Genomic DNA, 56679 nt, shown 5'->3' with positions numbered 1-56679 from the left:
GGGTTCGGACCAGCCGACAGCCGAGGCGGGGCTCGGATCACGGTGGCCTAGGGTCGCTCCGGTGTGCACCTTCCCTGCCCCCGCCGGTCGCCGGGCCCGGTTCGCCACCTGCGGTCGCGCCTGATGCTCGACCACGTCTTCACCGACGCCATCGGTGCGCTGCGAGACGCCATGGAGTCCGCCTTCCTCGAGCGCCAGGCCTTCGAGGAACGCTTCCAGGCCGACGTCCTGCTCGGTGACCTGACCTGGGAGACGTCCTACAGCCTCCCGGGCGAGGGGAACCCACCCCGCACCCGGGCCGACATCACCCTCGACTGGCCGACGTGGGCGCAGACCGCGTACCGCTCCTGGTACATCGGCGAGGAGCTCGACGAGCCGCCGCGCATCGAGATCGAGATCGTGATGCGGGTGCAGCGCCTGGCGACGCTGCCCAAGGTGACCGCCATCCTCGACGTGCTCCCCGAGGAGTCCACCACCATCGGCGAGGAGACCCTGCAGCGCTCGAGCCCGACGGTCGAAACCGTCTTCGACGCAGAGCTCGAACCCGACGAGTACGCCGTCGAGGTGTCCTACGAGGGCTCCTATGACCTCGAGGAGGAGGTGCTGGCCGACGGCTCGGTGCTCGACTCGCACTTCTCGTCGATGGGCGGCTGGATCGCCTCGACCCTCGTCCGTCTCGGCGACATCAAGCTCGACTACCTCCCGCCCGGCGACGAGGACAGCTGACCCTCCGCCTCGGCGCCCGGTCGACGACGGCCCCGTCGCCGCCCGCCCGACCACCCCCTCTTGGCACTCCGGTCGAGGCCCGGCACCACGGGCAGGACCTAGGGTCGGGCCCATGTCCGATGTCGTGATCGTCGAGGTGGCCGACGGCGTCGCCACCATCACCCTCAACCGTCCCGAGGCCCGCAACGCGCTCTCGATGGAGCTGTTGCGAGCCCTGCCCAGGGCGGTGGCCGAGGCCGATGCCGACCCGTCGGTCGCCGTCCTGGTCCTCACCGGGGCCGATCCCGCCTTCTGCGCCGGGCTCGACCTGCGCGAGGTCGGTCAGGGCGACGGGGGGCCGCTGCGGGCGAGCGGGGCCACCGGTGGCACCGACGACGCGGCGCGCGCCCGTCGGGGCCCGATGCCGGGGCGCACCAAGCCCCTCATCGGCGCCGTCAACGGGGCCGCGGTCACCGGCGGGCTCGAGGTGGCGCTGGCCTGCGACTGGCTCGTCGCGTCGGATCGGGCCCGCTTCGCCGACACCCACGCCCGGGTCGGCATCCAGCCCGGCTGGGGCCTCACCGTGCTGCTCCCCCAGGCCGTCGGCCTGCGCCGGGCCCGGCAGATGAGCGCCACCGGCAACTTCGTCGACGCCGAGACGGCGCTGCGGTGGGGGCTGGTCAACCAGGTCGTCGACCACGACGAGCTGGTGCCCGTCGCCCAGCAGCTCGCTCGCGACGTTGCGTCGAACGACGCGGCCGCGGTGGGACAGATCTTCGCCACCTACGCCGAGGGCTCCGAGCTCACCGCAGCCGAGGCGTGGGCCGTTGAGGCCCGGGTGGCCGCCGAGTGGCAGGGCTCGGCGTTCGATCCCTCCGAGGTCGCCCGCCGGCGCCAGGCCATCACCGAGCGCGGCCGCTCCCAGCAGGTCTGAACCAGCGGGGCGTCGCCCAGCTCCAACGGTCGGTACCGGCCCGCCCTCATGCATCGCGCTGCGTCGAACCTTGCACGCTTGGACGCTTCCTGGGCGGTCAAGCGTCCAAAGCTCGCATCAGGGCCGGGTCAGGCTGTCTCCTCAGCCGGCGGCGTCGCGGTCCTTGCTGACCTCGTCGAGGAGCCCCTCGGACCGGCGCAGCCGGTCCGAGCAACAGGCACGTCTCCGACGGAGGACGAGCTCGAGACCCCGACGAGTCCGGTCAGCTGCCGGTCGCGGCGTCGCGGTCCTTGCTGACCTCGTCGAGGAGCTCGTACTCCTCACCGGTGTCGACCCAGTCCTCGAACTGGCTGACACCGAGGGTGTCGAAGCGCTTGCGGAGCCAGCCGTCGTTGGCGTCGAGCAGGCCCAGCTTCTTGCAGTTGGGGACGATCTTGGAGAACAGCAGCTGCTGGAACGGGTCCTTGTTCTTCTCCTCGGCCGAGACGTCGAACATCTTCACGGCCTCCTTCACGTCGATGCCCATGCGGGCCCAGACCTCCTGCTGCAAGAAGCGGTCGCGCATGCGCACCGCGGCCTCGAACGCGAACTCCTGGCGCTCGAGCATCTCGGCGTCAGTGAGCCCGTCGTAGAACTCCTTGAGCGACAGCACGCCGAAGGCCACGTGGCGGGCTTCGTCGCCCATCACGTAGCGGAGGAGCTGCTTGAGCAGCGGGTCGGGGGTGGTCTGGTGGGCCATGCCGAAGGCGGCGAGGGCCAGGCCCTCGACCATGATCTGCATGCCGAGGTAGGTCATGTCCCACCGGCTGTCGTTGATGATGTCGTCGAGCAGCATCTTCAGGTGGGCGTTGATCGGGTAGTGCCCGTTCAGCTTGGTGTCGAGGTACTTGGCGAAGACCTCGACGTGGCGGGCCTCGTCCATCACCTGAGTGGCGGCGTAGTACTTGGCGTCGATCCACGGCACCGTCTCGACGATCTTGGCGGTGCAGAGCAGGGCGCCCTGCTCGCCGTGCATGAACTGTGACAACGACCAGTTCTGGCTCTCCATCGACAGCGCGGTCCACTCCTTGTCGCCCCAGCTGGCGAACGGGGTGCCGGCAAGCGAGATGCCCTTCTCGGCCAGCCCGGCCCGGCGCATCTCCGAGACGGCCTGGGCGAACTTCTCCTGGTCGACCTCGATCGACCAGTCGAGGTCGGTCTCGCCGTTCCACTGCGAGTGCTTGGCCTTCTCGTAGAGCTTGTTGAGCGCGGGGCGGGCGCCCTTCTCGTAGTCCCACGTGAAGATGGCATCGGCGTTGTCGCTGACCGTGTGGATGGCCTCGGTGACATCGGTGTTGGCGACCGAGATGATGGCTTCGAGGTCGTTGACCTCGCCGCGGCCGAGGATCTCGGCGTCGCGGTCGCGGGCCGCGCTGGAGGGGGTCGGGGTGGTGGCCATGGCTTCAGGGCTCCTGGGTGGTGGTGAGGGGACTGGATGTCGTCGGATCCGCGACGGACGGATCCGCGGTGGGCGGATCCGCGAGGGCCGAGATGAGGTGGGCGATGAGCTGCTCCCACGGCGCTGCTGCGGGCATGGGCAGCTCGACAGCGTCGAGCAACAAGAAGCCGAAGCCGAGGGCGTGGCAGAAGATCACGAGGGCGTCGGTGTCGAGCTCGGTGCCGATGCCGCGTCCCTCCTTGGCCGCCTCGATGACGGCGCGCAGCCGCTCCTGGCGCTCGAGCACGCGGCCGCGGATCAACGCCCCGACGGCCGGGTCGCGCCGCGCCGCGACGAAGGCCTCGATCAACAGCGCGCTGCCCGGCCCGGCGTCGGCCGAGCGCTGTACGAGGTGGCTCCCGGCGATGGCCAGCACATCCTCGGCCCGACCCTGGAAGCGGTGATCGGCGAAGAGCGAGTCGAGCTCGTCGGTGGTGTGGGCGTCGAGGGCGGCGACGAGCAGCTCGGCCTTGCCGGCGTGGCGGCTGTAGATGGCCCCCGTCGTGACCCCGGCGCGCCGGGCGATCTCGGCCACCCCGGCCCGGTCGTATCCCCGTTCGGCGAACACCTCGGCGGCGGCGCCGAGCAGCCGGACGCCCAGCGGGTCGGCCGGCGCGCCGGGATCGATGACGGTCGGAACAGGGTTCGGGAGGCTGGGAGCACTGGTGGCGATGGACCGATAATAACGGTTGTTATCGACCAGGACAAGCCCGGCGGTGCGTCGCTCCGGTGGCGGGCCAGTTGGTGGCCCGGACTCGGTCAGCCAGCGCGAGGGGCGAGCGGTAGTGTTCCGCATCGCTCCCACCCGGGAGGCCACTCCATCCCGTGCGCGGGACCAGGGGACACACCACAAGGAGACAAGCAGTGCGCCTATGCAGCAGATGGTTCCGGTTCGCAGCCCTGCTCGCCGTGCTCGGGCTGTTCATCGCCGCCTGCAGCACCGAGGACGACGAGGACGCGTCGACGGACTCCGGGAACGGGGAGGACACCGAGCAGGGGTCAAACGGAGAGCCAGCCACCTGCCAGGGCGAGACCGGCGACGAGCCCTCCGCGGAGGCCGTCGGCGGTGCGGAGGCTGACGGATCGGGACTCCGGATCGGCATGGTCCTCGACGTGGGTGGCGTCGACGACGACTCGTTCAACGAGGCCGCCAACCTCGGCCTCGAGACGGCCGCCGAGGACTTCGGCGTCGACGTCCAGCTCCTCGAGCCCAACGAGGACGGGTCCAACCGTGGCGACCTGCTGCGCTCGCTGGCCGAGGACGACTACGACCTCGTCATCGGCGTCGGGTTCCTCTTCACCGACTCGATGGCTCCGCTGGCCGAGCAGTTCCCCGACGTGAGCTTCGCCATCATCGACTCGGTCATCGAGGCCGAGAACGTCTCCTCACTGGTGTTCGCCGCCGAGCAGGGCTCGTTCCTGGTCGGCGCGGCGGCAGCACTGAAGAGCGGCACGGGTCAGATCGGCTTCATCGGTGGGCAGAACGGTGAGCTGATCCAGACCTTCCAGGCCGGCTTCGAGGCCGGCGTGGCCGAGATCGACCCCGACGCCGAGGTCGAGGTCACCTACCTGTCCGAGCCGCCCGATGCCAGCGGCTTCGCCGACCCGGCCTCGGCCAAGACCGTCGCCGACGGCATGTACTCCGACGGCATCGACGTGATCTACCACGCCGCCGGCGGGTCCGGCACCGGCCTCTTCGAGTCGGCGACGGCCGAGGATCGCCTCGCCATCGGCGTCGACTCCGACCAGTACCAGCAGGTCGACGAGGGCACCCAGCCCTGCATCCTCACATCCATGCTCAAGCGCGTCGACCAGGCCGTCTACAGCACCATCGAGAGCGCGGTGAACGACGAGCTCGCCGGCGGCGTGCAGAGCTTCGACCTCGAGAGCGGTGGCATCGACTACGCCCTCGACGGCGGTCAGCTCGACGACATCGAGGACCAGCTCGAAGAGCTCAAGCAGCAGATCATCGACGGTGAGATCGAGGTGCCGACCGCCCCGGAGTGATCGTCCGCTGATCACCTCGCGGCCTCTCCGGGCCGCACGACGCCGGACGGGGGACGGGACCTCGGTCCCGGGCCCCGTCCGCCCCAGGAGGACCCGTTGGCCGCAACGCCAGTCGCCGGCGCCACCTCGCCGGTCAGGAGCGGGGACCGCCCCGCCCCCGCCGTTCAGCTGCACGGCATCACCAAGCGGTTCCCCGGCGTCGTGGCCAACCGCGACGTCACCCTCCGCGTCGATGCCGGCACCATCCACGCCGTGGTCGGCGAGAACGGGGCCGGCAAGTCGACGCTCATGAAGATCCTCTACGGGATGCAGCGCCCCGACGAGGGCACCATCAGCGTCGACGGCGCCGTGGTCGGCTTCCGCCGGCCCACCGACGCCATCAAGGCCGGCATCGGCATGGTCCACCAGCACTTCATGCTGGCCGACAACCTCACCGTCCTCGAGAACATCGTGCTCGGGGCCGAGCCCAGCATCCCCGTGCTGCTCGGCACCCGCGCCGCCCGGCGCCGCATCGTCGCGCTGGGCCGCACCTACGGCCTGGCCGTCGACCCCGACGCCCTCGTCGAGGACCTCGGCGTCGGCGACCGCCAGCGCATCGAGATCCTGAAGGTCCTCTACCGGGGCGCCCGGGTGCTGATCCTCGACGAGCCGACAGCCGTGCTGGTGCCCCAAGAGGTCGACGAGCTCTTCCGCAACCTGCGCGAGCTCAAGCGCGAGGGGCTCACCGTCTTGTTCATCTCTCACAAGCTCGACGAGGTGCTCTCGGTGGCCGATGCCATCACCGTCATCCGGGGCGGCACCACCGTGACGACCGTCGCGCCCGACGAGGTGAGCGCCCGCGACCTGGCCAACCTCATGGTCGGACACGAGCTGCCCACCCCCGAGACCCGTGAGTCCACCGTCACCGACATCGTCGAGCTCTCGCTCCGCGGGGTTCGCGTGGCCGGCGCCGGGGCCCGACCGGCGCTCGGTGACATCGACCTCGACATCCGCCGCGGGGAGATCGTCGGCGTGGCCGGAGTGGATGGCAACGGCCAGAGCGAGCTCATCGCCGCGGTGATGGGGCTCGTCGACCTCGAGCGCGGATCGGTCCACGTCGGCGACGACGACATCAGCGGGTGGACCACCCGCCACCGGCGCGAGCAGGGCGTGGCCTGCGTGCCCGAAGACCGCCAGCGCGACGGGCTGCTGCTCGACGCCCCGCTCTGGGAGAACGTCGCCCTCGGCCAGCAGACCCGCAGCCCGTTCGTGAAGGGCCACTTCATCGACCGCCCGGGGGCGCGCCGTCGCACCGAGGAGGTCATTCAGGCCTACGGCGTGCGCACCCCGAACGCAGACGTGCGGGCCGGCGCCCTCTCCGGCGGGAACCAGCAGAAGCTGATCATGGGCCGCGAGCTCACCTCGGACCCTCGGGTGCTGGTGGCCGCCCACCCGACCCGTGGGGTCGACGTCGGGGCGCAGGCCGCCATCTGGGAGGAGCTTCGCCACGCCCGCTCCGCCGGACTCGCCGTGCTGCTGATCTCGGCGGACCTCGACGAGCTCATCGGCCTGTCCGACACGCTGGTCGTCCTCTACGGGGGCCGCATGGTCGTCCGACTCGACCCGGGGACCACCACCATCGACGACCTCGGCTGCCACATGACCGGCACCGATCCCGATGACCGGCCCGAGGTCGCAGGTCCTGAGCCACTCGCGGGCCCCGCGCCGACGGAGGGCTCCCACACCGACGGGATCCCTCCGAGGAGTCCCGATGAGATCTGATCGCCTGGTGCTCGGCCTGGCGGCGCCGCTCCTGGCCATCGTGTTGGCGTTGGGCGTCTCGACCTTGGTGCTGGCCCTGACCGGCAACTCGCCGGTCGACGTGTTCCGGCTGCTCGGCGGACAGCTCACCCGGAGCGGGGAGCTGATCAAGACGCTGAACCGGGCCGCTCCCTACTACATCTCGGGCGTGGCCGTGGCCGTCGGCTTCAAGATGAACCTGTTCAACATCGGCGTCGAGGGCCAGTACCGCCTCGCCGGGGTGGTCGCCGCGGCCGCGGGCGCCGGCCTGCCTCTGCCCGGTCCGCTGCGCCTCGTCGCCATCCTGGCCGCAGCCATCCTCGTCGGCGCCACCTGGGCTGGCATCGCCGGGGTGCTGCGGGCCTACCGGGGTGTGAGCGAGGTGATCTCGACGATCATGCTCAACGCCATCGCCCTCGGGCTCACCCCGTTCATGCTCACCCGCTGGTTCCAGGAGCAGAAGGCCGAGGGCACCGTCGACTTCTCGATCCGCACCAGGGACATCCCCTCCGGCGGGCGGTTGCCCGACCTCGACGTCCTCGTGCCCGGCGGTGTGAGCGGCGGCGTGCACCTCAACGCCTTCATCCTGATCGCCGCCGTCGTGGGGGTCGGTTACTGGCTCCTGATCTGGCGCAGCCGCTTCGGGTTCGACCTGCGGGCGTCGGGTTCCAACCCGCACGCGGCGCGCGCCTCGGGCGTGGACGCCAAGCGCATGACCGTCATGGCCATGGCCATCTCGGGCGGGGCTGCGGGTCTCGTCGGCCTGTCGACCATCGTCGGCAGCGCCCCTCACCGCTACACCGACGAGAGCTTCCTCGCCGGCCTGGGCTTCACCGGCATCGCCATCGCCCTGCTCGGCCGCAACAACCCTGTGGGCATCGCCTTGGGAGCGCTCCTGTGGGCGTTCATGGACATCGCCCGCACACCGATGTCGCGCGCCAACCTGCCCCGGGAGATCACCACCATCATGCAGGGCATCTTGATCCTCTCGGTGGTCGTGGCCTACCAGGTGGTGCAGCGGATCGGACAGCGTCGAGAAGCGGCCTCCATCGCCCGGGAGATCGACCCCGAACCTCCGCCGGCCCCGGACCGGGCCCCGGCGGGAGCACCGGCATGAGCCTCGCGATCCGCTCCGAGCGTCGTGCCCGATGGGTGAGCTCGTGACGATCATCGATCCCGACACCACCGCGGCCACCGTCACCGGGGCCCCCGCGACGCGCGCCACGCGGCGTGACCCGCTCAGCCGGCTGCCCTCGTCGGTGCGCTTCGCGGTCTACGGCTCACTCCTCGTCCTGGTCCTCACCACCGCCGAGCAGCTGACCGACCAGAGCCGACTCACCTCGACCAACACCTGGTCCTCCGCGCTCCAGCTCACGATGCCCATCGCCCTCGCCGGCCTCGGAGGGCTGTGGGCCGAGCGGGCCGGCGTGGTCAACATCGGCCTCGAGGGCATGATGATCCTCGGCACCTGGGTCGGCGCCTGGGGGTGCATCGAGTTCGGGCCGTGGGCCGGGGTGGCCCTCGGCGTCCTCGGCGGGGCGCTCGGCGGCCTGCTCCACGCCATCGCCACCGTCGGCTTCGGCGTCGACCACATCGTGTCGGGTGTGGCCATCAACATCCTGGGCGCCGGCGCTACCCAGTTCCTCAACCTCGAGGCGTTCGACTCCACCAACCAGTCACCGACGATCCCCAGCAACGTGGGGCGGATCCGCATCCCGGGTCTCAACGACCTCGTCGGCGGCGTCACCGGCAACCTCACCGACAGCTCGGTGCTGGTGTGGCTCGCAGTCACCGTGGGGCTGCTCGTCGTGGTCGTGCTGCGCTTCCACCCAGCCGTCCAGGCCGAGGGCGACACCGCGCCCACCGCAGAGGCCACCGAGGCCGACCCCTCCGACGCCGACACCGACACCGCCACCGGCCGGCCGGGGCGCCCGAGCCGCCCGAGCCGCGGGGGGCTCCCACCGGTGGTCGCCTCGGCGGCCCGACCGCTGCTGCTCTGGGCTCTCGGCATCGTGGTCGGTCTCTGCCTGATCGAGCTGGCCCCGTACCTCGACGAGCAGGAGCGCTTCCTCATCTCCGAGCTGGGACGCATCATCGAAGGCCTCACCGACGACCTGTCCTTGGTCGTGGTCCTCGGCGTGCTGGCGTTCCCGGTGAGCGCGTTCGTGCTGTGGCGCACCAAGTTCGGGCTCCGCCTGCGCTCGGTCGGGGAGGACCCTGTGGCGGCCGAGACGCTCGGCGTCAACGTGTACCTCATGAAGTGCGTCGCGGTGATCACCTCCGGGGCCATGGCCGGCCTGGGCGGGGTCACCCTCGTCTACGTCTTCGCCCAGAAGTTCCAGACCGGACAGACCAACGGGCGGGGCTACATCGGCCTGGCCGCCATGATCTTCGGCAACTGGCGGCCGGGGGGCCTCGCCCTCGGCGCCGGGCTCTTCGGCTTCACCGACGCCCTCAGCCTGCAGAGCGGCGAGACCACCCGCGCCCTGCTCGTAGTCGTGGCCCTGGGCTCGATCCTGATGGTCGCACGGGCGCTGGTCACCGGCCGGTGGAAGCCGGCAGCGGTCGCTGTCGTCGCCGGCGTGGCGTCCTACGGCTGGTTCCGCGCGGTCGACGAGCTGCCCGGCGAGATCGTCGTCTTCCTCCCCCACCTGACCACGCTGCTGGTGCTGACCTTCGCCTCCCAACGGCTGCGACCGCCGGCGGCCGACGGCCAGCGCTACCGGCGCGGCGAGTCGGGCTGAGATGGCCGACACCGAGGTGCCGTGGGAACGGCTCCGGGCCGAGGCACGCGCCATGGCGGAGCGCGCCTACGCGCCGTACTCCGGGGTCCGCGTTGGCGCCGCCGCCCTGGTCGACGACGGGCGGATCGTCGCCGGCTGCAACGTCGAGAACGCCAGCATCGGGCTCACCACCTGCGCCGAGAACGGGGTGGCCTCGGCGCTGGCGGCCACCGGTGGCGGGCGCCTCGTCGCCCTTGCGGTCGTGGCCGGCGACGGCGACCACCTGGCGCCCTGCGGCCGGTGCCGCCAGGTGCTCTCCGAGTTCGCCCGTCCCGACCTGGTGATCGACGCCGGCGACGCCACCGTCACCCTCGGCGAGCTGCTGCCGGGGGCCTTCGGGCCCGACGACCTGGTGACCCGCCGCGACCCCTCCCCCCCGGTGGGCTGAGCGGTGGCCACCGACATCCTCGACGTGCTGCGCACCAAGCGCGACGGCGGCACCCTCACCGACGAACAGATCCACTTCGCCCTGAGCGGCTTCACCGCCGGCACCGTCGCCGATGAGCAGATGGCCGCGCTGTGCATGGCCATTCTGTTCCGGGGCCTCTCCCCCACCGAGCTCTCGACGTGGACCCAGGTCATGCTCGACTCGGGCAGCACCCTCGACCTGGCGGCGGTGGGCCGACCCACCGTCGACAAGCACTCCACCGGCGGGGTGGGCGACAAGGTGTCGATGATCCTCGTCCCGCTCGTCGCCGCCTGCGGCGCGGCGGTGCCCCAGCTCGCGGGCCGGGGGCTCGGACACACCGGCGGCACCCTCGACAAGCTCGGGGCCATCGCCGGCTGGTCGCCGCAGCTCTCACCGGCCGACATGGTGTCCGCCCTGCGCGACGTCGGGGGCGTGATCTGCGGAGCGGGCGACGACCTCGCCCCCGCCGACCGGCGCCTCTACGCCCTCCGCGACGTCACCGCGACGGTCGAGGCGATCCCCCTCATCGCCTCGTCGATCATGAGCAAGAAGATCGCGTCAGGCACCCGAGCCCTGGTGCTCGACGTCAAGGTCGGATCGGGGGCGTTCCTGCCCGAGGTCGACCGGGCCCGGGCGTTGGCGGCGACGATGGTCGGCCTCGGGCGCGACCACGGGGTCGACACCGTCGCCCTGCTCACCGACATGGAGACGCCGCTCGGGCGGGCCTGCGGCAACGCGCTGGAGGTCACCGAGTCGATCGAGGTGCTCCAGGGCGGCGGCCCGGCCGACGTGCGGGAGGTCACCCTCGCCCTCGCCCGCGAGATGGTGGCCCTGGCCGGCCTCGACGCGGACCCCGCCGAGGTCCTCGACTCGGGTCGGGCCATGGATGTGTTCGACGCCATGGTCCGGGTGCAGGGCGGCGACCCCGAGGCGCCACTGCCGGCCGCGTCCGACGTGGTCGAGCTGGCGGCAACTGCCACCGGCCACCTGCGCCGCCTCGACGCTCGGGCCGTGGGCATCGCCGCCTGGCGCCTCGGCGCGGGGCGGGCCCGCAAGGAGGATCCGGTCAGCGCCTCGGCCGGCATCGTCTGTCGGGCCAAGCCGGGCGACCGGGTGATTGCGGGCCAGGTCGTGCTCGAGCTGCACGTCGATGACCCCGACCGGGTCGAGGGGGCCATCGCTGCCCTGGAGGGCGCCATCGAGGTGGGCGACACGCCCGCCGAGCCCCGGCCCCTGGTCCTCGACCGCATCACCTGACCTGCCGGTGAGCCGCCCGCACCCGGACGGCCGCTCCACCGAGTCGCCTCCGTTCTGGGCGCGCCAGTCACGCTGGAGGCCGAATCCAGTACCCAGAAGGGGTGAGCCGGTCAGCCGGTCGACCCGCCGGGCCGGTCTTGCGGTCAGCTGAGCAGACCGGCTGGGAGGTCGGCCACCACGAAGTAGGGCTCGAGCGCCTCGCACTCAACCCGCCCGTTCACCTCGTCGGCCTGACGCAGGACGGCGGTGACCTCGCCGCCGGCGGTGACCACCAGCTCGGCGGTCGCCGCCTCGCAGCCCCCGACCACGAAGGCCAGGCGCTGCGATCTCTCGGGGACAGGAGGGAGTCCGAGGTCCTCGACCGACAGGGCGACGTCGAGGCCGGCCAGGAGCCGCTCGAGGTCCCGGTCGCTGTCGACCTCCAGGACCGACGGCTCGACGTCGCCGCCGAGGCGCTCGACCGCGTGCACCGTGCCCGGCCCGACGGGCGCCGACGCCGGCTCCCCGTCGACGGTCACGTCCTCGGGGACCTCCGTGCGGGCCACGGCCACGACGGCCACGGTGGTGATGGCCCGGGCGCAGACCACGTCGGGGTCTTCCTCCAACCCCGTCGGGACGAGGCGCAGGTCCCTTCCGTCGCGGCGCAGCTCGACCCCGTCGGGTGCGAAGCACCCACTGCTCACCACGCCGCCGACGAACAGCCGACCATCGCCGTCGCCCCCGTCGAGCTCGGTGACCAGCTCATCGACGGTCTCGGAGGCTCCGTCCTGGCCACCCAGGAAGCGTCCGGCGAAGGCCCGCAGGTCGACCGCGTCGACGATGAGCCCCGGCCCGGCACCCTCGGGGTCGCCATCGGAGCCCTCGGCGAGCAGCTCCACCTCGCCCGGCACGACCTCACCCTCGGAGCCAGGGGGCGGGGCGGTGTCGACCGCCGTCGGCGGGGCGTCGTCGCCGCAGGCGGCCACGACCACCACCAGCACGGCGAGCACGGCCAGGACGGGACGGGTGCGGTACATGGTGGATCCGACGGTACGCGCGATGACCCGGTTCCCGACCGGATCCGGGGTCGGCTCCCCCCTCGGCGCCGCGCTTGTGTCACGCCGGCGCCCGCCCTCGGCCGTCGAGGCGACGGGAGCAGGGCCCGACGTTCGCCCGTGGCCCGGGTGACGACCTGGCCGCGCCGCCATAGCCTCGCGCCGGTGAGCACCACCACGCCGCCTCCGCCCCTCACCGCCGACGACATCGCCGCCTGGGAGCGCGACGGATACCTGGTGGTGCCCGGGGCCGTGTCGCCCGCCGCCTGTCGCGAGCTCATGACCCGCGCCGCGGAGATCGTGGAGGAGGCCGCCGGCGACCCGGTGTCGGTGTTCTCCACCCACGAGCAGACCCGTGCCTCCGATGAGTGGTTCCTCTCCTCCGGCAGCCAGGTGCGCTGCTTCTTCGAGGAGGAGGCCTTCGCCCCCGACGGCGAGCTGGCCGTTCCCCTCGAGCGCTCGATCAACAAGATCGGCCACGCCCAACACGATCTCGACGACGCGTACGACCGCTTCGCCCGGGCCCCGGTGATGGCTGAGGTCACCGCCGGCCTGGGCGTGGCCGAGCCTCTCCTGGTGCAGTCGATGCACATCTTCAAGCAGCCCCACATCGGCGGTGAGGTCGGATGCCACCAGGACGCCACGTTCCTGTTCACCGACCCGCTGTCGGTCATCGGGCTGTGGGTCGCCCTCGAGGACGCCACGCTCGACAACGGCTGCCTGTGGACCGGGCCCGGCGGGCACCGGGGGCCGCTGCGGCGCCGCTTCGCACGAGCCGGGGCCACCGACGCCGACGGCACCCGCTTCGTCGACCTCGACGCCGCCGCCCTCCCCGCCCCCGGACCGGGCGGGCCGCTCGTCCCGCTGGAGGTCGAAGCCGGCACTCTCGTCGCCCTCCACGGCCGGCTACCCCACTGGTCGGGCCCCAACCGCTCGCCGCGTTCGCGCCAGGCCTACTCGCTCCACGTCATCGACGGCACCGCCACCTACCCAGACGACAACTGGCTCCAACGCGACCGAGCCCTACCGTTCCGAGGCTTCTGAGGCTCGAGGCTGAGCCCGGGCCGGCCCCGGCGCGGTCGATGCCAACCAGCGAGCGGGCGACGCCGGTCATAGGGTCACCGCCATGAGCGAACGCACCCTTTCCCCCCTGTCCGGCGGCGGCTGCTTCTTCGAGGGCCCCCGGTGGCACGACGGCCGCTGGTGGGTGTCGGACTTCTACCGCCACGGCATCTTCACCCTCAGCCCTGACGGCACCGAGACCCAGATCGCCGAAGTACCGGGCCAGCCGTCGGGCCTCGGCTGGCTGCCCGACGGCACCCTGCTGGCGGTGTCGATGAAGGACAACCAGGTGCTGCGCGTCGCCGTCGACGGCAGCACCGAGGTCCACGCCGAGCTCGGCGACCAGGTGCAGGGCCCGAGCAACGACATGGTGGTGAGCGCCTCGGGCGTCGCCTACGTGGGCAGCTTCGGCTTCGACCTCATGGCCGGCGCCGACCCCCGGCCGTCGCCGATCTACGGAGTCTCGCCGGAGGGAGAGGTCACGGTGGCGGCCGAGGACCTTTCCTTCCCGAACGGCTCGGTGATCACCCCCGACGGCTCGACCCTGATCGTGGGCGAGACGATGGGCTGTCGCTACACGGCGTTCACCATCGACGCCGACGGGTCCCTGTCGGACCGCCGGATCTGGGGCCAGATGGCTCCTACCCCGCCCATCGGCAGCTTCGCCGAGACCCTCGGCGCCGTCACCGTCGGCCCCGACGGCTGCACCCTCGACGCCGAGGGCCACATCTGGGCCGCGGACGCCATCGGCGCCCGGCTCATCCGCATCGCGCCAGGAGGCGAGATCGTCGAGGAGATCGCCGCGCCCGAGGGCCAGGGCGTCTTCGCCTGCATGCTCGGCGGCGACGACGGCCACACCCTCCTGGCCTGCGTGGCGCCCGACTTCTTCGAACACGCCCGCCGTGAGGTCCGCGAGGCCTCGCTGGCGACCGTCACCGTCGACGTGCCCCACGCCGGGCTCCCCTGACAACCGTCGGCGCGGTTTCGGGCTCCAGTGGTCGGATAGCAGGTGTCGCTTCGCCACGAACCGACCGGTGGGTCGATCAGCATCCGGGGCGCCCAGCTCGGCCTGACGCCCCCGACTTGAGCCACCCCGAGCGCCACGCCCCGAACTGGTAAGCGACCTGGGGGCGGGAGCGCCCGGTCCCGTGACCAGTCCGGGCTCAGCGGCCAACTGGTCTCGGATCTGGGGGCGGGAGCGCCCGATGTCGCTACCAGTTCGGAGGACCGGGCCAGCCCCGAGTCAGCCGGGCGGCAGGAGGGTGCGGTCGACCTGACCGGTGCGGACCATCACGGCGCGACGGGCCGGGTCATCCAGCCCGAACGTGCGCCAGCACCACCAGCAGGCCGCCGCCCCCAGCACCTCGAGGGCGACGATGACCACCATCGGCCGATCGAGCTCGGGCAGCCCGCCGGGGCCGAGGGCCCAGCCCAAGAACGGCCACCAGAACAGCTCGGCCCGGGTGAAGGATCCGTCGAGGGCCAAGTGGAGGAAGAGGCCGATCGGGAGCCCCAGCCAGCGCCGTCTGACCAGGCGCCGGTTGCGGGTCCCCAGCATCACCACGCCGAGCGCCAGAACGGCCCCGAGCAGGGTGTGGAGCACCCGGGGCCCGCCGGCCACCGCTTCGGCGAGGGGCAGGACGGCGCCGGCGGCCACCACGCGGTAGTCGAGGGCAGGGCTGCGGAAGACCAGCCAGACGATGGCGATGGCGGGTCCGACGAACCAGAGCAGCATCAGCGGCGACCGGGTGCCTGGTCGAAGGAGCGGGGCGACATCAACGGCCACCGGGTGCCTGGTCGAAGGAGCGGGGCGACATCAACGGCGTCCGAGCACGGGACCGGCGGACCAGGGGACACGGATGACGTCGCGCTCAGCGCACCAGGAGCCGGTCGCAGTCCTCGCAGTGGATGCGGGCATCAGGGGGCAGCGCCTTGATGCGGGCCAGCTCGACGGCCGAGAGCTTCATGTGGCAACCACCGCACGTGCCGTGCTCGAGTCGGGAGATGCCGACGCCCCCGTGGACCGAGCGCAACGCCTCGTACTCCTCGAGCAGGTCGGCGGGCACATCTGCGGCCGCCGTGGCCCGGTCCCCGACCACCGTCTCGAGCTCCGCGTCGATCTCGGCCTCGGCCACGGTGATGCGCATCGCGAGGGCCTCGGCCCGCTCGGCGAGGATGGCCCGCTCAGCGTGGAGCGCGGTGGCCTCCTCGTCGAAGGGTTCGCGCTCGACCATGATCTCGATCTCCTGCTCCTCGAGCTCGCCGACGCGCCGCCCCAGCGACGCCACCTCGTCCTGGAAGCCCTGGAGCTCGCGGGGGTTGGTGATGGTGCCGCTGTACATCATCTTGTCGGCGTGGGCCGCCTTGTCGCGGAGCGTCGCGACCTCGTCATCGAGGCGGGCCTGGTCACGTTCGAGGCGGTGACGTTCGGCGTCGAGGGCCTCTCCCCGGGCGGCGAGGGCCTGGTCCGCGGCGGCGACCTTTGCGGCCTCGGTCCGCTCGGGCAGGGCCTGGCGGCGGGTGCGGAGCTGGGTTGCGCGGGTGTCGTGGCCCTGGACGACGAGAAGCTGCTCCAACGAGTCGTTGGTCATGGGGTCCCTCTCGGGGGATGGGGGCGGATCGCGGCGACACTACGGGCCGCGCGGCCCGGACCGCTCCGCAAGCTCCGCCCACAGAGAGCCCGTAGGTCCTGGTTCGCTCGCTGCGCTCGCTCATTGGTGCGGCTTGAGTGTTTGGGGCATCGACGCCGGGGTCGGGGTAGGGAGGCACCACTGAGCGCTGCCGGCTCCGCAGGCTCCACCGTCAGAGAGCCCGTACCTCCTGGTTCCCTCGCTGCGCTCGCTCACCGCCCCCCGAGCGGTGACGGGTCGGTGCACCGGCGGAACCCCGACTCGAAGCACAGGCGCTGGCTCCGGGCCGGAGGTTCGGGCGGGGTGAACTCGACGATGGGCTGGTTCGCGGTCACCGAGCTCATGAACGCACCCCACATCTGGGCCGGGGCCCTTCCGCCCTGCAGGTCGCCGCCGCCGCCGAAGCTGAGGCGCACGTTGCCCCCCGTGGCGCCGATCCACACCGAGGTGGCCAGCTGCGGCGTGTAGCCCACGAACCACACGTCGTACGCGTTGTTGGTGGTGCCGGTCTTGCCCGCGGCCGGCTGACCCGAGGCGATGCCGGCCCGGGTGCCGGTGCCGCGCTCGACGTTCTTCTCGAGCACCGAGGTCACCTGCCGGGCGACCTCGGTGGGCAACACCCGCTCCGGCTCGGCCCGGTGGGCGAAGACGACGTCGCCGTCGGCCTCCTCGACCCGGTCGATGAAGTAGATCGGGTTGCGCATGCCGTCGTTGGCCAGCACCGAGTACGCGGCCGCCATCTCGAGTGGGGAGATGCCATCGGTGCCCAGGGCCATCGAGCCGTTCTCGGGGTTGAGATCGGCCGTGACGCCCATGGAGCGCGCCACCTCGGCCACCTTCTCGGGGCCGACGATCTGGTTGAGGCGCAGGAACGAGCAGTTCGACGAGCGAAGGGTCTGCTCGGTGAGGGTGTCGGTGCCACCACGGGCACCGCCGAAGTTGCCGGGCGGTTCGTCTTCCTTCTCGTAACCGGGAATGCCGCGGCACGGCCCTCGACCGTCGACGGTGTCGTTGGGCGTCGCCCCGTTGAGGATGGCGGCGGTCAGCACGAAGGTCTTGAACGTGGAACCGACCTGGCGGTTGCTCTGCTGGGAGAGGTCGAACTGGTAGCGGTCGAAGCCGGGGCCGCCCACGAGGAAGCGGACCGCTCCGGTGCCGGGCTCGACCCCTGCCATCGCGGCGGTGCCGAAGCGGGTGAGGCCGGTGAGAGGATCCGGCGGCAGCGCGAAGGTGCCGTCGCCGGTGCTCACGGGCAGGTTGTCGTTGCGGGCCTGGACCGCGAGCAGGTGCTGACGCTGGTCGAAGGTGGTGTACACCCGCAACCCTCCGCCGTAGAGGCGGTTGTAGCGGGCCGTCGGGGTGGACCCGAGACGCTCGTCGTCGAGGAGCTGCTGCTTGACCTCTTCGACGAAGTAGTCGTTGGGCTGGCGGGGCTCGAAGGCCTCGGTGGGCAGCGGGACCAACTTGTTGAGGTCGGCCTCCGTGCGCCCGAGGCGTCCGGTGATCACCAACGCGTCGAGCACCGTGTTGCGCCGGCTGGAGGCCCGGCTGCGGCTCTTGAACGGGTCGCAGGACCCCGGGCAACGGATGATGCTGGCGAGCATCGCCCCCTCGGCCCATGACAGCTCGCCCACGTCCTTGCGGAAGTACGTCTCCGCCGCGGCCTGCACCCCATAGGCCCCGGCGCCGAAGTACACCGTGTTGACGTAGTGCTCGAGGATCTCGTCCTTGGTGTAGTCCTCCTCGAGCTCCACTGCGAGGACCGCTTCGCGCACCTTGCGGGCGAAGTCCTGGTCGTCCTCGTCGATGGTGTTCTTCACCACCTGTTGGGTGATCGTGGAGCCGCCCTGGGCCACGCCACCGCTCTCGATGTTGGCGGTGAGGGCGCGTCCGATCGAGCGGGCGTTGACGCCCTGGTGGCTGTAGTAGGCGGAGTCCTCGGCGGCGAGCACCGAGTCGACGACGGTGCGGGGGACGTCCTCGAGGCCGACCTGGACGCGGTTCTCCTCGGCCACGAACGTGGCCAAGAGGGCGCCGTTGCGGTCATAGACGTAGGAGCGCTCCGAGAGGGTCTCCAGGCTGATCCCGGCCCGCTCGAAGCGGTGTGACCCGGCGATCTCGGCGATGCGGGGCGCGGCGACGGCGATGGCCGTCGTGAGCGTGACGAGCCCCACGCCCACGATGAGCGCGAGGCGGATCAACCGCCCGATGTTGGTGAGCACCACCTTGAGGACCTTCACGTCAGTGTGCAGGCTAGTGGCCGACCCTCTCTGAGCACCCGCGCCCCTGGTCACCGGTAGCGTGACGACCCATGGCCCACCCCCGCCCGTTCCGCTTCGGCGTCCAGCTCGCCACCGCCCCCGACGGCCCCTCGTGGTCGGGCCTGGCCCGCCAGGCCGAGGACCTCGGCTACTCCACCGTCTTCATCCCCGACCACTTCGGCGACCAGCTCTCCCCCACCATCGCCCTCCAGGCTGCCGCCGATGCCACCACCACCCTGCGCGTCGGCGCCCTCGTCTACGACAACGACTACCGCCACCCTGTCGTGCTGGCCAAGGACTGCGCCACCATCGACCTCCTCTCCGGCGGACGCCTCGAGCTGGGCATCGGCGCCGGCTGGATGAGCTCCGACTACGACCAGTCGGGCATTCCCATGGACCCGCCCAAGGTGCGCGTCGACCGCATGATCGACGCCGTTGCGGTGCTGAAGGGCGCCTTCGCCGACGGCGCCTTCAGCCACGACGGACCGCACTACACGATCTCGGGCTACGACGGCCTACCCAAGCCGGTGCAGAAGCCCCACCCGCCCCTGCTCATCGGCGGCGGCATGAAGCGGGTGCTGTCCTTCGCCGGGCGAGAGGCCCAGATCGTCGGCATCAACCCGTCGATCCCCAACGGGCGGGTCGATGCCGACGCCGCCTTGTCCGGCACTGCGGGTGCCACCGACGAGAAGATCGGCTGGGTCCGCGAAGCGGCTGGTGACCGCTACGGCGACATCGAGCTCAACGCCTTGCACTTCGCCACCATCGTCACCGACGATCGGGCCGGCACCATTGAGATGATGGCGCCCCTGTTCGGCATCCCACCCGACGAGGTCGCCGACTACCCCCACGCCCTCATCGGCACCGTGGAGGAGATCTGCGCAGATCTCGAGGCCCGCCGGGAGCGCTGGGACCTCTCCTACGTCGTGGTCCAGGGCGACTCCTTCGAGGCCTTCGCCCCCGTCGTCGCCCGCCTGGCCGGCACCTGAGCGCCGAGCCTCAACCCCAGCCGGGGAGGGCCGAGCCGGGGGCCCAGGTGGCGTGGGTGCCGCTCGAGATGCGCTGGGGGAGCTTCAGCCGGGCGATGGGGCCGGCGGCGATGTCGGCGGCGTCGAGCACCAGGCACTCGGAGCGGTCGTTGGCCACGTCGGTGGTGAGGGTGACGAGGTAGGCGTCGTCCTCCTCGGTGGCGCCCTCCTTCGGGGCCACGCCGACCTCCGAGCAGTAGACGCCGTCGGGCAGGCGCAGGTGCTCATCGACGCCCTTCTCGACGTCGTGGCGCACCAGGCCGTCAAAGAGGAACCAACCCGGCTTGCCCGTCGCCGCGTACACGTAGCGGTGGCGCTTGCCGGCGTAGCGACCGTTGACGATGCCGAACTCGGTGTGATCGTCGCGGAGGTGCTCCTCGGTCGTCTGACCCGTCACCAGGTTGAACCGCCACCGGTGCAGGCGGGTCTTCATCCAGTCGAGCGCCAGGTAGCGGAACATCCACATGTCGTCGGCCACCGCATCGGGCCGGGGCATGGGCTCGTCTTGGTAGAAGCCCTCGAGCACGACCTCGTCGCCGTCGGTGTACGCGTTGGTGAAGTGCAGGACGTAGGTGGGATCCGCCTCGAACCAGCGGATGTCGTCGACTCCCCCCCGGCGGGGGATCACCGCGAAGCGGCTCGGCTCGTCGTGCATGGCCAGCTGGAACCGGCCCTTCGCCAAGAGCCGCTCATCCCAGTACATCGGGAAGGCGTTGAGGATCACGTGGTCGGTCGTGAAGGCCATGTCGTGGGGGAGGCGGGGTCCCGGCAGCGGCACCGGCGTGTGGTGCACGAGGCGGTTGTCGGCGTCGACCACGCCGTAGTGCAGGTAGGGCGCCTCCAGCCCGTAGCTGAAGAACAGCATCTCGCCGGTGGCCTCGTCGACCTTGGTGTGGGCCGAGATGCCCTCGGGCGGGAACCAGCCGTCCCACGTCGTGGCCCCCACGGTGTCGAGGGTGAGGGGGTCGAGCCGGTAGAGGTCGCCGCACTGCCAGAACGAGGTCACGGCCTGGCCGGCGTGGACGACGATGTCAGTGCTCGACGCGTCCTTCATGCGGCCCCGGGCCCCCCAGCCATCGGGGCGCTCGGCCGAGGTCGGGCTCTCGGAGATGCCGGCCCACAGCGACCGCCCGGCGGACTGCTCGGCGGTGAACCCGGCGGTGCGGATGAAGCGGTTGCGGTACCAGGCCCGCCCGCCCTCGAAGCCCACGGCGTGGACCATGCCGTCACCGTCGAAGGGGTGGTAGCGAGCGATCGGCATGTGGACCGGGTTCTCGGTGTTGCGCAGGTAGAGCCCGTCGAGGTCGTCGGGGAGGGTGCCCTCGACCTCGAGCTCGTCGACCTTCCACTCCTCGTGCTGGGGGCGCCACGGACCGGACCGGTACGGGTGGTCGTCGTCGTCGGGCAGGGTGCGGAGGGCCCGGCCCACCAGGTCGATGTCCACGATCTCTCCTCTGGTCGTCAGGCGTTACCGGCCGGGTCGAGGGCATCGCTCTGGTACCCGCCCAGCACCGACAATGCCATTCGTCACACCGGCCACGCGCCCACGCTACCGGCCAAACCGCCGACCCGCCCGCCCCACCGGCGGCACCACCCACCCGCCACCGAGCCGTTCTTGCGCCCGATCGCTGCGCCCGACCCAGCGTCCCGGCGCACGAACCGACACGGGTACCGGCCGGACCACCGCCGAGCCGTTCTAGCGCCCGATCGGCGCGCCCGGCGCAGCACCGCGGCGCAAGAACTGACGGGCAGGTGACGCGATCCCACCCCCCACCCGAGAGCCGGGGTCGGTTCGCGCCAAGGGGACGGCGGTCAGATCAGAGGGTCTCGGCCAGGCTGACGTCGCCGGTGCCGCGGAGCAGGTTCTTCAGCAGCTTCCCCGATGCGTTGCGCGGCAGGCGCTCCGGACGCAGCTCGACGTGGGTCGGCACCTTGAAGTCGGCCAGCTCCGCCGCGACCCAGCGCCGGACCTCGTCCTCGGTGAGCCCCGCTCCGGGTTCGACCGAGACGACGGCCTTGACCTCCTCGCCCAGGGTCGGGTGGGGCACGCCGATGACCGCCGCGTCGGCCACCCCCGGGTGCTCGACCAGGCGGTTCTCGATCTCGACGCAGTACACGTTCTCGCCGCCCCGGATGATCATGTCCTTGGCCCGATCGGTGACGAACAGGAAACCCTCGTCGTCGAGGTGGCCCAGGTCGCCGGTGTGGAGCCATCCGTCGCGCAAGGCCTCGGCCGTCGCCTCGGGCTTGCCCCAGTAGCCGGGCATGATGATCGGGCCCCGGATGCAGACCTCGCCGGTGCGACCGGGCGGCAGCGATCCCCCGGATCCGTCGTCGATGCCGATGTCGACCACCGGCATCGGCCGGCCCACCGAATCCGGCTTGGCCAGGGCTTCGGAGCCGGTCAGCACGGTGGCCACCGACGACGACTCGGTCAGCCCGTAGGCGTTGCTGGTGGTGCGCACCGACGGGAACGTCTCGCGCACCTTGCGCTGGAGCTCGCCGGCCGACGGCGACCCTCCGAAGGCAACGGTGGCGATCGAGGTGGTGTCGAAGTCGCCCCGGCGCGGGTCCTCGCACACCCGCCACACCATGGTGGGCACCGTGGCCCAGATCTTCACCCGCTCCCGCTCGATGAGGCCCAGGACCTCGGCCGGGTCGAAGCGACCCTCGGGCATCACCAGCCGGACACCCCCGAGCAACCCGACCACCAGGTTCGAGTGGCACCCCGCCACGTGGAACAGCGGCGAGGTGAGCAGGCCGACGGTCTGGGTCGGCTCCGTCTCCCCGTCGGCTGTCGGTGCATCGGCCGCCGGTGCGTCGGCCGTCGGGGCGACGGAGGCCGCGGCGTCGGAGGCCATCTGCCCGGCGACGGTGTTGAGCACGGTGTTCTGGAGGTTGGCGATCATGCTGCGGTGGGTCGAGATGGCGCCCTTGGGCCGACCGGTGGTGCCCGACGTGTAGAAGATCACCGCGGCATCGCCCTCGTCGATGTGGGTCGTGGGAGCCGTGGCCGTCGGCGCGTCGGTGAGATCAGGAAAGGGGTGCACCCGGTCACCGCCGCCGACCTTGCCCGGATCCGCGTCGACGACGTACACGACCTCGAGCCCGGGCAGGGCGCCCGCGGCGAGGACATCCGCGATGCGCTCGAGGCGCTTGCGGTCGGCGACGAGGACCTTGGCCCCGGAGTCCTCCAACCCGTAGAGCACCTCGTCGGTCTTCCACCAGCCGTTCAGGCCGACGAGCACCGCACCCAGGCTCACCGTGGCCCAGAACGTCGCGCACCACTCGGGGTTGTTGGCCGAGAGCACAGCGACGCGGTCACGGTGGACCACACCTCGCGCCGCGAGGGTCTCGGCGATGCCGTTGGCCTCGGCCGCGAAGTCGGTGAAGGAGATCCGCCGGTCGCCGTGGACCAGGAAGGTGGCGTCGCCGTGGCCCGCGCCCATGGCCAGCACCTCCCGCAGGGACGAGAAGCGGGACTCATAGACCCGCATCTCCACGCCGTCGACCACGGCGGGGACGATGGCAAAGGGCCCGCCCGGGGCGGTGAGCTGGTCGACGGCATCGGCGTAGGTGACCATGGCCGCAGTCTGGCCAACGAGCACCGACGCCGCCGGACGACGCGCCCCGCAGCCCGCAGCCTCGGCTACCGGCGGGGCTGGGGGTCGAGCAGCACGCCCGGGTTCAAGATGCCGGCCGGGTCGAGCACGGCCTTGCCGGCGCGGAGCACCGCGGCGACGGGCTCGGGCCGCTGGCGGTCGTACCAGGGTCGGTGGTCGCGACCGACCGAGTGGTGGTGGGTGATGGTGCCGCCGGCGGCGGCCAGCGCCTCGGAGACGGTCACCTTCACCGCATCCCACTGGGCGACCTGGTCGCCCCACCGGCCCTGGGCGTAGATCGAGAAGTAGGGCGCCGGCCCGTCGGGGTAGACGTGGGTGAAGCGGCAGGTGACCACCCCGGTGCCGCACACCTCGGCCACGGCGCGGGTGGCGGCGTCGGTGACCGCCGCGTGCAAGGCGTCGAAGCGGTCCCAGGTGCACGCCGTCTCGAACGTCTCGACCACGAGGCTCATCCGGGCCAGGGCGTCGCGGGTGTAGGGCGCCCGCAGGAACGTCGAGCGCCACTCCCCTGCGGCGCCCTCCCGGCTGGCCGACGCTTCGGTGCCCGCCGACGCGGTGGGGTCGCCGGCGTCGGAGAGCTGCGGCCCGTCGGGCGCCTCGCCCCCGTGAGCCCGGGTGAGGTCCAGGGCCCGGTCGAGCCACGGGCCGACCGGGTGGTCGGCGGACTCGAACCCGAGCACGAGCAGGGCGCCGACGTCGACGGCACCGGCGGTGAGGGCCGCCTCGGTGCCGTCGAGCAGGCGACAGTTCGACGGGAACAGCGCGGCCTGCGAGATGGCGCGGACCGCCTCGACCCCTGCCGCCCATGTCGCGAAGCGCACCGACGCTCCGGCGCGCCACCGGGGTCGGTCCTGGAGCCGCACCCACGCCTCGGTGATCACGCCGAGGGCGCCCTCGGAGCCGAGGAACAGACGGTCGGGGGACGGTCCCGCGCCGGACCCCGGCAGGCGTCGCGACGCGCTGAACCCGGTCGGGGTGACGACCCGGATGGCCTCCACCAGGTCGTCGATGTGGGTGTAGACGGTGGCGAAGTGCCCGCCGGCGCGGGTGGCGAGCCAGCCACCGAGGGTCGAGAACTCGAAGGACTGCGGGAAGTGGCGCAGCGAGTAGCCGTGGGGCCGCAGCTGGTCCTCGAGCACGGGGCCGAGGGCGCCGGCCTGAATGCGCGCCGCCCGGCTGACCGGGTCGACCTCGAGCACGCGGTCCATGGCGGTGAGATCGATGGAGACGGCGCCGGCGTAGCCCTCGCCCACGCGCGCCTCGATGCCACCGACGACCGACGAGCCGCCGCCGTAGGCAATGGCGGCGATGCCGGCGTCGGAGCACCACTCGAGCAGGGCCAGCACGTCGCTCTCGCGAATGGGTCGGGCGACGAGGTCGGGCGGCTCGTCGAGGCGGCCGAGCAGGTTGCGGGCCACGTCGCGGTACGCCTTGCCGTGGGTGTGCGCGGCGCGCTCCCACGGGTCATCGGAGCAGAGGCCAGCCAGGCTCTCAGGAGGACGGATGCGGCTGGCGCGCAGGGCCAGGTCGGCCACCGCCGGCGGGTCGTGGTCCTCGGGGGTGAAGCCGAACCCGGCCATGGTGCGGGCCAAGGTCGCACGCTCGCTGGTGCCGGCGGCCTGGTCCTCCCATCCCCAGCCCCACCACGAGCGACGTCGGGGCGTGGCGGTCACCAGCTCGCCCCGGGTGGATCGGCGCGCCGGGCGAGCCCCTGGGCCGACGCAGTGGTGTCTCCCGTGGCCCCGGCGGCGACCCGACGACGCACGGCCGCTTCGTCGCGCCGTGCCGCTCCGGCGGCCAGGGCCCCGTGGCGCAGGCCGGTCATGGCGCTCGCCTCGCCGTCGACGAGGGCAGGGGTGCGTCCCCGTCCGGCCACGTCGACCAGCAGCGTGGCCAGACCCGACCGGCGCTGGAACGGCGATGACACCAGCCGGGTGCTCTGCACCTTGGCCACCGGCACGAGGGCCGTCTCGCGGCTCAACCCGCCCCGGCGGGCCACCACGTGATCGTCGACGGTGGCCCAACCCAGACCGCGGTAGGCCAGCTCGGCGTCGAGGGCGGCCACCACGACGAGGAGCAGGGCGGCGAGGCCGAGCGGCGCGAACAGCACGGCCACGGGAACGGCCACGGCCAGGGCGGGAACGAGGCGACGCACCCACGCCCGGCGGCGGGCGGCGGGCGGAGCGGGGTGGAGGGCGGGCAGGCCCGGCGCGTCGGGGAGGACCTCGGCGAGCAGGGCGTCGAGCGCGACCCGGTCGAGCAGGGGCACGGTGATGCGACTGTCCTGCTGCTCGACCTCGCCCGACCCACCCGCGCTCTGGAGGGTCACCGACACCACCCCCAGCATCCGCCGGAGCGGGTTCTGGGCGATGCGCACCACCTGCACCCGGTGGATCGCCAGGCTCGCCTCGCGCTGGTCGAGCAGGCCGCGGCGCACGTGGAGCAGGTCGCCGCGCCGGGTGAGGCGGAAGCCGCCGTCGGTGAGGATCGCGGCGCCGGCGGCCGCCGCGAGCCACACCGGGATCCCGAGCAGCACCACGACGAGCACGGTCGACAGGGCGGGTCGGGCCCCGTCGAGCGCGGAGTCGGCCGCGTTCTGCCCCACGTCGCCCAGGGTGTCGTCGAGCAGTCCGAACAGCGAGCCCAGGACCGCGAACACCACGAGGAGCTTCGACCCGCTGACCCCCGCCATCGCCAGGCGGGGGGCGCTCAGGGTCACCACCTCGCGCTCGTCGAGCTCGGGGGCGAGGCCCGGGCCGGGGCCGAGGTGCGAGCCTGCCTCGGTCGGATGCTCCGCCCCGCCGGCTCCGGCGGCCGCCGCAACGGCGGGCGTCCGGCGGGCGGCGAGCACCCGGCGCAGTCGCTCGGCCTCGACGTCGGTGACGGCGTCGAGCGCGACCTCGGGGCCCGATCCCCCTCCGGCGGTGTCGATGCGCACCACCACCAGCCCGAGCGCCCGGTGGCGCAGCTTGCGCTGGAGGTCGACCTGTTGGACCCGATCCAGGGGCACGACGCGGCGCGACCGGTTCAGCACACCGCTCTCGACCACCATCGAGCTGCCGTCGACGCCGTAGGTGAACCGCGACCAGACCAGGTAGCGAGCCACGAGGAGGACGACCACGCCGACGACGACGATCGGCACCGCGAGGCCGGGGCGACGACCGAACGTGATGAGCAGGGGGATGGCGGCCTGGGGGCCGAAGCGGGCCAGGTCGAGCAGCGGCGAGGCCGGGTGCAACCGGCGCGGCCCCTCGGTGCTGTCGATCGGCGCCCCGCCACCCGGCGCCGTCCATGCACCCGCCAACGGCTCATCGACAGGTGGGGGCGGTGCGGAGAACGGTGGCCCGTCGAACGACGGGGGCCCCTCGAACGACGGCGGTCCGCTGAGAACCGGGGGTCCGGTCGGGGGAGAGGACCCAGGTGGCGGCCCGGTCGGTGGCGAGGACGCAGGTGGCGGTCCGGGCGGCGGCCCCGTCGGCGGCGGCGGCCCCGTCGGCGGCGACGGCCAGGCCGACGGAGGGCCCGTGGGCGGCGACGGCCACGAGGACGGAGGACCGGCGCCTCCGAGCTCAGACACCGGGCTCAGACGCCGTCGTCGGCGGCGGCCCGGCCGAGGAGCTGGCGGCGCACGGCTTCGGCCCGGTCCTCGTCGATGCCCGGCAGCAGGCCGTCGCTGCCGGAGGAGGCGGTGGTGATCTGGAGGGTCACGAGGCCGAAGGCCCGCTCGAGGGGCCCCTGGCGCACGTCGATCTGCTGCACGCGGAACACCGGGATGGCGGATTCGACGCGCACCAGCACCCCGTGGGCCACCTCCAGGCCCTCGTCGGTGAGCTCCCACCTCCACCGCCGGTACCGGGCTCGGGGCACGGCCACGGCGGCGGCGACCGCCACCATGGCGATCGCGGCGCTGGCGGCCGCGACCGCAGCGGCGCCGGCGAAGGCCGCCGCCAGCCCGATGCCCAGGGCGACGAGGACTACGACGCCGGCCCCGATGCCCCAGAGCAGGTGCCAGAGAGACCGCACCCGAGGGCTCAGCGGCTGGGAGCCGGGTCCCGCCGTGGGCCCCTCGGTCGGCGCAGTCGTCATCGGCACCTCCATGGCAAGGGTCAGCCTAGGCAGGCGGCACGGCGTCGAGGTGGGCCGAGACGCCGGCGGCGAAGCGCTCCACGTCGGCCTCGGTGCTGGCGAAGCTCGTCATCCAGCGCACCTGAGATCGCTCGAGGTCCCACGGCCAGAAGAACGACCACTCCTGGAGCGGGGCGATGGCCGCCGCGGGGAGGTGAGCGAAGACGGCGTTGGCCTCGGGGGCCCGGGCGATGTCGACGCCCTCGACAGCTCCGGCCCGGTCCGCCAGCAGGCCGGCCAGACGGTTGGCGTGGCGGGCGTGGTCGAGCCACAGGTCGTCGGCCAGCAGGGCGGTGATCTGGGCGGCGACGAACCGGGCCTTCGATGGCAGCTGCCCGGCCTGCTTGCGCACGTACCGGGCCGAGGCGGCCAGCTCGGGCCGGAGGTAGACCACGGCCTCGCCGTACATGGCGCCGTTCTTGGTGAGGCCGAAGGTCATCACGTCGACGCCGGTGTCACGCACCATGGTCGCCAGGTCGGTCCCGCAGGCCACCAGGGCGTTGGCGATCCGGGCGCCGTCGAGGTGCACGACGAGGCCGTGGCCGTGGGCAGCGTCGCAGAGGGCTCCGATCTCCGGAACGGTGTAGACGGTGCCCATCTCGGTGACCTGGCTGATGGATACGACGCCGGGTTGCGGGTGGTGCTCGGTGCCGAGCCAGTGCAGGTAGGGGTCGAGCGCCTCGGGCCGCAGCTTGCCGTCGACGTTGGGTACGGCGGTGATCGAGGCCCCGGTGAAGCGGGCGGGGGCGCCGCACTCGTCGACGACGATGTGGGCCGAGTCGACGCAGATCACCGACTGCCACGGCTGCACCACGGTGGCCAGGCCGACCACGTTGGCGCCCGTGCCGCCCCAGCACAGCAGCACCTCGGCCGGGGCGTCGAGCTGGGCGCGGAGGGCGGCGGTCGCGGCGGCGGTCCAGGGGTCGTCGCCGTAGGCCAGGGCCGGTCCGTGGTTGGCCTCGGCCAGGGCCGCCATCACCTGCGGGGCCACCCCGGCGGCGTTGTCGCTGGCGAAGCTGCCCTCCGGGGGCGGCGGGAGCGCTCCGGTCACGTGCGCCCGGCGGGGGTGGAGGGGGATGATCCGGTCATGGGCCCTCACCCTAGGAAGGCCGCACGACGGGCCGAGCTCAACCTTGGGCTTCGCGCCGCCGGCCCCGCCCATGGGCGAGACTGCGCCGATGAGCGACTCTGCGTCCCCGGGTGCGGCCATGGGGGCAGAGCTGCCCATCTCGGTTGCGGCGGTGAACGACTACGAGATCATCGTCGACGGCCTCGCCGGGATGCTCGGGCGGTTCCCCGACAAGGCGAACGTCTGCGAACGCATCATCGTGGGAGAACCCATCGAGCACCCCCCGGTCGATGTTGCGCTCTACGACACCTACGGGCGAATCGGGATCGCGGCCCAGGCCATCGAGCAGCTCCGCCGCCACCGCCACGTCCGCTACGTCGCGATGTTCACGCTCGATGTCACCGCCGCCCTCGTCGACGAAGCCCGGCGAGCGGGGGCGACAGGGTTCATCTCCAAGCGCCTGCCGGCGCAGGCGATCATCGAGGCGCTCGTGCGGGTCGCGTCCGGCGAGGACGTCACCGCGCAGGGCGCGTCCACCAACCCGGCGCTCGACGACCTCGATTGGCCGGGCAAGGACAGGGGCCTCACCGAACGAGAGAGCCAGGTGCTGGTGCTGGTGTCCGAGGGCCTGACCAACCCGCAGATCGGTGAGGCTCTGTTCGTCGGGCACGAGACCATCAAGACGCACCTGAGCCGCGCGTACCGACGGCTCGGGGTCCGCAACCGGGCCGAAGCCGTCCGGCTCATCTTCGGAACGGGAGCGTTCGAACGGTTTCGCCCTGCGGCCGAGGCGCTCGATGACACGTGACGGCATCGAGGTGGTTGCCGTCGTGCCCCCGGCCGGGTGACGGGCCGACCCAAGGGCGACGACCGGACACCCATCCGGGGGAAACAGCAGTCGGGACCTTGGATGTGCGTCGATGAGCCAGTGCTGGGGAGTGACCAGATCCACCCCAAAGGCACTTACGGAGGCCCTCATGACCGACACCTCGCAAACGACATGGAACGACTGGGTCGGCGCCGATGTCGTCGACGAAGGCGGAGACAAGATCGGGAAGCTCGAGGACGTCTACATGGACCAGGCCACGGGTCAGCCCGAGTGGCTTGCGGTGAAGACAGGGATGTTCGGCTCGCGCCAGACCTTCCTGCCGATCGGCGGCGCAGGCGCAGACGGCGATGCCCTGCGCGTCCCCTACCAGAAGGGCTTCGTGAAGGACGCCCCCAACGTCGACCCCGAGGAGGGCTTCCTCAGCGGTGAGGAGGAGGGCGAGCTCTACCGCTACTACGGCCAGGATGACCCCTACGGCCAGGGCGACCAGCCGTCGGGCGGCGGTGACCCTGCGGCCGGCACCGACCGGGGTGACATGGGGCGAGACACCGGCACCGACACCTCCGGTCCCAGCACCGACGACGCCATGACTCGCTCCGAGGAGGAGCTCTCGGTGGGGACCCAGTCCCGCCAGGCGGGGACGGCCCGTCTCCGCAAGTACGTGGTCACCGAGAACGTGACGACAACCGTGCCGGTCCGCAAGGAGAAGGTCCGCGTCGAGCGCGAGCCCATCACCGACGCGAACCGCGACGCCGCCATGGCCGGCGGCGACCTCACCGAGGAGGAGCACGAGATGGTGCTCAGCGAGGAAGAGGTCGTCGTCGACAAGCAGGCGGTGCCGAAGGAGCGCGTCCGCCTCGACAAGGATGTCGACGTCGAGCAGCGCGAGGTCTCCGAAGACGTGCGCAAGGAGCGCGTCGAGGTCGACGGCGACGACGACCGCTGATCGTCTCCCGCCCGGGCATGGGTGAGCGCGACGCGGCGCGCTCACCCGCTCGAGGAGATCTCCCGTCGCCACGCATCCGGGCAAGCGAGCAACGACGGCTAGGGTTCGACCGCTCGGCGTCGTGCGCAGCATCCCCGCCGACGAGCCACCCCGGAGGGGCACGTGGAAGTTGCAGCCTTCATCGCACTGATCATCGTCGTGTTGGTGTTGGTCGCCCTGGTGGTCCTCCAACAGAAGCGGCGCGCCGGCGGCGTGATCGCCGGCACCAAGCCACCAGATGAGAGGCGACCCGATGGGCAGTAGGCCGGCATCGGACGACGAGCTCAACGAGACCGAGCTCAACGAGACATCGGCGCCTGCGCCCGCAAAGCCGCCGGCATCTACGCCGCAGCCCGGCCCCGGCCGCTACGAGGAGGCGGAGACGGACCCCGGCTCCGTTCTGAAGCTGGTGCGCGCCTCGCACCTCACCGGGCTCCCGATCGTGACCCTCTCCGGGGAGCACGGGCTCGAGATCAAAGACGTGGTGTTCGACAAGCGCGCCGGCGGCATCACCGGCTTCACCATGCGGAAGCCGGGGTTGCTCGGCGGCCCCCAGAAGCAGGTGCTGATGGTGGCCGATGTCCACGCCATCGGTCCCGATGCCGTGATGGTCCCCTCGCGCGGCGTGTTCGCGGCGCCGGACTCGCTCTCGGGCTCCGGCGACAACGTGCTCGGTGATCGTGTGATCACCGACGACGGCACCGATCTCGGCGAGGTGACCGACGTGATCGCATCGGTCACCGCCGGCCACGCCGACATCGTCGGTTTCGAGGTCAAGGCCTCGGAGGCCCTCGGTACCGAGGGGGCGCAGGTCTTCCTCCCGCTGCCGGCGGCGCTCGCCATCTCGGGAGAGGCGATCGTGGTCCCCGCATCCGCACGCGACTTCGTCAGCGAGGACTACACCGGTTTCGGCGCCTCGGTCGAGGCCTTCCGCGAGCAGCTCGGAGCATCGTCGTGACCGTTCGGCTGCAACCCCTCAGCGGCCGATCCGTGCTCGACCTGACCACGGCCACGACCGTCGGTGAGGTCCGGTGCGCAGCCCTCGATCCCGGAGCCGGCGAGGTCGCCGCCCTGGTCCTGAAGAAGACCCCGGGCGCCGAATCCCTCCTCCCGTGGACCGCCATCAAGGCCATCGGCCCCGACGCCATCACGATCGAGACCCGCGACGTCCTGGTCGCCCCCGAAGGCCCGAAGCAAGAGCGAGCTGCGTCGGGCGACCTCGACCCCCTCGGGAAGCGGACGTTCAACGACATGGGCGAGGCGCTCGGTCAGGTCGACGACCTCGTCGTCGACGACCACACCGGTCGGATCACCGAGATCGTGGTCGACGGTCGTCACTTCGACGGGTCAGCCCTCATCGGCTCGGGCGGATACGCCGTCATCGTGCGCCACGTCCCCGAGAGCAACCCATCGGGTTGAAGCGCACCATGGCGTGACCCGCCTCGTCCGACCTCGACACAGCTCGATGTCGGGCGCTAGGTTGCTGACGACTGCGGCGTCGCCGAGTGGCGGATGACGGTGCGGAGGGGGCGTGGTGGTCATGAACGGATCTCGTCGGTCGATGGCCGTTGCGCGGGGCGCGGTGTCGCGCGTCGCCGGCTCGCTGCTGGTGTTGACCTTGGGGGCCGCGGCGCTGACGGCGTGTGAGCCCGCGCCGCCGACGCTGGAGGCGACCACCATCGTCGACGGGTTGGTCGGTCCGTGGGACCTGACCTTCACACCGTCGGGATCGATGATCTGGACCGAGAAGGACGGGCGGATCATGATCCGCCGTCGCACCGGGCAGGTCCTCCAGCTGCGGGCCGACATGAGCGACCTCTGGGTCAAGTACACCACCGGCCTCATGGGCATCGTGGTCGATCCCAACTTCAACTCCAACCGTCGGATCTACACCTGCCAGGGCTTCCAACGCACCGGCGGCGTCCGCAACGTCCGCGTCATCCGCTGGGAAGCCAACGCCGAGGGCACCGCCCTCACCCGTGTCGGCTGGCCCGTCGTGTCCATCCCGTCCACCAGCGGCAACCACAGCGGCTGCCGGTTGCGCTTCGACCACCAGCGGCGGCTCTACGTCGGAACCGGCGACGCCATCACCGGCACCGCCCCGCAGGACAAGACCTCACTGGCGGGCAAGGTGCTCCGGGTCAACCCCGACACCGGATACGGGGACCCGGCCAACCCGTTCCACTGGAGCTCGGTCGCCGACAAGCGGAAGGTCTTCAGCTACGGGCACCGCAACGTCCAGGGCCTCGCGTTCCGAGCGTCGGACCGGACCATGTGGTCCGCCGAGCACGGCACGGGCACCGATGACGAGGTCAACCTCGAGCAACCGGGCGGCAACTACGGATGGGACCCCTCCCGCCCGCCGCCCTACAACGAGAACGTCCCCATGACCGATACCGCCCGGTACCCCGACGCCGTCATCCCCCGGTGGGAGTCCGGGGCCCCGACCATCGCCACCTCCGGCATCACCTGGCTCGAAGGGCCCCAGTGGAAGGGGTGGAACGGCTACCTCGTGGCCGCCACCCTCAAGGGACAGAGCCTGGCGCTCTTCCGACCCGAAGCGAACGGCACCATGACCCTCGTCGAGCGGCTCTACCAGAACGAATGGGGCCGCATCCGCACCGTCCAGCAAGGCCCCGACGGTGCGCTCTACCTCACCACCTCCAACAACGGGACCGGCGAACGGATCATCCGCCTCAATCCCAACTGAGAGCCGTCATACCGCCGACGCGTCAGCCGCCGGGCCGTGGGCGGCCCCGTTCGTTGACCCACCTCCGGCGCGCCCTCACCCTCCGGGGGGCGCTCGTCATCGTCGGGGCGGAGACGAGCGGAAGGTGGCTCAGTGGCACCGACCGTCAGCTCCGGGCGCTCATGCTGTCGCCATTCGTCGTCGAGGACCTGGCGGTAGCTGCTGATCCGGTCACCTCGGCACGCCTCCTGCACGGTCCCTTCGAGCACACCGTCGACGGAGATGCCGTAGACCGCGTAGAGCGAGAAGGTCCGCTCCGCCGAGCGTCGGACGTTCTCGGCGCTCATCACGCCGGCCCGAACGACGACCGCGACGTCGTCGGGCGGTTGCTCGACGCGGAGCGGCAGCGGCCTAGTCATCGCTCCGTGTCGGGGTCACTGGAGATCGGCGCAGAGAGATCATCGCCCATGGCCCTCAGCACCCCACGGGCCGACGGAGCCAGTTCCCGTGTAGGGGGACGCATCGCTGCCACGGGCGCGTCAGGGCTACGGGCTGCCACCCGAGGACCGACCATGAGGATGGCTGCGAGGATGCCTAACGTCGCCCCGCTCCGCCCCCACGACCTCCGCCACACTGCAGTGTCGCTGGGGATCGCAGCCGGGGCCTCACCGAAGCAGATCGCTGTATGGGCCGGGCACACCAGCGTCAGCGTCGTCCTCGACCGCTACGGAACCTGTTCCCCGGCAACGCCGACCCCGTCCTCGAACGGCTCGAAGCGATGGCTCTCGGCCGTTCCGACCACGAGTCCTGAGCTCAGCGCTCGATGCCACGGCCCGGCTCGCGGAGGCTCCATGGTGCCCTTCAACGGCACCTAGGGGACACGCGGTTAGGCGTTCCACGCCTGTTGCAGTGGCCGGTAGTCGATGACGGTGATGCCTTCATGATCAAGGATCTCGCGTGCTTGTGGTGAGGTGAGGAACGAGTGGTCGGTTTGCCGGATGCGCCAGCCGGTTGGCTCGATCGTCTGCCATTGCTCGGTGCCGTGCGCTGGATGGATGGCCCATTCGTTGAGGCCCGGCGGTAGCTCGCGGAGCATTCGCCCGTAGGTTGCCGCCTTGTCGCCGAGGCTGATGGAGTAGCTGTCCAGGAAGGCGTTGTCGACGACGGGTTTGCCCTGCTCACGAGCCTTGCGGCGGCCTTCGTCGAGCCAGACCCGTGCGGCGAGGCCGTACTCTTCGGCGAGCGCCATCGCCAGGTCACCGATGTCGGCGCGACCGCCGTCGGCGAGGCAGTGCCAGTCGAGGTGCGTGGGTGCGAGTCCTACGTCGACCACGGCGTCGATCTGCGCACGCAGCTCGCGTTCGACATCGGTGAGCTTGGCCTCTGCGAGGAGCGCGGTGCGCTGGGCCGGCGTGTTGACGTAGAGCTCGTTGGTGTCGGGGTCGAGCAACGAGGGCACGTCGGCCTTGGCGGCGGTCGGGCCCCAGCGGTACTCCGGCGAGTCGCAGACGAGCGCGAGGTGGATCCCGAACGGGATGTGCGGGCGTTCGCGAAGCAGCCGGATCGCGTTTGCCGCCGCCGGGCACGGAACCATCAGGCTGCAGGAGCTCGCGATGCCGTTCTCGATCGACTCCACCACGGCAGCGTTGACCGCGTCGTGCATGCCGAGGTCGTCGCAGCTGACGATCAGCACCCGTGCGTCACGCGCGAAACCCAGCAGCTCACTCGACCGTCGATCCACGACGCCCAGCGTGCCCGGTTACCGAATGCCTGATGCCGTACCGGCCCCTAACGCCGGATCTGCCGCACTACTCACAGCCATCCCCGGCGCTCCGAGGGACTCGCGACGAGGGCCCGCAGGCGGTGCCATCGCGCCCGCTCGTGTCCCGCCTCGTGGCGGGCCGTCCCGGCCCGTATCGGGATTTCCGCGGGTTTTCCGCGGGGCGCCGGTTGCCACTGCGATCACCGCTTAGCCCCGGCACCGGCTCTGACCTGGGCCTTTGTGGTGGGCGTACACAGACTCGAACTGTGGACCTCTGCCGTGTGAAGGCAGCGCTCTAGCCGACTGAGCTATACGCCCGGAGCCGACGACAGTAGCGCGAGGTCGCGGCCCAGCCCCACCCCAGATCGCCCCTCGCGTCAGGGCATGCGGATGGCGGCTAGCTGGGTCGACTGGGCCACCAGGCGCGCGGCGCTGTCCCACACCTCGCAGGTCTCATCGGCACGCCCGCCGGCGATGACGCCGACGCGGAAGCGCACCCGCAGGGGCCCGGCGGCGGGCCGGGCCCGGATGTAGGCGGTGAGGCTCAAGGTGGGGACCCAGCCGGTCATGGCCACCTCGAAGGTGGCGGGCGGCAGCGCGTCGACGGCCAGCAGGAGGGCCAGAGGGTCGAAGGGGCGGTCGTCGGCGAAGCGCAGCCAGGCGCGCATTTCGCCCTGCCCGCCCGGCTCGCCGGCGGCCCACCCCAGGGTGGCAGGGTCGAAGGCCAGCGAGACGACCTTGGCCATCGGCGGCTCGCCCCCGGTGATCGGGGATCGGCGCGCCAGGGACGCGGCCTGACACGTCTCCTCGTCGGGCAGCGTCGGAGCCGCGACGTCGCCCCAGAGCGGTGGCTCGGAGTCCAGCGCACCGACGAGCATCAGCACATCGACGCGGGGCGTGTCGTCCTGGACGAGGACGGTGCGGACCTGCGACGCGGTGCGGCCGCGGCGTTGGACCTCGGTGCGCACCGTGGCGGGGCCGACCGCAGGCGGCGCGACGTAGGACGCGGTGGCGCTGATGACGTGGCGATCGGGCTCGCCCACGGCTGCGACCGCCGCCCGTCCGAGGAGCGCCAACAGGTACCCGCCGTTGGGGTGGCCGTTCACGATGGTGAACTCGTCGCGCAGCTCGACGTCCCACACGCCCTCGGCACCGCAGGGGCGCACCGCGGTGCACTCGTCGAACAGAGCAAGAGGCTCGCCTGCGGTCATGTCGTCGTCCTCGTTCCTCGGTGCGCCGTCGCGGCGAACAGCGCGAACCCGTGGTGGTCCGGGGCGAAGATATCCGGCACCGGAGGTGGCCCCGTCATCCGCCTCGACATTGGACGACGGCTCAGAACGCGGGCTGACGGACGTCGCAGGCACCCGTTCCGATGAGCCCGGACACACCGATCGGGTGACGGGCGCGGACACGCGATCACCCAGCAGCAGGCAGTCGGGGGTCCAAAACAGCGTTCCGGCCTCGGACGAGACCGTCCTGGTCGAGGAGACCACCACCACCGTCGAGCCGACGCGCGCCGAGCAGCTCCGAGAGCTAGCCAACCTGCGAGACGGCGGGATCCTCACCGAGGATGAGTTCGCAGCCCAGAAGTCGAAGCTGCTCGGCTTGAAGGGCCCGGAGTTGCGCCACCTAACAGGGACTCGGCTCGCCGATCTTGACCGCCGAGAGCACGGCGTCTCCCTCGCCGATCAGCGTTCCGGCGGCCGGGTTCTGACCCACCACGATCCAGTTGGCATCAAGGAGCTGAGAACGGCCCTGGCCAGAGGCATCCTCGGAGCGGGAGAAGAAGACCCCTGCAGCCTGGATGGCATCTTGGGCCACCTGGAGGTTCATGCACATCACGTCCGGCATGAACACCGGAGCCGCTGCCGTCGTCGGAGCTGCCGTCGTCGGAGCTGCCGTGGTTGTGATCGCAGGCGCGGTGGTGGCCGTGGTGGGCTCCACCGTCGTGGCGGGCGCATCGACGGTAGGAGCTTCCGTTGTCGCCTCGCTGGTTGACGTCGACTGCGACGCCTGTGTGGTTGACCCGGCCTGCTCTCCCTCGTCCTCCGGAGACCCCGCCATCGCTCCGATGATGCCCGCGAGGAGGAACAGTGCCAGGCACGCCCCGACCGGAATCAGAATGTAGGGAAGGGCGCTCTTGCTCTTCGGTGCCGACCGTGCCGCTGCCGCGTCGTCGACCTGCGGGATCTCGGTTGTCGGATCCGGGCCTCGACCACCGGCACCCGTGTCGGGGTTCCGATGCTCCGTCCACTGCAAACCATCCCAGTACCGAAGTTGACCCGGGTTCTCCGGATCAGGGTGCCAGGCCGCCGGTCGATGCTCAGCCATGGTCGTCCTCCGCCGTACTCGTTGTCGGTGCGCCGCCGCAGCGGACCCCGATGACCGGTAGTGATTTGGGACCGAACCTATCGGTACCCTGGCGACAGTGCCGGATCGGTTCCGACCAACGATGGCTCAGAACCGGCGCAGACCGGCGTCTCGCAGGCACTCGATCCGAAGGACGGGGGCCGGCACCTTCTGGGCACCGCGACGGCTTCGTCGCCAGGCAGCCCGGTGACCTGAGCGACCTGCGAATCGAGCTGTGTGTGATCACCATCCGAACCGGCCCAGAGCGGCGCCTCAGAACTGACGTTCGGGGCGACGCATCAGCGGCTCGGCACCGGCGGCCGGGGCCCGCAGAGGAGCCAGCAGGCCCACGGGGGTGCGGGCCGGTGCGATGGTGCGGTGCAGGCCGTCGACCGTCGCCCCGGCGTGGCGCCCGACGAGAACGTCGAGGTCGTCGCGAGGGGTGGCGTCGACGGCGACGACCGCCGGGCGGAACAGGCCCCAGAGCCGATCGCGCACGACGACGGGGCCGTCGGCCCGGGCCTGCACCAGCCGGTGGGGCACCACCATGGGCACGCCAAACCCGCGACCGCGGGCCCTGACCGACAGGTCGCGGTCCTCCCACAGCAGCTGGCGCACGCCATCGCGGGCGAACCAGCGCAGCTCCCCCAAGCGGGCCGGCACCCCCCAGTTCATCTGGAAGGCCACCAGGGCGTCGGGCTTGTCGACCACCGCCACCACCGCCGACCACCCCGGGTGGGCGCCGAGGCGGCCCGGCACCAGCACCATGAGCTGCAGGAACGGCCCCACCGGAGAATCCGTGTAGCGAACCGCGACGACGAACGTCGGCCCGGGGGCGGCGGTGATGCCGTCGGGCATCTCGACCGGCGGCCGCGTCCATGAGAGGCCGACGAGGGCCTCGCCTCGCAACGCCCAGGGAGCATGCGGCGGTGCCGTCACCCCCACGACGCTACCCCCCGTCCGACCGTCGCGCCCCCAACCCCGACGGGATCGACCCGACGGTCCCCGCGGAAGGCGACAGGCGCAGGAGCGGCGGTCAGTTGAGCGAGGCCACCGCGTCGGAGCCGACGACCTGCTCGAGGTAGGCGAGCATCCGCAGCACGGCGGCATCGGCGTGGAGCGTGCCCACGACCTGGAGCCCGACCGGCACCCCGTCGTCGGTGCAACCGATGAAGACGGTGCCCGCCGGCGACCGGGTGAGGTTGAACGGGTAGGTGAAGCGTATCCAGTTCGCGTCTTCGACCCCGTCGATGGTGCCCTGGCCCCACGGCTCGGGCACCCGGCCGGCGATCACGGGCGTGAGCAGGAACGACACGTCGTGGAGCAGGGTGGCCAGAGCCGAGTTGAGCTGGTGGCACGCATCCTGGGCGGCGATGACGTCGACCGCGCTCATCGACGCCGCGACCTCGGCTCCGAAGCGCACGGCGGGGTCGAGCAGGTCCCACGACGGGGTGCCGCGCAGCTCGCCCACGGTGCGCAGGTGCGACGCGGAGGTCAGCGTCAACCACGAGCCGACCGGGTCCTCGGGGAACACCAAGGGCTCCTCGACGACCTCGCAGCCCGACTCGGCCAGCCGGTCGATGGCGCCCTGGCAGACGGCGGCCACGCCCGAGTCGACCGGTGCGTAGCCGAGCGTCGGCGACCACGCCACGCGGAGGGGCGGGTTCGGCTCGTCGAGCTGCGGGCGCCACAGGGTGCGGGGCGGGGGCAGACTGCGCAGGTCGCTCGGGTCGGGGCCGACGACCACGTCGAGCACCGCGGCGGCGTCGGTGGCCCGCCGGGTGAGTGGGCCCTTGGCCGAGAGGTCGGCCCACGCCGGTGGAGTCGCTCCGCCGATGGGCACCCGCCCCAAGGAGGGCTTGAACCCCGTGAGCCCACAGATCGCGGCGGGGATGCGGATCGACCCGCCGCCGTCGCTGGCGGTGGCGAGGGGCACCATCCCCGAGGCCACCGCCGCCGCGCTCCCCCCGGACGAGCCGCCTGCGGATCGGGTCAGGTCCCAGGGGTTCACGGTGGACGGACCGAGACCGTTGCTGGTATCGCCCTTGCAGCCGAACTCCGGCGTGTTGGTCTTGCCGACCACCACGCAGCCGGCGGACTTCAGACGGGCCACGAACAGCGAGTCGGCCATCGCCGGCGCATCTTCGGCCGAGAGGACCGACCCGTGGGTGGTGACGAAGCCCACCGCATCCTCGAGGTCCTTCACCCCGATCGGGATGCCGGCCAACGAACCGACGGCGTCGCCGGCGGCGAGGCGGTCGTCGACGAGCGCGGCATCGGCGAGCGCCAGGTCGCGGTCGACCGAGACGAAGGCGTGCAGCTCGCCGTCGAGCGCGGCGATGCGTTCGAGGGCCGCCCCCACCAGCTCACGGGCGCTCACCTCTCCCCGTTGGACCTGGGCGGCGAGACCCTCGACGGTGTGCTCTCGGAAGTCCACGCTGGTTGTTCTCCGGACGGCGACGGCTGCGGAGCGGCCACCCTAGGACCGACCGGCCGCACCACGGATCCCCAGCCGGCTCGTCGGCTCGGGCGGTCAGTACCCGAGCGTCACGTCGACGGGGCCGAGGAGGGCGGCGCCCGTCGCCCACCGCTGCACGTTGGCGGTGATCCGCGCCGAGAGCAGGGGCACCGCCATCTCCGGGGTGTTGCCGACGTGAGGCGTCACGGTGCACCGCGGCTCGCGCCAGAGGGGGTGGTCGTCGGGCAGCGGCTCGGGGTCGGTGACATCGAGGCCGACCGAGCCGATGGCCCCGGCGGCGAGGGCGCGCACCAGGTCGTCGGTGACGATGTGGGCGCCGCGGGCGACGTTCACCAGGCAGGAGTGGTCGGCCATGGCGTCGAGCTCAGCGGCGCCGATGACGCCGCGGGTCTCGGGGGTGAGGGCGAGGGCGAGGATCACCCCGTCGGCGTCGGACAGGGCGGGGTGCAGCTCGTCGAGGCCGACCACCCGGCGCGCACCGGCGACGGGACCGGGGTGGCGGCGCACGACGGTGGCGTCGACGGCGAAGGGCCCGAGCAGCCGCAGCACCTCCTCGGCGATGCCACCCCCGCCGAGCACCGTGACCCGCGCCCCCACCAGGTTGCGTCCGGCCGGGCCGCTCCACGAGGTGGCCCGGGCGTAGCGGTGCACGTGGCGCAGACCGCCGAGCAGCAGGGTGAGGGCGAGCTCGGCCACGGGCGTGGCGTACACTCCCTTGCCGCAGGTCCAGGTGTGCTCGTCGTCGAGGACCGCCGTGTAGGGCTCGATGCCGGCGAAGGGCAGCTGCACCCACCGGACCCGCGGGTGGTCGCGGAGCAGCCCGGCCAGGCCGTCGGGATCGGTGGGCGAGGTCCACACCACCGCCTCCGCCTCGCCGGGGTCGACGATGCGCCCACCTCCCGCCACCACCGCGTCGGCCACCCACGACCGCTCCCCTCCGGGACGGACGCAGAGCGCAGGTCCGTCGGGCGAGGTGGTCACCGTCTCACGGTAGGACCCGGGACGGCCGGCCGCGGGGACTTGACCCGTTGGTCAGGTTCGGCGGTGGAGCCGTACCCTGGGTTCGGTGTCCGAGCCCGCCGCCTCCTCCCCGCATCCGGAGGAGGCCCTGGAGGAGGTCGAGGCCGCCTACCTCGAAGGGGGTCGCACCTTCGCCCCCGGCACCGCTCGTTCGGCGTTCAGCCACCGCACCTTCCGCACCGTCTACGCCGGTGCCTTCGCATCCAACATCGGCACCTGGATGCAGAACGTGGTGCTCGGCGCCCTCGCCTATGATCTCACCCGCTCCGCGGTGTTCGTCGGCGTCGTCACCGCCGCCCAGCTCGGTCCCCTCCTGCTGCTGTCGCTGGTCGGCGGGGCCATGGCCGACAGCTTCGACCGCAAGAAGCTGCTCATCATCCTGTCGATCGAACAAGCCGTCTTCTCCGTGCTGCTCGCCCTGGTCACCCTGAGCGCAGATCCGCCCAAGGTCATGCTCGTCGTCGTCGTGCTGGCCATCGGGATCGGCAACGCCCTCTACGCACCGACCTTCAGCGCGGTGGTGCCGATCCTCGTGCCCCGCCACGACCTCGCCGGTGCCATCTCGCTCAACTCGGTGCAGATGAACGCGTCGCGAGTGATCGGCCCGGTCATCGGCAGCGTGCTCTTCGCCCGGTTCGGTGCGTCGTGGGTGTTCATGCTGAACGCGCTGAGCTACGCCGCGGTGATCGCGTGCCTGACCCGGGTGACGCTGCCCGACGCCCCGTCGTCGGGCACTCAGGGGCTGCACCGCCTCCTCGAGGGCATCCGCTACGCGCGCGCCCACCGGGCCATCGGTCAGGCCATCACCACGATCTTCGTCTTCTCGCTGCTGGCCCTCCCCTTCATCACCCAGATGCCGAAGCTGGCCGATGTGAACCTCGGCATCGACGCTCGAAGCACGGCCTACGGGCTGCTCTACGCCAGCTTCGGTCTGGGGGCGGTCTCGGGCGCCCTCTCGGTCGGGACGCTGTTCGCCTCGCGCGACAAGGCCCGCATGACCCGCGTCGGGCTGGTCGTCTTCGCCGTCCTGCTCACCGGCTTCGCGCTGCTGCGCACCGCGGTGCTGGCCTACCCAGCGGTCTTCGCCGTCGGGGCGGTCTACTTCCTGGTCATCACGTCACTGTCGACCGTGTTGCAACAGGGCCTCGACGACCGGGTCCGCGGCAAGGTCATGGCCCTCTGGATCATGGGCTTCGGCGGCACCGTGCCCTTCGGCGGCCTGGCCGGCGGCTGGCTGGCCGAGCGGACCTCGATCACGGCGATGATGCTGGTCGGCGCGACGGTCGCCGTCGTGCTCGGCCTGCTCATGGACCTCCGCCCCCGCGTCGACGAGTCGGTCGAGGTCGCCCGGGCGGCCTGAACGCCGGGCCTGAGCGCCGGCCTGTCGCTCGGTCTGGCCGTTCAGCGCGAGCGGCCAGGGGGCGGAAGCCTCTCAGCTCAGAACGCGCGCCAGTAGGCGATGGCGAACGGTGACCGTTGACCGTCAAGGGGAGGCGTTCTGAGCGCTTTCAGCGGCTTCGCCGCCGAAGGTGAGCGCCGCCGGCTCCGCCGTCGGAGAGCCCGTCCTGTCGTGTTCGCTCGCTGCGCTCGCTCACAGCGCGAGCAGGGCGGTGGCCACCCGCTCGAGAGCGGCCACCCGGCTGCCCTTGACGAGCACGGCATCACCGTCGCCCAAGTCCCCCAACAGGGCGACGGCGGAGTCGACGTCGGCCACGGCGTCGATGCCCTCGATGCCGTAGCCTGGCGCCGCCACCGAGATGACCCGGATGCCCCGCCCTGCGGCGTGGGCGGCCACCTCCCGGTGGAGCCGGTCGCCCTCCGCGCCCAGCTCGGCCATGGGCCCGAACACCGCGACCCGTCGTCCCGCCGCGGGCAGGGCGGCGAGGGCGTCGAGGCCGGCCAGGGTCGAGGTCGGGTTGGCGTTGTAGGCGTCGTTCACGACCACCGCACCCGACGGTGCCCGGGTGATCTCCATGCGCAGGCCCGAGACGGTGGCGCCGGCGAGGGCCTCCACCACGTCGTCGAGGTCGACGCCCAGGGCCAGCGCGCAGGCAGCGGCGGCCACCGCGTTGGCCGCCTGGTGGGCACCGTGCACGGCGAGGGACACCTCGGCGTCGCCCCACGGGGTCAGTAAGCGGAGCCGGGGTCGGAGCAGCTCGTCGAGCTCCAGGCTCGCGGCCCGCACCTCAGCGTCGACCTCGCCCAACCCGTAGGTCAACACCCGCGCTGAGGTGCGGCTCGCCATCGCCCGTACCCGTTCATCCTCCGCGTTGAGCACGGCCACGCCCGTCGGCGGAAGGGCCTCGACGAGCTCACCCTTGGCCCGGGCCACCTCGTCGATCGACCCGAACATCTCCAGGTGGGCGGCGGCCACCGAGGTGACGATCGCCGCCGTCGGGCGGGCCACCCCGCACAGCAGGGCGACGTGGCCCGGGCTCCGGGCACCCATCTCCACGACGGTGGCCCCGGTGTCGTCGGCTGCGCCCACCAGGGTGAGGGGCACGCCGATCTCGTTGTTGAACGACCGCTCGCTGGCCGCGGTCACCCAACGCGACCGGAGCACGGCGGCCAGCAGGTCCTTGGTCGAGGTCTTGCCGACCGATCCGGTGATGCCCACGACCCGGTCGGGCAGCCGGGAGCGGGCCAGGCCACCGACGGCGAGGAGGGCGCTCGCCGTGTCCTCGACCTGGACCACCGGCACGGCCACACCGGGCTGCGGCCGCGACGCCAGCACCCCGGTCGCGCCGGCCTCGACCGCCGCGGGCACGAAGTCGTGTCCGTCGCGCTCGGCCACCAGGGCCACGAACCCGGCCCCCGGCGCCAGGGACCGGGTGTCGATCGACAGGCCGTCGATCACCGTCGTCGGATCGCCGTGGAGGCTGCCGCCCGTGGCGGTGGCCAGGTCGTCGAGGGTGAGCCGCATCGCCGGCGACCATAGGGCTGAGAGGCCGCGCCGGCGACCATGGGGCGTCGGCCGGCGGAGATGGCTCGAACGTTGAGCGGGTGACCTCACCCGAGAGGCATCGGGCTGGGGGTCGACCGCTCCCCCGGCGACGTCCGCCGCGGACCCCGCCCGGCGGCCCCGGTAGGGTCGGCGGCCATGTCCGAGGAGCCGCGCACCCGCCTCGTCGTGCTCTTCGGTGGGGTGTCGGCCGAGCGCGACGTGTCCTGCATCTCCGCCGCCCACGTGCTCGCAGCGGTCGACCGGGACCGCTTCGACGTCGTGCCGGTGGGCATCGACCCGGAGGGTCGGTGGCTCCTCGCCGATGCGGCCAAGGCCCTCCTCGACGACGGTCGGGCCGGCGAGATCGGCGGCACCGTGGCCGTCGCCGGCACCGCCATCGAGCCGCTGGGTGTCGCCGCCGCCACCGCGCCCGGCCAGCAGGTGGTGGTGCTTCCGCTGATCCACGGTCCCATGGGCGAGGACGGCACTGTCCAAGGCCTCCTCGAGATGGCCGGCGTGCCCTACGTGGGCTCGGGCGTGCTCGGCTCCGCAATCTGCATGGACAAGGTCGCCTCCAAGGCGCTGGCCACCGCCGCCGGTCTGCCCCAGGCCCGCCACCTCGTCGGCCGCGACGTCGAGGTCGACGCCGCGTTCCGCCAGCGGGTCATCGCCACGCTCGGGCTCCCGGTGTTCGTGAAGCCGGCCAACCTCGGCTCCTCGGTCGGCGTGGCCCGGGCGGCCGATCCCGAGGCCCTGGCGGTCGCCCTCGCTGATGCCCTTCGCTACGACGAGTGGGTCGTGGTCGAGGAGGCCGTCGCCGGGCGCGAGATCGAGCTGGGCGTGATCGGCAACGCCGAGCTGCGGGTGTCGGTGCCCGGTGAGATCGTCCCGACCCATGAGTTCTACGACTACGACGACAAGTACGTGGACGGCGCGGCCCGGCTGGTGGTGCCGGCCGAGCTGCCCGAGGGGGTCACCGAGGCGGCCCAGGCCCTCGCCCTCGCTGCCTACCGGGGGCTGCGGGCCGACGGCTACGCCCGCGTCGACCTGTTCTACGAGGAGGGGGGCCGGGGTCTGCTGCTCAACGAGGTCAACACCATCCCGGGCTTCACCCCGTACTCGATGTTCCCATCGCTGTGGGCAGCCTCGGGCGTGGCCTACCCCGAGCTCATCACCGAGATGGTGCGCCTCGGCCTCAAGCGCCATGCCCACCGCGCCGGCTTCGGCCGGGCCCAGCCCAGGCCTGAGGCGGGCGTTCCTCGCCCGGGCGGCGCACCGAGGCCGTAGGCTCCGGACCCGGGGACGGGTCGACAGGAGGCAGTGATGGGCGACGTCGGACCGATGCAGCTCTCAGGCATCAACCACCTGGCCTTGGTGTGCCGCGACATGGCCCGGACGGTGGCCTTCTACGAGGGCATCCTCGGCATGGCCCTGGTCAAGACCGTCGAGCTGCCCGGGGACCTGGGGCAGCACTTCTTCTTCGACTGCGGGGGCGGTGACCTGCTCGCCTTCTTCTGGTTCCCCGATGCCCCCGACCCGGTGGTCGGCATCACCGGCCCCGTCGCCCGCCCCGACACAGGCGACCTGCTCAGCGCGGTGGGGTCGATGAACCACGTCGCCTTCGCCGTGCCCGCTGAGCGCATCGAGGAGTACCGCGACCGGTTGATCGCCGCCGGCGTCGAGTGCAGCGAGACGTTCAACCACGACGACAGCGAGTGGGGCGTGGCCCGCGACGTCCACCCCGGGGTGTTCGTGCGGTCGGTCTACTTTTCGGACCCCGACGGCATCCTCCTCGAGCTGGCGGCCACGACCCGCCCGTTCACCCCGGCCGACGTGGCCCACGCCCCAGCGGCGCCGACGCGGGCTGAACCGCGCCCCCGTGTCGCACCCCTCCGGTAACCTGAAGATCGACGCTTCCCCTCGTCTCGACCCCGACCCGAGGACGCGCCATGACCCTGTCCCACAAGCACCGCACCACGATCTACGCCAAGCTGTCGCCCATCGTGGGTGAGGAGGAGGCAGACGCCTTGCTCTCCCAGTTCCCCTCCCGAGACACCGACGAGCCCGCGACCCGGGCCGATTTCCAGCTGCTCGCCGCCGACGTGCAGGTCACTGCGGCGGAGCTCCGGGTCGAGATGCAGGACCTCCGGGTCGAGGTGCAAGCCCTCCTGGTCGACATGCAGGGCGAGGTGCAGGGTCTCCGCGTCGAGATGCACAGCCTGTTCCGCCGCCAGACCGTGTGGATGGTGTCCGCTCTCTTCGGTGGCCTCTCCGTCGGCATGGGGCTCGCCGCCGGCGTCGCCTCGGTCATCGCCGCCTGAACACCCACCCAGGTCAGCGGGCGAGGGCGGCCAACAGGTCGGCCCGGCGACGGCGCAGCCAGGCCCGGTCCGGGGCCACGCCCAGCTCGGTGAGCAGCTCGGCCTCCACCGCGGTGGCGATCACGTGGGCCCCGGCCTCCAGCAGACGCCGCCGGGCCCGCTCCCGCTCGACCGGTCCGCTGTCGGGGCCGGCCAACGCCCGCGCCGCGCCGTCGAGGCGGGGGGCGATCGACTCGGCCAGGGACCCGGTGGCCGACGGGCCCACGCGGGTGACCTCTCGCAGCAGCACCAGCAGGTCGGGGCGCCGAGCCCCGAGGCGCAACACCTCGTCGACCACGGCCACGGTGGGCGGACGCCCGGGTCGCGGCGACGCCACGGCGCGATCGAGGGCGTCGCCCAGCTCGGCCACCGCCGCAGTCACCACACCGGCCACCAGTGCGTCCTTGGAGCCGAACCAGTACAGGATGGTCTGCTTGCGCACCCCGACCGCATCGGCCACGTCGTCGAGCGAGGTGGCCTCCACCCCCCGGCGCGCGAAGCCGGCGAGGGCCGCAGCGAGGATGCGGTCGCAGGTTGAGGGCACCGGAGCCTGTCTACCACTTGGTAGAGAGATGGGCTACGGTCCTCGGTGATGGCCGCCGACCCCCCTGCGTCCCCCGCCTCGCCGGTGGCCGAGGCCCTGCACGGCCGCCGCCTGTTCGTCACCGGGGCGACGGGGTTCCTCGGCACGGCCCTCGTCGAACGCCTGCTGCGGGCCGCGCCGGGCTGCGAGCTCGTGCTCCTCGTGCGTCCGGGGCGCAAGCGCACCGTCGCCCAGCGGGCCCAACGCGAGATCTTCCGCAACGACTGCTTCGACCGCCTCCGGGCCGAGCTCGACGACCCGGCCGCCTTCGACGCGCTTGTCGCCCGCCGGGTGACCGTGGTGGCCGGCGACGTGGCCACCGACGGCCTCGGGCTCGACGAAGCCGGGCGCGCCGCGCTCGCGTCGTGCGACACCGTCATCCACTCCGCCGCCACCGTGTCGTTCGACTCACCCCTCGACCTCGCCGTCGAGGTCAACCTGCTGGGACCGTCGCGCATCGCCCTGACCCTCGGCGACCTCGGGGTCACCCCCCACCTCGTCGCCGTGTCCACCTGCTACGTGGCCGGCAACCGGCGGGGCGCGGCGCCCGAGATCCGGGTCGACGAGAGCCCGTTCTGGATCGACGTCGACCACCGGCAAGAGGTCGAGGCCGCCCGGCGCATGCGGGCCGACGCCGAGGCCGCGAGCCGCCGCCCCGACGACCTGGTGCGGTTGAGGTCCGAGGCGCGCGACGAGCTGGGTGCCGCCGGCACGCCCCTGCTGGCCGAGAAGACCGAGCAGCGGCGCCACGCCTGGGTGAAGGACCAGCTCGTCGAGGCCGGTCGGGCCCGAGCCGCATCGTTGGGCTGGCCCGACGCCTACGCCATGACCAAGGCCCTGGGCGAGAAGGCCCTGGGCCAGTCCCGCGGCGACGTGCCCGTCTCCATCGTCCGCCCCGCCATCATCGAATCGGCCTGGTCCGAGCCGATGCCGGGCTGGATCCGAGGGTTCCGCATGGCCGAGCCGGTCATCGTGTCCTACGCCCGGGGCCTGCTCAGCCAGTTCCCCGGCGTGCCCGAGGGTGTGGTCGACGTGATCCCCGTCGACCTCGTGGTCGGGGCCATCTGCTCGGTGGCGGCCCGTGGCCCTGCGAACGCCGACGGCAGCCCCGACATCACCCAGGTGGCATCGGGGTCGGCCAACCCGCTCGAGTTCCAGCGCATGGTCGACCTGGTGTCGGGATGGTTCACCGAGCACCCGATCTACGACCGCGACGGCCAGCCCATCAGCGTCCCGGAGTTCAAGTTCCGGGGTCGGGGCCAGGTCGAGGGCGAGCTCAACCGGGCCAAGAAGGTGCTCGGCACCGCCGAGAAGGTGCTCGCCGCCCTGCCCCTCCGCGGCAAGCAGGCCCAGTGGGCGGCCGGCATCGAGGAGAAGCGCGAGCTGGTGGAGCGGGCCTCGACCTACGTCACGCTCTACGGCGCCTACACCGAGTGCGAGGCCATCTACGGCGTCGACGGGCTGCTGGCGCTGCACGCCGCCCACTCCCCCGGTGACCAGGTCACCTTCGGCTGCGACCCGCGCGTCGTCGACTGGGATCACTACGTCCGCGAGATCCACCTGCCGTCGGTGGTCAAGAGCGCCCGGGTCCGCACCGAGGGCGGACCGAGCACCAGCGAGGACCGCACCACCCGGCTCCGCCGCCAGGTCCTGGCCCCCGAGCGCCAGATCGCCGCCTTCGACCTCGAGAACACCCTCATCGCATCGAACGTGGTGACGTCGTTCGCGTGGCTGGCCACCCGCCGCCTCGAAGCCTCCGACCGCCGCACGCTCGCCGCCCGCCTGCTGGCCGAGGGCCCGGCGCTGCTGCGCCTCGACCGTCGGGACCGCAGCGACTTCCTGCGCCACTTCTACCGCCGCTACGAGGGTGCGCCGGCCCACGAGCTGTTCACCGACAGCGCCGAGATGCTCTCCGAGCTCATCCTCACCAAGTCGTTCCCGGCCGGGCTGCGCCGGGTCCGAGAGCACCGGGCGCTCGGGCACCGCACCGTGCTGATCACCGGCGCCCTCGACTTCGTCGTCGCCCCGCTGCGCCCGCTGTTCGACGACATCGTCAGCACCGAGATGACCGTGGGCGCCGACGGCACCTACACCGGGCAGATGACGAGGGTGCCGCCCACCGGCGAGAGCCGGGCCCAGGCCCTCTACGACTACGCCGACCTCCACGGCCTCGACGTGGCCGAGGCCGTGGCGTATGCGGATTCGACCAGCGACCTGCCGATGCTCGAGGCCGTCGGCTTCCCCGTGGCCGTCAACCCCGAGGCCCGCCTCGCGTCCCTGGCCCGCAAGCGGGGCTGGTTGGTCGAGCAGTGGGACAAGGCGCCCGGGTTCGTGCCGCCGCGGGTGCCGCTGTCCAAGCCGCCCGGCCCCCGCCGCGAGCCCCTGCGGGTGCCCGGCTACCGGAGCCCCGACCGCGCCGCGCGCCGCCGGGTGCGATGAGGGCGCTGGTCTTCTCCCGGAAGCCGGCGCGGTTCGCGGCGGCGGCGGTGGCGGGGCGCGCCGTGCCCGGCAGCGGCGCCGTGGTCGGCCCCCTGAAGCTCTCCGAGGGCGACGAGCTCGACCCGCCCACCGAGGCGTGGGTGCGCCTGCGGCCGCGCCTGGCCGGCATCTGCGGCAGTGACCTCGCCGCCATCGACGGCCGCTCCAGCCGGTACTTCGAGCCCATCGTCTCGTTCCCCTTCACGCCGGGCCACGAGGTCGTGGGCGACCTCGACGACGACACCCGGGCGGTGCTCATCCCAGTGCTGCACTGTGCGGTGCGCGGCATCGACCCTCCGTGCCCGTCGTGTGCGGCGGGCCGCACCCACCACTGCGAGCGCATCGCCTTCGGCCACCTCGATCCGGCCCTGCAGAGCGGCTTCTGCCGGGAGACCGGCGGGGGCTGGTCGACGGGCATGCTGGCCCACCCCGACCAGCTCGTCGCCGTGCCCGAGGCCATGGCCGACGAGGCCGCGGTGCTCGTCGAGCCCACCGCCTGCGCCGTCCACGCCGCCCGGTCCATCCGGGCCGGCGCCGCCGGCGGCCACGGCCCCGTCGCCCTCATCGGGGCCGGCACCCTCGGCCTCACTACCCTCGCCGCCCTGCGTCACCTCGACGGCGGCACCGAGCGCTCCGTCATCGCCACGGCCAAGCACCCTGAGCAGCGACGCCTGGCGCGCGCTCTGGGGGCCACCCGGGTGGTGACCCCCTCCGAGCTGCCCCGGGCGGTGCGCTCGGCCACCGCCTCGCTGGTGATGGCGCCCGACGACGCCACCGCCGCGGCCGCCCACGGCCAGCTCACCGGCGGGGTGCCCACCGTGGTCGACTGCGTGGGCTCGGCCGACTCACTCACCCAGGCCCTCAAGGTCGTGGCCCCCGGCGGCGACGTGCTGGTCGTCGGCATGCCCGGCACCACCACCCTCGACCTCACCCCGCTCTGGCACCGGGAGACCTCGCTGCGGGGCTGCTACGCGTACGACCGGGACGACTTCGCCACCGCCTTCGACGTGGTGGCCGCGGCCGACCTCGGCCGGCTTCTGAGCGCCACCTACACCCTCGACCGCCACCGGGAAGCGATCGCCCACGCCGCCGCCGCCGGCTCGCGCGGCGCGGTGAAGATCGCCTTCGACCTGCGGGCGGAGAAGCGCCGATGACCCCGATCCTCCCATCTTCCCTGAAACCGCCACCCTCCTGTGCCCCGTGGGCCCACCAGGGTGGCAGTTTCGGGGTTCCGGCCTCGATGGAGACCTGCTGATGCCCCGCCCCGGACTCGTGCTCGACGTCGATTCGTCGACCCCTCCGATCCTGTTCCACCACGGCGAGTCGTTCCGGCTCGAGAAGCTGCCGGCGGGGCGCAGCCGCGTGGTGTACCCGGGTGAACCGCTGGACGCGATCCGCGACGTCGAGGGCGCCATCGGTGACACCCTGCTCCACCCCCTCGACAGCGACCCGCTGCCGTCGCTGCTGTTTCCCGGCATGCGGCTCGTGATCGCCTTCGACGACGTGTCGCTGCCGCTGCCCAAGATGAAGCGGCCCGACATCCGCCAGCGGGTCATCGAGGCCGTGCTCGACCTGGCCGCCGCCGCCGGGGTCGATGACGTGCGCATCATCGCCGCTCTCGCCCTGCACCGGCGGATGACCGAGGACGAGCTGCGCCACGCCGTCGGCGACCGGGTCTATGACGCCTTCGCTCCCGACGGCCGCCTCTACAACCACGACGCCGAGGACCCCGACGACCTCGCCTTCCTCGGCACCACGCCCCAGGGCGAGGAGATCGAGATCAACAAGGCCGCCGCCGAATCCGACCTGCTCGTCTACGTCAACATCAACATCGTCTCCATGGACGGCGGCCACAAGAGCACCGCCACCGGGCTGGCGAGCTACCGCAGCATCCGCCACCACCACAACCCGGCGACCATGGAGCACTCCCGGTCGTTCATGGACCGCCACAGCTCCGAGCTCCACCACTCCAACTGGCGCATGGGCAAGGTCATCCGTGACGCCGGGGTGAAGGTCTTCCAGATCGAGTCGACCCTCAACACCAACGTCTTCGGCGAGACCGGGCCCCTCTCGGTGCTCCAGAAGCGCGAGTGGGAGTGGAGTGGCCGCGACCGGGCCACGTACATGGCCATGTCGGCCGGGCTCAAGCGCATGAGCGCCAACAGCCGCCGCCGGATCTTCCAGAGCCACGAGGCGCCCTACGGCGTCACCTCGGTGACCGCAGGGGCGATCGAGCCGGTGCACGAGCGCACCCTCGAGCACTGCTTCGCCCAGCACCTGGTGCCGGTCGAGGGCCAGACCGACATCCTCACCCTGGGCCTGCCCTACATCTGCCCCTACAACGTGAACTCGATCATGAACCCGATCCTGGTCATGTGCCTGGGCCTCGGGTACTTCTTCAACATGTACCGGGGGCGGCCCCTGGTGCGCGAGGGCGGCGTGCTCATCATGAGCCACCCCACGCCCTGGGAGTTCCACCCGGTGCACCACCCGAGCTACATCGACTTCTTCGAGGAGGTGCTGGCCGACACCACCGACCCGAAGCTCATCGCCGAGACGTACGAGAAGCGCTACGCGGAGGACGAGTGGTACCGGCACCTCTACCGCACCAGCCACGCCTACCACGGCGTCCACCCGTTCTACATGTGGTACTGGGGCGCCCACGCCCTCGCGCACCTCGGCTCGGTCATCATCGTCGGCGGCAACGTCCCGGCCGTCCGCCGCCTCGGCTTCCGTCCCGCCTCGACCATGCAGGACGCCCTCGAGATGGCCACCGACACCGTCGGGCCCCAACCGACGGTCACCCACCTCCACAACCCACCGATCGTCATGGCTGACGTCACGTGAGCCGGACGATGACAGGCCCCACCTCTCGCACTGGGGCGGATCCTGGCCGCCCTGACGACCAGAGCTCAGCCCAGTTCGCATGGAGAGTCACGTGAACGGCGAGCGGGCGGGGCCCACGCGAGCCGAGGTCGCGCTGCGCACCGCAGTGCGGCTGCAGCGACGGCTTCCCACCGCGCGGCGCGTGAGCGGCGCGATGCAGTTCCCGCTGCGGGCCCCCACCGTGCCCGGCGGGGTCGAACCGACCCCGAAGGAGACCCGGCTGGGCGGGGCCTACGACACCGAGTGGGCCCGCAGCCCGGCGGCCCGGCTCGGTCGCCTGGCGCTGCTCGAGGGCGCGGTGCGGCCTCTGGTGTGGGCCATCGCGGACCCCGACCGGCGCGGCTACGACCGCCTCGTCGGCCTGAACGGCCCGGCCATCTTCGCCGCCAACCACCTGAGCCACATCGACGCCGGGCTGCTGCTCACCTCACTGCCCGAGCCGTGGCGCCACCGGGCCTTCGCCGGGGCGGCCGCCGACTACTTCTTCGACAGCCGGGTGAAGGCCACCCTCGCAGCGCTGGCGTTGAACGCCATCCCCATCGAGCGGACCAAGGTGACGCGTCGGTCCGCGGCCCTCGCGGCCGAGCTGATCGACGACGGCTGGAGCATGGTGATCTTCCCGGAGGGGGGCCGCAGCCCCGACCGCTGGGGCCAGGCCTTCCGGGCCGGCGCCGCCTTCCTCGCCGTGCGCACCGGCGTGCCCGTCGTGCCCGTGCACCTCGAGGGCACGGGGCGCATCTTGCCCAAGGGCACCTCGAAGCTGGTGCCAGGCCGGACGCGAGTCACCTTCGGCACCCCGCTGCAGCCCGGCCCAGACGAGGACATGCGCGACCTCTCGGTGCGCATCGAGGCCGCCGTCACCGCCCTGGCCGACGAGGTGGCCGGCGACTGGTGGACGGCCCGCCGTCGGGCCCACGCCGGCCTGAGCCCGCCGCTGTCAGGTCCCGACGCCGGCGCCTGGCGCCGGGCCTGGGCCCTCGGCGACCGCCGGTCACACCGCCGCACCCGTCGCGAGCCCTGGCCGCTCCGCGACTGACGGGTCCCCGCCAGCTTTGAGCGGTTGTGCGCCGCATCTGCACTCAACCGCTCAAAGGTCCCGTGAGGGCGTCGGTCAGCGGCACTCGTCGATGATGCCCTCGAACACGGTGACCACGTCGGGCGGGATGTCCTCGGTGGAGGCGGCGTGGAAGAGGTCGTTGATGTCGTCTTGCTCGAGCTCGGAGTAGACGGCGTCGACGATGCACCGGGCCTCGGTGTCGGACACGCCCGACACGATCAGCGCCGAGAGGAACCGGGATCGACTGACGTCGCCCTCGCTGTCGTCGCCGAAGTCGGGCATGTCCGCCCCGCCGTCGGGACGGTCCGGATCACGGGGACGGTCGGGGTCGCGGGGGCGATCAGGGTCGCGCGGACGATCGGGGTCGCGGGGGCCGTCGTCGTCCTCGTCGTCCTCGTCGCCCTCGTCGCCCTCGACGTCTCCGTCATCGTCGGGGCGCTCAGAGTCGTCATCGCCGTCGGTCGCCCCGTCCTCGACGCAGTCCTGCAGCGCCGAGGCGAAGTCCGCCGCCGTGGCGGGATCGATGTCCTCGATGGTGTCGGCCTCGATGATCTCGTCGATCTCGTCGTCATCGACCTCGGCCCGCAGGTTCTCGGCTCCGCACCGCGCTTCATCGAGGGTGTAGCCGTTGTCGAGAAGGGCCTGCTCGAGCTCGTCGTCACTCGTCGGGGCCTCGGTGGTGGGCGTTCCGCCCTCGGTCGTCGTGGTGGTGGAGGTGGCCCGGGACGCGACCTCGTCAGGCACCTCGACGCCGCAGGCCGCGAGCCCGAGAGCGACCATCACGCCGACAGAGACGAGACCGGTGCGCCGGCGGGCCCGGGGCAGGGTCCGTCGGGTCGGAGCGGGGTCGGGCACGGGCCGAGTCTGGCACGCACCGCCGCCGGCCCCGCCCCCGCGCGGTGGGGGTGGGGTGACCTGAGTAGGTTCCGCGTCCATGGCCCTCGACCTCTCCCCCGATGAGCTCCTCTCGACCACCCGGAGCGTACGCAAGCGCCTCGACCTGGGCCGTCCCGTGCCCCGCGACGTGGTGCAGGACTGCATCGAGGTGGCTCTTCAGGCCCCGTCAGGCTCGAACTCCCAGTCCTGGCACTGGGTCGTGGTCACCGCCGCCGAGAAGCGTCGCGCCCTCGCCGAGCTCTACGCCCGGCACTTCGATCCCTACATCGCCCTCTCGGAGGAGGCCGCCCCCTACCCGAGCGGCGACCCCCGAGCCGACGCCGCCCCCCGGGTGTCCGCGTCGGCCCGCTACCTCCGCGACCACCTCCACGAGGTTCCGGTGCACGTGATCCCCTGCCAGTGGGGTCGGGTTGACGGCGCCGACACCTTCGCCCAGGCCAGCTTCTGGGGCTCCATCCTCCCGGCCGCCTGGAGCTTCATGCTCGCGCTGCGCAGCCGGGGCCTGGGCTCGTCGTGGACGACCCTGCACCTGCCGTCCGAGGCCGAGGCGGCCGAGATCCTCGGCCTCCCCCACGACAAGGTCACCCAGGCCGGGTTGTTCCCGGTGGCCTACACCCTGGGCACCGACTTCAAGGCGGCGTCGCGGATCGACTCCTCGCGCCTCGTCCACTGGGACACCTGGTAGCCGCCGCCGGTCCGGGGGCCGAGCTCGCCCACCCCGCGCGCGAGGCGATCAGCGGGGCGGGGCGCCGTCGACCAGACGCAGGCCGCTGGGCCCGATCGACGCCTCGGGCTGGGGCAGGTCCACGGTGAAGGCGCTGCGGTGGCCGGGGAAGACGTACTCAGCGACGAGGACGGGACGACCGGCCGCGTCGTCGGTGACCCGCTCGCAGACCAGCACCGGCGAGGACTCGGGGATCTCGAGCAGGGCGGCGTCGGTGGCCGAGGCGGCGTGGGCCTCGATGGTCTGGACCGCCCCCCCGAAGCGGACGGGGAGCAGCTCGTGGAACGAGTGCTCGGCGACCTGCGCCCGCGACAGCTCGAGCCCCAGCTCCTCGGGGCACCACACCGTCACCCGGGCGAAGGGCTCGCCATCGGCCAGGTTGACCCGGGCCACGCGCAGCACCTTGTCGACCCCGAGCACAGCGCGGGCCCGGGGCGGTGCGGCCACGAAGCCGAAGTCGACGATGCGGCGCTCGGACCGGCGGCCGTCGGCCTCGAGCTGAGCCTCGATGGTGCCGAGCCGGGCCAGGTGCTGGCGGAACGGGACCCCGGCCACGAACCAGCCGAAGCCCTGTCGGGAATCGACGAGGCCCTCGCCGCGGAGCTCGTCGAGGGCCTTGCGCACCGTGACCCGGCTCGCCTCGTAGCGGGCGGAGAGCTCGGACTCGCTGGGCAGGAGCCGTCGGTCGCCGAACTCGCCGCCGTCGATGCGCGCCCGCAGATCCTCGGAGATGTCGCGGTAGCGGATCCGCCGGGCCGGGCGGTCGGCGCGAGGCGGCATCGGTGGTCGACCGTACCTGGCGCCGCACCGGTCCGACAACGATCGCGATCCCGACCAATCCTGCCGGCGGGAGGGATCGAACCCACGGTGCTGCCACCGTGCGCGAGCGGGTCGTCTCTCGCCCCCCGGCAACGACACCCGACGAGGAGGGCTCGTGGCCCACGACATGCTACAGATCACGGCATGGCACCTCAGCCCACTGCCGCACCGCGCTCCCGTGACGGGTTGCGTCGTCTGATGGGTCGCCCCCGCCGCCACCTCCAGCCCGTCCCCTCGGGAGCACCCGGGAACGCGAATGCCCTGCTCGCCTCGGTCGCCCGCGGTGACAGCGACGCCTTCGCCGCTCTCTACGACCTGGTCACCCCCACCGTCGCCGGCATCGCCCGCCGAGTCGTGCGCGATCCGCACCAGGCCGACGAGGTCGCTCAGGAGGTGCTCCTCGAGGTGTGGCGCCTGGCGCCGACCTATGACCCGTCGAAGGGCTCGTGTCGCACGTGGATCGCCACCATCGCCCACCGCCGGTCGGTCGACCGGGTGCGCAGCGAGCAGGCCGAGCGCAACCGCCGGGTCCGCGACGCCGAGCGCACCGGTGCCGGTGACCCCGATCCTGTCGCCGGCGTCGTCGCCGAGGACGCGGAGCGGGCCGAGGTGGCCGCCGCCCTCGATCAGCTGACCGACCTGCAACGCCAGACCATCGAGCTCGCCTACTACGGCGGCTACACCTACGCCCAGGTGGCCGAGATCCTCGAGCTGCCCTTGGGCACTGTCAAGACCCGCATCCGTGACGGGATGATCCGACTCCGAGACACGCTGGAGGTGACATCATGACCCCTGATCCCCACACCCTCGTCGGGCCCTACGTCCTCGACGCCCTTCCCCCCGATGAGCGCGACCTCTTCGAGGTCCACGCCGAGCGCTGCCCGGACTGTCGGGCTGAGGCGGCCGAGCTGCTGGCCGCCGCCGCCCACCTGGGCCGGGCCGCCGCCATCGTGCCTCCCGCCTCGCTCCGCAGCCAGGTGCTGACCCAGGCGGCCCGCACCCGGCAGGTCGCCCCCGGCGGCGCCGTCGCCCTGCCGCGCGACCTGCGCCGCACCTGGCCCCTGGCCCTCGCCGCCGCCGCCGTGATCGCCGTGGTGGTCGCCCTCGGCGCTCTCGTGCTCCAGGCCGACCACCGTGCCGATCGCGCCGAACAGGTCGTCGCCATCGTCTCGTCGCCCGACGCCCAGGCCATCGCACTGGCCGAGGGCGATAGCGGCACCATGCGCCTCGTCGTCTCCGAGGACCACGGCCGCTCCGTCGTCGTCGCCGATGACATGGCCCCGCCGCCCACCGGCAAGGCCTACGCCCTGTGGTTCGAGAAGGAGGGCCAGATGGTGCCGGCCGGCCTCTTCACCCCCGACTCCGACGGGTCGGTGCGGCTGCAGGTCGACGACGTGCCCGTCGACGAGGTCGGCGTCACCGTCGAGGACGCCGGCGGAGCCGACGAGCCGACCCTGCCCACCATTGCCTCAGGCACCCTGTAGCAGCCTCCGACGCCCCCGATCAGCGGTCCGCCCCTCGCGATCGCCGGGCGGCGGCAAGCGCGACGAAGGGCGCCACGCTCGTCGGATCGGTGAGGGCCTCGACCGAGACGGCCTCGTCGACCGGCGTGCCGGTGAGGATGCGCTTCACCGG

51 protein-coding genes, 1 tRNA gene and 1 pseudogene are annotated in these 56679 nt (G+C 72.3%); 29 read left to right on the top strand and 24 right to left on the bottom strand.

The features are described 5' to 3' along the window. Positions 1 to 123 precede the first annotated feature (123 nt). Positions 124 to 726, top strand: coding sequence for a hypothetical protein (locus tag VNL12_RS15510; RefSeq protein WP_325595849.1), 603 nt, complete (start codon positions 124 to 126; stop codon positions 724 to 726). Positions 727 to 838: 112 nt separating this feature from the next. Further along, positions 839 to 1639, top strand: coding sequence for an enoyl-CoA hydratase (locus VNL12_RS15505; RefSeq protein ID WP_325595848.1), 801 nt, complete (start codon positions 839 to 841; stop codon positions 1637 to 1639). 262 nt (positions 1640 to 1901) lie between these two features. Here the strand turns inward: VNL12_RS15505 and VNL12_RS15500 are convergent, their stop codons facing one another. Beyond that, positions 1902 to 3077 carry a ferritin-like domain-containing protein gene (locus VNL12_RS15500; protein ID WP_325595847.1) on the bottom strand — a complete coding sequence of 392 codons (1176 nt, stop codon included), beginning with the start codon at positions 3075 to 3077 and terminating at the stop codon, positions 1902 to 1904. Between the two features lie 4 nt (positions 3078 to 3081). Next, positions 3082 to 3912, bottom strand: a complete 831-nt coding sequence (locus VNL12_RS15495) for a helix-turn-helix domain-containing protein (protein ID WP_325595846.1) — start codon at positions 3910 to 3912, stop codon at positions 3082 to 3084. A gap of 68 nt (positions 3913 to 3980) precedes the next feature. On the opposite strand from VNL12_RS15495, the gene VNL12_RS15490 reads away from it, so the two are divergent. The 6 genes from VNL12_RS15490 to VNL12_RS15465 all read left to right on the top strand — a co-directional run bounded on the left by VNL12_RS15490 (position 3981) and on the right by VNL12_RS15465 (position 11351). Further along, positions 3981 to 5123, top strand: coding sequence for a BMP family ABC transporter substrate-binding protein (locus VNL12_RS15490; RefSeq protein WP_325595845.1), 1143 nt, complete (start codon positions 3981 to 3983; stop codon positions 5121 to 5123). 96 nt (positions 5124 to 5219) lie between these two features. Next, positions 5220 to 6884, top strand: a complete 1665-nt coding sequence (locus tag VNL12_RS15485) for an ABC transporter ATP-binding protein (protein WP_325595844.1) — start codon at positions 5220 to 5222, stop codon at positions 6882 to 6884. Beyond that, positions 6874 to 8019 (top strand): ABC transporter permease, encoded by a 1146-nt coding sequence (locus VNL12_RS15480; protein ID WP_325595843.1) that lies wholly within the window; start codon positions 6874 to 6876, stop codon positions 8017 to 8019. Before VNL12_RS15485 ends, VNL12_RS15480 begins: the two co-directional genes overlap by 11 nt. Before the next feature lie 31 nt (positions 8020 to 8050). Beyond that, positions 8051 to 9646, top strand: coding sequence for an ABC transporter permease (locus tag VNL12_RS15475; protein ID WP_325595842.1), 1596 nt, complete (start codon positions 8051 to 8053; stop codon positions 9644 to 9646). 1 nt (position 9647) lies between these two features. After that, on the top strand, positions 9648 to 10073 hold the full coding sequence (locus tag VNL12_RS15470) for a cytidine deaminase (RefSeq protein ID WP_325595841.1): 426 nt from the start codon (positions 9648 to 9650) through the stop codon (positions 10071 to 10073). 3 nt (positions 10074 to 10076) lie between these two features. Then, positions 10077 to 11351, top strand: coding sequence for a thymidine phosphorylase (locus VNL12_RS15465; protein ID WP_325595840.1), 1275 nt, complete (start codon positions 10077 to 10079; stop codon positions 11349 to 11351). A gap of 143 nt (positions 11352 to 11494) precedes the next feature. On the opposite strand, the gene VNL12_RS15460 is transcribed toward VNL12_RS15465, so the two are convergent. Beyond that, positions 11495 to 12367, bottom strand: coding sequence for a hypothetical protein (locus VNL12_RS15460; RefSeq protein WP_325595839.1), 873 nt, complete (start codon positions 12365 to 12367; stop codon positions 11495 to 11497). A gap of 183 nt (positions 12368 to 12550) precedes the next feature. Between VNL12_RS15460 and VNL12_RS15455 the strand changes: the two genes are divergently transcribed. Both VNL12_RS15455 and VNL12_RS15450 read left to right on the top strand, forming a co-directional pair. Next, entirely contained in the window at positions 12551 to 13429 is an 879-nt protein-coding gene (locus tag VNL12_RS15455; RefSeq protein ID WP_325595838.1) for a phytanoyl-CoA dioxygenase family protein, read from the top strand. Between the two features lie 82 nt (positions 13430 to 13511). After that, positions 13512 to 14414: an SMP-30/gluconolactonase/LRE family protein gene (locus VNL12_RS15450; protein WP_325595837.1), complete on the top strand. Its 903-nt coding sequence runs from the start codon at positions 13512 to 13514 to the stop codon at positions 14412 to 14414. Positions 14415 to 14690: 276 nt separating this feature from the next. Here VNL12_RS15450 and VNL12_RS15445 read toward each other — a convergent pair whose 3' ends face one another. From VNL12_RS15445 to VNL12_RS15435, 3 genes are all read right to left on the bottom strand, one after another. After that, a complete protein-coding gene (locus tag VNL12_RS15445) occupies positions 14691 to 15233 on the bottom strand; it encodes a hypothetical protein (protein ID WP_325595836.1) in 543 nt (180 codons plus the stop codon). Between the two features lie 85 nt (positions 15234 to 15318). After that, positions 15319 to 16038: a zinc ribbon domain-containing protein gene (locus tag VNL12_RS15440; RefSeq protein WP_325595835.1), complete on the bottom strand. Its 720-nt coding sequence runs from the start codon at positions 16036 to 16038 to the stop codon at positions 15319 to 15321. 251 nt (positions 16039 to 16289) lie between these two features. Continuing rightward, positions 16290 to 18317 (bottom strand): transglycosylase domain-containing protein, encoded by a 2028-nt coding sequence (locus VNL12_RS15435; protein ID WP_325595834.1) that lies wholly within the window; start codon positions 18315 to 18317, stop codon positions 16290 to 16292. 71 nt (positions 18318 to 18388) lie between these two features. On the opposite strand from VNL12_RS15435, the gene VNL12_RS15430 reads away from it, so the two are divergent. Then, a complete protein-coding gene (locus VNL12_RS15430) occupies positions 18389 to 19327 on the top strand; it encodes a TIGR03621 family F420-dependent LLM class oxidoreductase (protein ID WP_325595833.1) in 939 nt (312 codons plus the stop codon). A 10-nt stretch (positions 19328 to 19337) separates the two neighbouring features. On the opposite strand, the gene VNL12_RS15425 is transcribed toward VNL12_RS15430, so the two are convergent. The 7 genes from VNL12_RS15425 to VNL12_RS15395 all read right to left on the bottom strand — a co-directional run bounded on the left by VNL12_RS15425 (position 19338) and on the right by VNL12_RS15395 (position 28213). Then, positions 19338 to 20810: a carotenoid oxygenase family protein gene (locus VNL12_RS15425; RefSeq protein WP_325595832.1), complete on the bottom strand. Its 1473-nt coding sequence runs from the start codon at positions 20808 to 20810 to the stop codon at positions 19338 to 19340. Positions 20811 to 21183: 373 nt separating this feature from the next. After that, on the bottom strand, positions 21184 to 22950 hold the full coding sequence (locus tag VNL12_RS15420) for a class I adenylate-forming enzyme family protein (protein WP_325595831.1): 1767 nt from the start codon (positions 22948 to 22950) through the stop codon (positions 21184 to 21186). 65 nt (positions 22951 to 23015) lie between these two features. Next, positions 23016 to 24662, bottom strand: coding sequence for an FAD-binding oxidoreductase (locus VNL12_RS15415; RefSeq protein ID WP_325595830.1), 1647 nt, complete (start codon positions 24660 to 24662; stop codon positions 23016 to 23018). Next, positions 24659 to 26227, bottom strand: a complete 1569-nt coding sequence (locus VNL12_RS15410) for a PH domain-containing protein (RefSeq protein ID WP_325595829.1) — start codon at positions 26225 to 26227, stop codon at positions 24659 to 24661. The genes VNL12_RS15415 and VNL12_RS15410 overlap by 4 nt, the downstream gene beginning before the upstream one ends. Positions 26228 to 26297: 70 nt before the next feature. After that, complete coding sequence (locus VNL12_RS15405) at positions 26298 to 26531, bottom strand: hypothetical protein (protein ID WP_325595828.1); 234 nt, start codon at positions 26529 to 26531, stop codon at positions 26298 to 26300. Positions 26532 to 26571: 40 nt separating this feature from the next. Then, on the bottom strand, positions 26572 to 27087 hold the full coding sequence (locus VNL12_RS15400; protein ID WP_325595827.1) for a PH domain-containing protein: 516 nt from the start codon (positions 27085 to 27087) through the stop codon (positions 26572 to 26574). 13 nt (positions 27088 to 27100) lie between these two features. Then, complete coding sequence (locus tag VNL12_RS15395; protein ID WP_325595826.1) at positions 27101 to 28213, bottom strand: threonine aldolase family protein; 1113 nt, start codon at positions 28211 to 28213, stop codon at positions 27101 to 27103. Between the two features lie 79 nt (positions 28214 to 28292). Between VNL12_RS15395 and VNL12_RS15390 the strand changes: the two genes are divergently transcribed. From VNL12_RS15390 to VNL12_RS15365, 6 genes are all read left to right on the top strand, one after another. Beyond that, entirely contained in the window at positions 28293 to 28991 is a 699-nt protein-coding gene (locus tag VNL12_RS15390) for a response regulator transcription factor (protein ID WP_325595825.1), read from the top strand. Positions 28992 to 29160: 169 nt separating this feature from the next. Then, a complete protein-coding gene (locus VNL12_RS15385) occupies positions 29161 to 29958 on the top strand; it encodes a PRC and DUF2382 domain-containing protein (RefSeq protein WP_325595824.1) in 798 nt (265 codons plus the stop codon). Between the two features lie 162 nt (positions 29959 to 30120). Continuing rightward, complete coding sequence (locus VNL12_RS15380) at positions 30121 to 30261, top strand: hypothetical protein (RefSeq protein WP_325595823.1); 141 nt, start codon at positions 30121 to 30123, stop codon at positions 30259 to 30261. After that, positions 30251 to 30955, top strand: a complete 705-nt coding sequence (locus VNL12_RS15375; protein WP_325595822.1) for a PRC-barrel domain-containing protein — start codon at positions 30251 to 30253, stop codon at positions 30953 to 30955. Before VNL12_RS15380 ends, VNL12_RS15375 begins: the two co-directional genes overlap by 11 nt. Continuing rightward, positions 30952 to 31416 carry a PRC-barrel domain-containing protein gene (locus tag VNL12_RS15370; RefSeq protein WP_325595821.1) on the top strand — a complete coding sequence of 155 codons (465 nt, stop codon included), beginning with the start codon at positions 30952 to 30954 and terminating at the stop codon, positions 31414 to 31416. Before VNL12_RS15375 ends, VNL12_RS15370 begins: the two co-directional genes overlap by 4 nt. A gap of 142 nt (positions 31417 to 31558) precedes the next feature. Next, positions 31559 to 32707, top strand: coding sequence for a PQQ-dependent sugar dehydrogenase (locus tag VNL12_RS15365; RefSeq protein ID WP_325595820.1), 1149 nt, complete (start codon positions 31559 to 31561; stop codon positions 32705 to 32707). Positions 32708 to 33572: 865 nt separating this feature from the next. Here VNL12_RS15365 and VNL12_RS15360 read toward each other — a convergent pair. The 3 genes from VNL12_RS15360 to VNL12_RS15350 all read right to left on the bottom strand — a co-directional run bounded on the left by VNL12_RS15360 (position 33573) and on the right by VNL12_RS15350 (position 35659). Continuing rightward, entirely contained in the window at positions 33573 to 34427 is an 855-nt protein-coding gene (locus VNL12_RS15360; protein ID WP_325595819.1) for a polysaccharide deacetylase family protein, read from the bottom strand. A 262-nt stretch (positions 34428 to 34689) separates the two neighbouring features. Then, positions 34690 to 34766 (bottom strand) — tRNA-Val (locus VNL12_RS15355). A gap of 59 nt (positions 34767 to 34825) precedes the next feature. Next, positions 34826 to 35659 (bottom strand): thioesterase family protein, encoded by an 834-nt coding sequence (locus tag VNL12_RS15350; RefSeq protein WP_325595818.1) that lies wholly within the window; start codon positions 35657 to 35659, stop codon positions 34826 to 34828. Here VNL12_RS15350 and VNL12_RS20985 point away from each other — a divergent pair. Continuing rightward, positions 35556 to 36038, top strand: a pseudogene (locus tag VNL12_RS20985) (SHOCT domain-containing protein); the annotation flags it as partial. The gene VNL12_RS15350 and the pseudogene VNL12_RS20985 sit on opposite strands and share 104 nt — an antisense overlap. A 39-nt stretch (positions 36039 to 36077) precedes the next feature. On the opposite strand, the gene VNL12_RS15345 reads toward VNL12_RS20985, so the two are convergent. From VNL12_RS15345 to VNL12_RS15330, 4 genes are all read right to left on the bottom strand, one after another. Then, a complete protein-coding gene (locus VNL12_RS15345; protein WP_325595817.1) occupies positions 36078 to 36779 on the bottom strand; it encodes a DUF2510 domain-containing protein in 702 nt (233 codons plus the stop codon). Between the two features lie 291 nt (positions 36780 to 37070). Then, complete coding sequence (locus tag VNL12_RS15340) at positions 37071 to 37736, bottom strand: hypothetical protein (RefSeq protein ID WP_325595816.1); 666 nt, start codon at positions 37734 to 37736, stop codon at positions 37071 to 37073. A gap of 97 nt (positions 37737 to 37833) precedes the next feature. After that, positions 37834 to 39234 carry an amidase gene (locus tag VNL12_RS15335; RefSeq protein ID WP_325595815.1) on the bottom strand — a complete coding sequence of 467 codons (1401 nt, stop codon included), beginning with the start codon at positions 39232 to 39234 and terminating at the stop codon, positions 37834 to 37836. A gap of 96 nt (positions 39235 to 39330) precedes the next feature. Beyond that, positions 39331 to 40257 (bottom strand): NAD(P)-dependent oxidoreductase, encoded by a 927-nt coding sequence (locus VNL12_RS15330; protein WP_325595814.1) that lies wholly within the window; start codon positions 40255 to 40257, stop codon positions 39331 to 39333. 85 nt (positions 40258 to 40342) lie between these two features. Between VNL12_RS15330 and VNL12_RS15325 the strand changes: the two genes are divergently transcribed. Further along, entirely contained in the window at positions 40343 to 41656 is a 1314-nt protein-coding gene (locus VNL12_RS15325) for an MFS transporter (protein ID WP_325595813.1), read from the top strand. 231 nt (positions 41657 to 41887) lie between these two features. On the opposite strand, the gene VNL12_RS15320 is transcribed toward VNL12_RS15325, so the two are convergent. Continuing rightward, entirely contained in the window at positions 41888 to 43219 is a 1332-nt protein-coding gene (locus VNL12_RS15320) for a UDP-N-acetylmuramoyl-tripeptide--D-alanyl-D-alanine ligase (RefSeq protein WP_325595812.1), read from the bottom strand. Between the two features lie 177 nt (positions 43220 to 43396). On the opposite strand from VNL12_RS15320, the gene VNL12_RS15315 reads away from it, so the two are divergent. Genes VNL12_RS15315 through VNL12_RS15305 form a run of 3 tightly spaced genes read left to right on the top strand, consistent with a single transcriptional unit; the run spans position 43397 to position 45561 of the window. Next, positions 43397 to 44527, top strand: coding sequence for a D-alanine--D-alanine ligase family protein (locus tag VNL12_RS15315; protein WP_325595811.1), 1131 nt, complete (start codon positions 43397 to 43399; stop codon positions 44525 to 44527). 36 nt (positions 44528 to 44563) lie between these two features. Beyond that, positions 44564 to 45139, top strand: a complete 576-nt coding sequence (locus tag VNL12_RS15310) for a VOC family protein (protein WP_325595810.1) — start codon at positions 44564 to 44566, stop codon at positions 45137 to 45139. A 50-nt stretch (positions 45140 to 45189) separates the two neighbouring features. Next, positions 45190 to 45561: a hypothetical protein gene (locus tag VNL12_RS15305; protein ID WP_325595809.1), complete on the top strand. Its 372-nt coding sequence runs from the start codon at positions 45190 to 45192 to the stop codon at positions 45559 to 45561. A gap of 13 nt (positions 45562 to 45574) precedes the next feature. Here VNL12_RS15305 and VNL12_RS15300 read toward each other — a convergent pair whose 3' ends face one another. Next, positions 45575 to 46144, bottom strand: coding sequence for a helix-turn-helix domain-containing protein (locus VNL12_RS15300; RefSeq protein ID WP_325595808.1), 570 nt, complete (start codon positions 46142 to 46144; stop codon positions 45575 to 45577). A gap of 48 nt (positions 46145 to 46192) precedes the next feature. On the opposite strand from VNL12_RS15300, the gene VNL12_RS15295 reads away from it, so the two are divergent. From VNL12_RS15295 to VNL12_RS15280, 4 genes are all read left to right on the top strand, one after another. Then, positions 46193 to 48622, top strand: coding sequence for an HAD-IB family hydrolase (locus tag VNL12_RS15295; protein WP_325595807.1), 2430 nt, complete (start codon positions 46193 to 46195; stop codon positions 48620 to 48622). After that, a complete protein-coding gene (locus tag VNL12_RS15290; protein WP_325595806.1) occupies positions 48619 to 49815 on the top strand; it encodes a zinc-binding dehydrogenase in 1197 nt (398 codons plus the stop codon). The genes VNL12_RS15295 and VNL12_RS15290 overlap by 4 nt, the downstream gene beginning before the upstream one ends. Positions 49816 to 49915: 100 nt before the next feature. Next, positions 49916 to 51508 (top strand): lactate racemase domain-containing protein, encoded by a 1593-nt coding sequence (locus VNL12_RS15285; protein ID WP_325595805.1) that lies wholly within the window; start codon positions 49916 to 49918, stop codon positions 51506 to 51508. Positions 51509 to 51587: 79 nt separating this feature from the next. Beyond that, positions 51588 to 52583 carry a lysophospholipid acyltransferase family protein gene (locus tag VNL12_RS15280; RefSeq protein ID WP_325595804.1) on the top strand — a complete coding sequence of 332 codons (996 nt, stop codon included), beginning with the start codon at positions 51588 to 51590 and terminating at the stop codon, positions 52581 to 52583. Positions 52584 to 52658: 75 nt separating this feature from the next. Here VNL12_RS15280 and VNL12_RS15275 read toward each other — a convergent pair whose 3' ends face one another. Beyond that, a complete protein-coding gene (locus tag VNL12_RS15275) occupies positions 52659 to 53459 on the bottom strand; it encodes a hypothetical protein (RefSeq protein ID WP_325595803.1) in 801 nt (266 codons plus the stop codon). Positions 53460 to 53538: 79 nt separating this feature from the next. Here VNL12_RS15275 and VNL12_RS15270 point away from each other — a divergent pair, with 79 nt between their 5' ends. Beyond that, positions 53539 to 54186 carry a nitroreductase family protein gene (locus tag VNL12_RS15270; RefSeq protein ID WP_325595802.1) on the top strand — a complete coding sequence of 216 codons (648 nt, stop codon included), beginning with the start codon at positions 53539 to 53541 and terminating at the stop codon, positions 54184 to 54186. 48 nt (positions 54187 to 54234) lie between these two features. On the opposite strand, the gene VNL12_RS15265 is transcribed toward VNL12_RS15270, so the two are convergent. Next, on the bottom strand, positions 54235 to 55005 hold the full coding sequence (locus VNL12_RS15265; protein ID WP_325595801.1) for a GntR family transcriptional regulator: 771 nt from the start codon (positions 55003 to 55005) through the stop codon (positions 54235 to 54237). A gap of 237 nt (positions 55006 to 55242) precedes the next feature. On the opposite strand from VNL12_RS15265, the gene sigK reads away from it, so the two are divergent. Together sigK and VNL12_RS15255 are read left to right on the top strand one after the other, a co-directional pair. Next, complete coding sequence (sigK, locus tag VNL12_RS15260; RefSeq protein WP_325595800.1) at positions 55243 to 55833, top strand: ECF RNA polymerase sigma factor SigK; 591 nt, start codon at positions 55243 to 55245, stop codon at positions 55831 to 55833. Continuing rightward, positions 55830 to 56528 (top strand): anti-sigma factor, encoded by a 699-nt coding sequence (locus tag VNL12_RS15255; RefSeq protein WP_325595799.1) that lies wholly within the window; start codon positions 55830 to 55832, stop codon positions 56526 to 56528. Before sigK ends, VNL12_RS15255 begins: the two co-directional genes overlap by 4 nt. The last annotated feature ends 151 nt before the right edge of the window (positions 56529 to 56679 follow it).

Source organism: Iamia sp., from assembly GCF_035575815.1.
In the GTDB taxonomy this organism is placed as follows: Bacteria; Actinomycetota; Acidimicrobiia; order Acidimicrobiales; family Iamiaceae; genus Iamia.
The sequence above is the reverse complement of the archived record's forward strand: the minus strand, read 5'-3'. Positions and strand labels throughout refer to the sequence as shown.

What these genes read in the sequence shown, in the direction of transcription:
- VNL12_RS15265 (WP_325595801.1), bottom strand. Translation starts at nt 55,005, where the DNA reads ATGCCGCCTCGCGCCGACCGCCCGGCCCGGCGGATCCGCTACCGCGAC.
- VNL12_RS15345 (WP_325595817.1), bottom strand. Translation starts at nt 36,779, where the DNA reads ATGGCTGAGCATCGACCGGCGGCCTGGCACCCTGATCCGGAGAACCCG.
- VNL12_RS15475 (WP_325595842.1), top strand. Translation starts at nt 8,051, where the DNA reads ATGGGTGAGCTCGTGACGATCATCGATCCCGACACCACCGCGGCCACC.
- VNL12_RS15420 (WP_325595831.1), bottom strand. Translation starts at nt 22,950, where the DNA reads ATGGTCACCTACGCCGATGCCGTCGACCAGCTCACCGCCCCGGGCGGG.
- VNL12_RS15440 (WP_325595835.1), bottom strand. Translation starts at nt 16,038, where the DNA reads ATGACCAACGACTCGTTGGAGCAGCTTCTCGTCGTCCAGGGCCACGAC.
- VNL12_RS15470 (WP_325595841.1), top strand. Translation starts at nt 9,648, where the DNA reads ATGGCCGACACCGAGGTGCCGTGGGAACGGCTCCGGGCCGAGGCACGC.
- VNL12_RS15270 (WP_325595802.1), top strand. Translation starts at nt 53,539, where the DNA reads ATGGCCCTCGACCTCTCCCCCGATGAGCTCCTCTCGACCACCCGGAGC.
- VNL12_RS15295 (WP_325595807.1), top strand. Translation starts at nt 46,193, where the DNA reads ATGGCCGCCGACCCCCCTGCGTCCCCCGCCTCGCCGGTGGCCGAGGCC.
- VNL12_RS15385 (WP_325595824.1), top strand. Translation starts at nt 29,161, where the DNA reads ATGACCGACACCTCGCAAACGACATGGAACGACTGGGTCGGCGCCGAT.
- VNL12_RS15400 (WP_325595827.1), bottom strand. Translation starts at nt 27,087, where the DNA reads ATGGAGGTGCCGATGACGACTGCGCCGACCGAGGGGCCCACGGCGGGA.
- VNL12_RS15505 (WP_325595848.1), top strand. Translation starts at nt 839, where the DNA reads ATGTCCGATGTCGTGATCGTCGAGGTGGCCGACGGCGTCGCCACCATC.
- VNL12_RS15350 (WP_325595818.1), bottom strand. Translation starts at nt 35,659, where the DNA reads ATGACCGCAGGCGAGCCTCTTGCTCTGTTCGACGAGTGCACCGCGGTG.
- VNL12_RS15430 (WP_325595833.1), top strand. Translation starts at nt 18,389, where the DNA reads ATGGCCCACCCCCGCCCGTTCCGCTTCGGCGTCCAGCTCGCCACCGCC.
- VNL12_RS15450 (WP_325595837.1), top strand. Translation starts at nt 13,512, where the DNA reads ATGAGCGAACGCACCCTTTCCCCCCTGTCCGGCGGCGGCTGCTTCTTC.
- VNL12_RS15255 (WP_325595799.1), top strand. Translation starts at nt 55,830, where the DNA reads ATGACCCCTGATCCCCACACCCTCGTCGGGCCCTACGTCCTCGACGCC.
- VNL12_RS15375 (WP_325595822.1), top strand. Translation starts at nt 30,251, where the DNA reads ATGGGCAGTAGGCCGGCATCGGACGACGAGCTCAACGAGACCGAGCTC.
- VNL12_RS15480 (WP_325595843.1), top strand. Translation starts at nt 6,874, where the DNA reads ATGAGATCTGATCGCCTGGTGCTCGGCCTGGCGGCGCCGCTCCTGGCC.
- VNL12_RS15500 (WP_325595847.1), bottom strand. Translation starts at nt 3,077, where the DNA reads ATGGCCACCACCCCGACCCCCTCCAGCGCGGCCCGCGACCGCGACGCC.
- VNL12_RS15315 (WP_325595811.1), top strand. Translation starts at nt 43,397, where the DNA reads ATGTCCGAGGAGCCGCGCACCCGCCTCGTCGTGCTCTTCGGTGGGGTG.
- VNL12_RS15495 (WP_325595846.1), bottom strand. Translation starts at nt 3,912, where the DNA reads ATGCGGAACACTACCGCTCGCCCCTCGCGCTGGCTGACCGAGTCCGGG.
- VNL12_RS15390 (WP_325595825.1), top strand. Translation starts at nt 28,293, where the DNA reads ATGAGCGACTCTGCGTCCCCGGGTGCGGCCATGGGGGCAGAGCTGCCC.
- VNL12_RS15310 (WP_325595810.1), top strand. Translation starts at nt 44,564, where the DNA reads ATGGGCGACGTCGGACCGATGCAGCTCTCAGGCATCAACCACCTGGCC.
- sigK (WP_325595800.1), top strand. Translation starts at nt 55,243, where the DNA reads ATGGGTCGCCCCCGCCGCCACCTCCAGCCCGTCCCCTCGGGAGCACCC.
- VNL12_RS15290 (WP_325595806.1), top strand. Translation starts at nt 48,619, where the DNA reads ATGAGGGCGCTGGTCTTCTCCCGGAAGCCGGCGCGGTTCGCGGCGGCG.
- VNL12_RS15305 (WP_325595809.1), top strand. Translation starts at nt 45,190, where the DNA reads ATGACCCTGTCCCACAAGCACCGCACCACGATCTACGCCAAGCTGTCG.
- VNL12_RS15280 (WP_325595804.1), top strand. Translation starts at nt 51,588, where the DNA reads ATGGAGAGTCACGTGAACGGCGAGCGGGCGGGGCCCACGCGAGCCGAG.
- VNL12_RS15320 (WP_325595812.1), bottom strand. Translation starts at nt 43,219, where the DNA reads ATGCGGCTCACCCTCGACGACCTGGCCACCGCCACGGGCGGCAGCCTC.
- VNL12_RS15510 (WP_325595849.1), top strand. Translation starts at nt 124, where the DNA reads ATGCTCGACCACGTCTTCACCGACGCCATCGGTGCGCTGCGAGACGCC.
- VNL12_RS15285 (WP_325595805.1), top strand. Translation starts at nt 49,916, where the DNA reads ATGCCCCGCCCCGGACTCGTGCTCGACGTCGATTCGTCGACCCCTCCG.
- VNL12_RS15460 (WP_325595839.1), bottom strand. Translation starts at nt 12,367, where the DNA reads ATGTACCGCACCCGTCCCGTCCTGGCCGTGCTCGCCGTGCTGGTGGTG.
- VNL12_RS15365 (WP_325595820.1), top strand. Translation starts at nt 31,559, where the DNA reads ATGGCCGTTGCGCGGGGCGCGGTGTCGCGCGTCGCCGGCTCGCTGCTG.